This window comes from uncultured Shewanella sp. (assembly GCF_947491715.1).
In the GTDB taxonomy this organism is placed as follows: Bacteria; Pseudomonadota; Gammaproteobacteria; order Enterobacterales; family Shewanellaceae; genus Shewanella.
Genome location: NZ_CANLKR010000022.1, coordinates 57,672 through 99,228 on the forward strand (window position 1 = coordinate 57,672; position 41,557 = coordinate 99,228).

The following is a 41,557-nucleotide window of genomic DNA, read 5'->3' on the forward strand; positions in this document are numbered from 1 at the left end:
AATTTCCAGAAGCTTATCTCGCCCTTGCTCCATCGCCAATTTTAGCGTTTGGTAACGTTCTTGGGTGTCTTCCAGTAAGCTGTTGAAGCTGTCTTCATCATTGAGTAATAAACTATCAAGTAGACTTGCTGAAAACTCATTGAACAAAATGTGACCGCTTGGGCAGGTTTGCTCAAAGGCATTTAGGCCTTTGTGATACCAGTTCATTAAGCCTTCTTGAGCAGTATGTTCAAGATAAGGCAAATGAATTTCAACATCATTCTTTTGACCAATTCTGTCTAAACGGCCGATACGTTGTTCAAGCAGATCGGGGTTCAGCGGTAAATCAAACAAGATTAAGTGACTAGCAAATTGGAAATTACGTCCTTCTGAGCCAATTTCAGAGCAAATGAGGGCTTGGGCACCGCCACTTTCTTGAGCGAAATAAGCACCCGCTTTGTCACGTTCAATGATAGACATGCCTTCATGGAAGACTGTGGCTTGAATGCCTTCACGGGTTCGCAATGCTTCTTCAAGGCTGAGTGCGGTATCGGCTTGGCTGGCGATGATCAGGACTTTTTTACTGCGATTGTTTTTCAAAAACTCAATCAGCCAGTCAACGCGAGGATCGAATTTCCACCAGCTAGCACTGCCACTGTCAAAGTCTTGATAGATTTTTTCAGGGCTAAGTATTTGTTTCACTTTGGCGGCTGTGTCCAGATGTTTGTTCATCATGGCGCTCACACGCGCTGCCGTAACATATTGCTCTGGCATAGGTTGTGGGTGAGCGTTAAACAGTCGCTTAGGGAAGCCTTTCACTGAGGCGCGGCTGTTACGATAAAGCACCCGGCCTGTTCCGTGTCTGTCGAGTAATTCTTGTAAAAGTGATTGCCTAGCCTGATAACGCACATCAGTATTATCATCTTGAATGAGCCGAAGAGTATCACTGATGTCTTTTTCTGAGACTAATGAAACCAGTTTATCAAGGGTATCAGTATCGATAGTGTCGTTACTGGCTAAGGCATCGGCGGCAATGGCGACATCTTTATAGCTGGTCTCTTCTGTTAAAAAGGCGTCATAATCGTAAAAACGATCTGGATCGAGCAAACGCAAGCGAGCGAAATGGCTCTGGTGACCTAATTGATCCGGTGTGGCGGTGAGTAATAATACGCCAGGGATTGCTTCACTTAAGGCTTCAACAATACGATAAGCACGACTTGGCGCTTCTTCTGACCATTCTAAATGGTGGGCTTCATCAACAACCAGTAAATCCCAATCGGCATCAACAGCTTGCTCAAGACGACGCTTTTTGCGCAGTAACTCTAAAGAGCAAATCACCAGTTGTTCTGTGTAAAATGGATTGTCATTATCGGCATAGGCTTCAACACAACGATCTTCATCAAAGACGGAGAAACGCAGGTTAAATCGCCTTAGCATTTCAACTAACCACTGGTGACGTAGCGTATCAGGCACAATAACCAATATGCGTTCGGCGCGGCCCGTTAGCAATTGTTGATGAATAATGAGGCCGGCTTCAATGGTTTTACCTAACCCAACTTCATCGGCTAATAGCACGCGAGGGGCGAATCGCTGTCCGACTTCATGGGCAATCCATTGCTGGTGGGGGATCAGTCCAACACGAGGACCTTGTAAGCCCAATAAATCCGATGTGGCTAGCTTATGGCGCAATAATTGGCATTGATAGCGGACACCAAATCGATCTAAACGGTCTATTTGGCCAGCAAAAAGACGATCTTGGGGTTTATTGAAGCGAATGTTGTGATTGAGCAGTGTTTCCCGCAAGCTGACTTCTTCACCGGTTTCTTCATGAATACCGTGATAAATGATAAGGCCATCTTTGTCTTCAACCTCAGTGACTTTTAAGCTCCATTCTTCATGGCTTTCAACCTTGTCACCAGGGTTATAAATTACACGAGTGAGCGGGGCTTCAGCGCGTGAAAATAATCTATTCTCACCTGTTGCAGGAAAGAGTACGGTGACCATACGGCCTTCCATTCCAACAACAGTACCTAAACCAAGTTCAGATTCAGTATCACTTATCCAGCGCTGACCTAAGGAAAACGGCATTTACATTTCTCATTTACAGGGGGACACAAGGGCGCGTATGGTATACCTAAACGCCGTAAAACTGCAAGATTTACCCACGTCATTATCTCCATTCATAGTAGACTTTTTTAAGACAGATTAGTGATAAAAAAGTGACTGAGAGTGCGTAATCTAATCCATTATTTTAGCCAAAATTGTCGCCGTTTCAATACCCCTTAGCATGAGAGAACTCGACTTGATACTGCAAAACTTTGCTGGCACTATGAGGAATGACTAAAGTAAATCGTCAAAGAGCAAATCAAGCTTCTAAGCTAAATATGTTAGACGGTCATTAATCGGCCATTCACTGTTAACAATATAGGAGAGCATTGAATTATCTCAGGTTAAAGATAATCATTACATAATACACAAATGGAGGCGTCATGAATAAAGACGACAGAAAGTTGTTTGTATTAGATACCAATGTGTTACTGCATGAACCCTTAGCCATATATTCATTCAAGGAGCACGATGTCATCATTCCGATGACAGTGTTAGAAGAGCTCGATCAGATTAAAGATAGAAAACGGGATGTTAGCCGTGATGCTCGAGTGGCGATTCGAGCCTTAGAAGATATTTTAGGCGGGGAAATTACGCCCGAAGAAATCGTCGAAGGGGTTCCTCTACCAAGGCGAGAAGATCATGCTGATGTGTCAGGCCGTCTCGCTATTTTCCCCGATCATCAACTCGATTTCACTAATGGCTCTCTGCCTGATATCAATAATGACAACCGCATTATTAATACCGCATTACATTTACAAAAAAAGCATGCCCCCCGTAGCTTAGTCTTGGTTACAAAAGACATTAATATGCGCCTTAAAGCTAAAGGGGCCGGCATTTTAATGGTGGAAGATTATCGCCGAGATCAACTGATTGATGATGTGCGTTTTCTCACCAAAGGTTTCCATCAATTTGAGGGAAACTTTTGGGACTATACCGATAATGTCAGTACAGAGAGTTATGGACGGCATACTGTGCATAAAGTGCCATTAGCCGATTTTGGTGATGAACCTTTTTACAGTAATCAATACATGCTCGATGAGAAATCTAACTTTTGTGGTCGCATAGTGGAGAAAACAGACAAAGAGCTCAAGTTCCTTGATTTAGGGAAAGACAGGCTGTTACACCTTGAAGCGTGGGGGATTAAGCCTAAAAATATCTATCAAGGCATGGCGATGCAAGCCTTAATGGATCCCGATATTGATTTAGTGATTTTAACCGGGCCTGCAGGTTGCGGAAAAACATTGCTCGCCATGGCAGCAGCGCTTGAGTTAGTCGTCGAGCGTGGCCTTTATGACAAGGTGATTGTTACGCGTAATACGCCTGAAATTGCCGAGTCCATTGGATTCTTACCCGGTACGGAAGAAGAGAAAATGGCGCCTTGGTTAGGTGCAATTACTGATACGTTGGAGGTGCTACACAAAAATGATGTTAATCCAACGGGTAGCATGAATTACATCATGGAAAAGGCCAACATTCAGTTTAAGTCAATTAACTTTATGCGAGGTCGTTCAATTCAACACTCTGTGGTGATTTTGGATGAATGCCAAAATTTAACGGCTTCTCAACTGAAAACCATGTTAACCCGTATGGGTGAGGGCACAAAATTGATTTGCAGTGGTAATCTAGCGCAAATAGATACCAATTATCTTACCGCCGTGACATCTGGGTTAACTTATATTGTGGAGCGTTTTAAAGATTTTGATGGAAGTGCCAATATATACTTAAATGGCGTTGTGCGTTCACGTTTAGCTGAATTTGCTGAAGAAAACTTATAGATTTTTAAAGGGAGATTGAAAGAGATTGGCTTAGGTCGACTCCCTAAGCCTTTAGCGCCTTGATAGCAGATAAAGTGGTTTTAAAGTGATTTACCCTAGTATTTTTAATAAATATTAATCGTTTGATCTCGATGATTTGATATACTGATAGTCAGCTAAGCCTTTTTAGGCTTAGCTTAATAACAATAAATATTAAGTTGTAAACAACTGATGTTAAAAAAGTTATTTTATTGTTGTTATTTTGGTATACCTAGACTTTACGTCGTCTAGATGTGGGCAATACACTTGTTTCTTTGCAACATGTGAAGTCGGTCTACTATGGTATGATTATCAGCGAAAAGTGTGCTTTATCAAGGGTTGTGAATGAAACCAACTGAACTAGGTCTTCAATTAAAATCTCCGATACAAAAAAATTATAACCGAGCAGTTTTTTATACCTATATCGGCGTTATCATCATGGCGTTAGTGACGGCATGGTTTTTTTTCGATCGAGAAAAAAAGCATTTAATTGAGCAAAGAGAAGAGCAGGTTGAACGTCATGTTTTGCAAATTGATCTTTTACTTGAATCGAGTATAAGGGCGGTTAAAAGCTTACGTAACGTTGCTGTGGATCATTTGCGTTTTGATGAACTCGTCAGAAAAGACAGTTTGCCTCAATATCAAAAGTTCAAAGAAACGGGTCAGTATTTCACACTTGAGCCCAGTTATGCCCACAGCGGTGAGCCTTTCACTAACATGGGGCGTATTACTGGTGTCGGCTCTTTGAATGGCCGCAGTGAAAAATTCTATCAAGAATTAGAAATGCTATTTGAGTTGTCTTTATCTTTTCCTGTGGCAACCGAAGCTGCACCAAAAGCGTCATCTATTTACTATATTTCCAAGCGCAGAATGATGTCTTATTATCCATGGCCATCAAATGAAAAGCGTTTTCGTGAAGAGTTGCTTAATAAAAAGCCCTTTCAGTTAGCCACGCCCTCGATGAATCCTCAACGTAGCGTATTTTGGAGTGAAGCGTATGTGGATCCCACCAATAAAGGTTTGCTAACGACTTTAGGCGTGCCCATATATTTGAAAGATGAGTTTATTGGTTCAATCAATTTAGACATGACACTCGCTTCATTGGCCAAGCAAATTCGTTTGTATTTTAAAATGCCCGGCACGGTGATTTTATTGGATCAGGGGAATAATATCCTCTCAAACAGTGATGTTGACTCTGCCCATATCAATCGCGTTTACCATATTAGCCAGAAAATACCATCCGAGCTGCACTCTATTCCGGAGTCTGTGTTATTTGATGCACACGAAGGGATGATCCGTAATGGGTATTATATTCATTCCGTTGCATTACATAACGCCCCTTGGCGTTTGTTGTATTTGCAGCCCGTTGATGATTTGTTCAAAGATTCTTGGGAAAAGTTGAAATTATCTTTTCTATTAGTGGTGTTGGCGTTATCTGTTTTGGTCACCATAGTCCACTGGCAAACCAGACGATCTTTTGTGAACCCAGCAACAAGTTTATTAACCCATTTAGAGATGTGTTCTCAAGAGCCCATTAAAGTACCTGAACGGGTATCAGATGGTTGGGAGCCTTGGTATCAACTTGTAAGTCGTATTTTTGAAGAAAACAAACAATATACAAGGCATCTTGCGGAGCAAAATAGACGACTCGACAAGTTGGTTGCTCAGCGCACGAAAAGGTTAAAAGAAACCACTGAGCGTCGTGAGCGAGAATTCGCTTTATTGCGTTCGCTTATTGATTCTATACCAGAAGCGATTGTTTTTAAAGATAAAGAAGGCCGGTATTTAGGTTGTAATAAATCGGCTGAACGTATGCTTGGCTTCACCGAAAGTGAAATGATAGGGCGTTTTTCAGATAAAGTGGCGAGTGACGATCAAGCGGGGCGGATTCTGGCTGAGGACTTACGGGTCATGGAAGAAAAATCTACCTTGAGGTACCAAGAAAAGGTGGAGTTGGCAGGTAAATCTATTTTACTCGATACCCTTAAGTTACCTTTTTATAATCGCCGTGGTGAGTTACTGGGTTTAATTGCAGTATGGCGCGATGTGACTCGAGAATATGAGTCTGCAGAGCAATTGCGTTTATCTGAAGAGCGTTACCATCTTGCGATGGATGCGGTAGAAGATGGGCTATGGGATTGGTATCTCGATTCTGAGCAGATCATTTGCAACCCTGCTTATTACACTATGCTGGGTTATGAAACGAATGAGTTTCCGGCGTTAGTGTCAACCATTAGTGAGCTCATTCATCCAGATGATCGTATGCGGGTTGAGCAATCGATGGAACAATATTTGGCCATGCCTTCTGGCACCTATGATGTTGAATTTAGAATGCGGGGCAAAACTGGGGAATATCATTGGCTGCAATCTCGAGGGCGCGTGGTTGAGTTTATGAGCAATGGCCAAGCGAAACGTATGGTTGGAACACATAAAGATATTACAAAACACAAAAGTAATGAAGTGGCCATGTTGGAAGCTAAGCAAGATGCTGAGATGGCGAATTTATACAAAAGTGAATTTTTGGCTAATATGAGCCATGAAATTAGAACACCGATGAATGCCATCATAGGTATGTTGCAGTTGGCAAAAAGGACTACATTAACCCCGCAGCAAGTGGATTATTTAGATAAGGCTGATTTTTCTGCGCATTCTTTATTGAGAATTATTAATGATATTCTTGATTTCTCTAAGATTGAAGCCGGTAAACTTGAGTTGGAGAAAGTATCATTTCCTCTGGATAAAGTGCTTGACCATGCGCTCGATCTTAATGCGTTGCGAACACAAGAAAAAGGAGTCGAGTTACTCTTATATGCGCCAGTGACAGCCGGATTAATGCTCGAAGGTGATCCGTTAAGGTTAGGGCAAGTGTTGATTAACTTGCTTTCTAATGCGGTCAAATTCACCCAAGTGGGTGAAATTGAGCTAGGTTGTGAGGATGTTGGCGAGCGAGATGACTATATTAGTTTGAAATTTTGGGTACGCGATACCGGTATTGGGATCAGTGAGGAAAAGCAGGCCAGTTTGTTTGATGCGTTTGCGCAAGCCGATGGTTCTACCACTCGCCAATATGGTGGTACAGGGCTTGGGTTGTCTATCAGCAAGCACCTAGTGTCTATGATGGGGGGAATTTTACAAGTGGAAAGTGAACCTAACCTAGGTTCAACATTCAGTTTCACTGTGAGTTTTGAAGTGGCGGATGAAATCGTTACTCCCCCTTTAGTTTTCCCTTCATGGTTGGGGAATTTAAATACTTTAGTGGTTGATGATAATCCGACTGCTTTGCAAATTTATTCCAGCGTAACCCGTGGTTTTCATTTTGATGTGGAAACGGCTTTAAGCGGTAAAGAGGCGTTAGACATTCTGGCAACAAAAGAAATCGATTTATTGTTACTCGATTGGATGATGCCAAAGATGGATGGGCCAGAAGTCATCAAACGTATTGATGAAATGGTATCGAATGGGCGCTTAGCTAAGAGACCGGTGATCATCATGATGACGGCTTATTCGGCGGAGCCTATGCAAAAAGAGATCAGTGATATTAAGGTATCTGCTTTATTACAAAAACCGTTCAAAGCATCGTCTTTATTTGATGAAATTATTGCGGCTTTTTCTCAAAAAAATGAGTCTCAGCAGCTATCAACTTTGACGGAAGATGCGAGTAACCCTGAAAAAATGGCCGAAGAGGAAGTTGAAAAGGAACCAGAGGTTGCAGGCAGTGTACTCTTGGTTGAAGATAATTTTATTAATCAGCAAGTGGCCACTGAACTTTTAAAGAGCGCGGGCTATCAGGTGGAAGTGGCTGAGAATGGTCAAGTGGCTATTGATATGATTGAAAAATCAACTTTTGATGCCGTTTTGATGGATATTCAAATGCCGGTGATGGATGGCTTGACCGCTACACGAAAATTACGTGAGGAGTATGATAGTGACACATTGCCCATTATTGCGATGACAGCGCATGCGATGACGGGTGACAGAGAAAAAAGCTTAGATGCTGGCATGAATGCGCACATAACAAAGCCTATAGTGTTAGATGAATTGTTTGATACTTTAAGCTATTGGATTAACAAAACTTAAAGATAAACAATAATCCTTAAAGCCACCTATAAGGTGGCTTTTTTTATGCTAGGAATAAGCTGCATATCATTAAATGACAGTATTGTTCATTACTTAATGCTTGTATGAAAAAGAATCAACTTGTAACATTTTTAAACATTGTAAGGTTTACTGTTCACTAATTGAGGTAATTGTATTACTATGTTGTTATAATAATGTAATTACAATGGTTGGTTTGTATGAATATATTTAATTTAGTGTTTGTTTTTAGTGCTGTCATTTTTTCCGCTATCAGTATTGCTAATGAAGCGGTTCAATATTCTACGAGTCAGCATGATTTTTCTAAAACCCCTGAAGCTTCCACTCATTATGACTTCGCTAAGAATCCACCTGAAAGTGGTGCAATAACAGATTTGGCTAATCAAGATTTTTATCAAAGCCAGCATGATTCATCTCAAACCTATGCAGCGGCCAGCGAATATAATTTTGAAAAAAATCCTGAACCCAAAGCACAATTAGTTGATGATAAAAAAACACCGTTTAAACAAAGTCAGCACGATAAGTCCATGTCTGATTTTTAGTTTCTATGGTGTGATGAGAATGCTGGGACTGAAAGGTAGCAATATGGCTGCCTTTTTAATAAAAAAGACGATTCGCTTTTCACGTGTGTTTACTTATTTAGTGTTAATTTTCTATTCGATATTTAATAACTTAGCCAAAATAGGATGACTTTTCTGATATTTTTTTAGTGCCTTCCATTTTAACCTTTCGAATTTATTGGTTGTTTCATGTGATTTTTTCTACTTTAATTCGATTTTTTTGTTGTTATGCTAAAGGCATCCATAACTAGATCTGTGGTTGAAAAAGGGTAATAGGGCGTCTTAAATTGGTTTTTATGCTCCTTTTTATCAGATCCTGTGGACTGAACGTTCATTTATACATAATCATCGAATGTGATGATACTTATAAAATGGTGAATTGATATGAAAATATTAACATTGATGTCTGTTTTAAGTATAGTGACTTCACTTGGTGCCAGTACTGTTGTGGCTCGGGCTGAAAAATCTGAACAATATTTAATGAGTCAGCGGGATTTTTCTCGCACTCACCAGACTGAACCGCATTATAAATTTAATGAAAATCCAGCGCAAACGGGGGCAATTATTCATACAGTAGATGAGGATCCCATTCACAGTCAACATGATTCATCTCAGACGTATGCAGTGCCCTTTACTTATGATTTTGCTAATAACCCTAGTGCTGAATTCCAATGGCATTATGGGAAAAATAATGTGTTTAAACAAACACAACATGATAAATCGATGTCCGAATGTTAATGGGTGAATCATGAGAAAGGTAGCAATATGCTACTCTTTCTTATGGTCATTAATATTTCACTTTTTTCCAGATGGTGTCCACAGAAATAGGCGTAAAAGGTTGTTGATTAAAGGCTTCTTTGCATATCGAATAAATCGCATTATTGACAGGAATATCCACATTATGTTGTTTAGCTAATTGGATGACATAACCATTAATTGTTTCTAGCTCAGAGGCATGACTGCCATTAATGATAATGTCTTGAGCCATACTGGAAATCACTAATTTTTTGAGATTTTTTAAATAAGGTTTTCGAGTTAAAAAGGCGGGTAACAGGCCTGCTGCTGTGATGAGTCCCCAACTGGGCATGCCGCCTAACTGACTTTCTTTAAAGCCAGCTGCTTTCATTACTTTAACCCCTTCATAGGTCATGCGGGTTAATAGCTTTTGAAATTTCTTACTCTTAGATTGATCATTTTGATGTAACGCCACGAGTGTGGTCAAAGAATTTGTTAAGTTGATGACAATTTTACAATGTGCAGCATCAGCAAGGTTGGAGTAGACGATGCTTTCAACACCTTTATTGAAATCACGAGTCAGAGCGTTAATTTCTTCATTCGTCACACCGCCATTGTGCCCCAGCGCGATAGGGCCTTTTTTTTGATAGCCGACCACACCAAAGTCATCAACCCATGCATTAAAACACAAGACTCCGTAAATCACTTTATTGAAGTATTGAGGTAAAATAGATTGATTTGCAATGCCATTTTGCAATGCAACAATCAGAGTGTCTGTGCCAAAGTGCTCGGATAACAGGTGACTGACACTGTCTAAGCTATAGTTTTTGACACAGAGAATAATCACATCGGGTTTAGGGGTATCTGAGAGTTGCCAATAAGCTTGTATTTGGCATTTATGGCGTATATGGGGTTTATCACCATGATAAGTATCGAGTCCATGTTGATTAATGTGCTCTGCAGTGACTTGCTTATCAAAAATACTCACTTTCATTTGTGCGTGAGTTAGCCAAGTGGCCATCGCTGTGCCTATGGCACCCGCTCCGAAAATAAGATAGTGTTTTGACATGATTAACAGTTCCTTATTTCATGGGGAAGGTCAAAGCAGGCGTTCATGGTATCGGTATGACGATATTGAAAAGCCTCTTGCTCAATGTTTAATGCTCTTAGTTTATCGGCGATGGGCCCACTGCCGAGCTGAATATTAGCACCGTTACTCATACTCGATTTTTTGAATAAGGTTTTCATATTTTTATTGAGATTAAAGGTGCCTTTGAACTGCGTGGTACTGGTAAGGCGTTGTGACTCTAAAACAGAGAGTAAGTTCGATTTGACATCGAAAGATTGAGGTTGACCTTGAGTAGGAACCGATAAAGTGAGGTAAGGGGCTTGTCCATCAATGGAAGCCTCCACTTTCACATTTTGATTATTTTTTGTGATGTTAATGTTTTCGACTTCTTTGGGGAGTCCCCAGATTTTTCGCCCTCTCAGTCTATTTTCAAGTGAAGTGACGGGCATGTGAAAGACGTAATAGCCAAAATTTTTCGATTTATCTCCTCGTAACATAGTCAATATGGGGAGGTTTGTTGCTCCGTCGCTGACAACAGGAATAGTCATGGCGATTTCATTATAGGGAGCGACGTTCATGACATGACGATACTCGTAGCATGAAAAGATCACCAGTGAGCGTCCCTTCATCATTTTTACCGGCTCCATGCTTGGGCTAGGCATCATAGCCTTAGCGGCAGAATAATCACAATGAAAAATAGCAATTGCGCAGCTGGCATCGGCGTAAAACGTCGGAAATTGATAGTGCTTTTCAATTTCTTCATCCAGTTTGAGTGGTTTCTCTGCATGCCGTAAATGAAAGCGTTTGAAGAACTCGTTGTTGAATTTATCTTCATTTTGCAGCAAGTTGGGGTTGAGGTTTAAATTAACATCCATGAAATCACCCTTACAGGTTGAAATAGTGAGTGTGAGTATTGCGCGTATAGAATAGAATCAAAATAGTAAAAATAACCTATAGATGAGTTAAATGAGTACGATTGATTTTTGTATAGCAGATTTATACCGTTTAGCGGCAAAAGGAGGAGGGGATTACCGTCGACGTGCATTGGCTCAGTTGACTCAAATTATCGACTTTGATGGCGCACTATGGGGCTGTGGTAGGCTAGATTCTGTTGAATTTCATAGTGTTGATGTATTGGGGGTGGATGATACCTATCCTCAAGGGTTGGCCCAAACGAGAGGCAACAATCCTTTTTTTGACGCCTTAAAAAATCAACTTGCCGTGTCCATTGATATGGGTTCTGTGTTAGATGATGAGCATTTTTATGCCAGCTCTATGTATCGAAATTTTTTCTCTCGCTATGGTGTGGAGCGTATTATTGGTGTGTTAATACCCGATCTCTCAACTGGCATTGTGAATTTGATTAGCCTTTATCGCTTTGAGAAAAACAACCCTTTTAATGCCGTGGACAGGCAGCACTTAGATCGACTAGGTTTCCATCTTGTCAGCGGAGCTTCTCATTATTATTTCTTACATCTGTCGCAGCGAACGAAACGCCATGGACAAGAAGCATTAGCAATTTGTGATAAATACGGCCTTTTTTTGGAGGCTGAACCTCGTTTTATCGCATTGTTAAAGCAATATTATCCTGAAGAAGCATTGACACATTTACCTTTTGAAATCCATAAGCACATTGAATTGGAACAAGGTTTACAAATGACATCGGAAGTGTTTGGGGATTTATATTGTGTGGCGTTGTGGGAAACACGCCCGATTGATCTTCTCAGTCCACGGGAGCAAGAAGTTGTTAATTGGGTGACGAAAGGCTTATCTTTTAAAGAGGCAGCGAAAAAGATGGGGGTGGCACCATCTACGGTGTCGAATCATCTCTATAAAATATACCGAAAGCTTAATATTGCCAGTCGTACTGAATTAGCGCAGATATACTCATGATATTGATGTTATCTATTTTCGATATAAGCAAACAGCCGATGGCCTTCATTGAAAAATAAGGAAAGGAGGTTGTTTTTATAAATGAGTCACTTGTACTTATCTATACCAAAAGGGATGAAATTAACCTTTGCGATAGGATTGTTATTTTAGCCTTTTATTTACCTTAATTTACACTTACTTCTTTTTGTTAACATATTTTGTTTTCTCGCTCACAGGATATTGTACGATCTTTCTCTTTTAAACATTACTTTCAAATGCTTGTCATCTATTGTTCGATGAACACCTGACTTTGTGTTAAATCGAATACCCTCATGATTATTACATTTGTTAGCATTTGAAATCGTTATTGTCATTTTAATATGATTTGTGTTTTAAAAAAGTTTTGAATTATCATGCATAAAGATTTGTTGGTTTCCAGGTTGTTACATGGATGTAGTTAGGTTACTGATGGTATCTATATCTAATAATAATGAATGGCTCTAAAGCCTTAGGATACTGTATGAATAGATTGAATTCTGTACTTAAACCGTTAACGTTAAGCTCTATGCTATTGTCGACTGCTATCGCATCTTCTTTTTCTGCTCAAGCTGGGGATTGGGTTGTGGGAAGTGGCATGTATGATATCACTGGACCCGCTGCCGATAGAGGAATGGTAGGCTATGGTGATACGGCGCAAACAACGCAGGGAATTTTTACTCGCTTATGGTCTAGAGCATTTACTATCGGCGCAGCAGGAACGGATGATTTTGTGGTCTTTGTGAGTGCTGATCTTCAAGGTATTCCTCAAAGTGTTCATCAAGGTGTGATGGCTAAAATTTCAGCGGACTCTAGTTTATCTCCTTATTTGAATGAAAAAAATGTCATGTTAACCGCCACTCATACTCATGTGGGGCCTGGAGGATATGATCATACTGTCCTACTGAATTTAAGCGCCTTGGGCTATGATGAAGATAATTACGCGACAATAGTGGATGGGATTTATCAGTCAATTGCCAGTGCATTTGCGAGTAAAGCTTCCGGTGATATTAAGTTTGCTCAAGGGAAACTGACTAACGCGAGTATTAATCGTAATAAAGATGTCTATGCGTTTAATGCTGATAAAGATGATTATAGTACCGATGTCAATGACACCATGACAGTCTTAAAGCTGGTCAAAGACGATGGCAGTGAGGTTGGCATGATTAACTGGTTTGCTGTGCATAATGTGTCTTCGCCACAAACTTACCGGTATATTAGTGGCGATAATAAAGGCATGGCGAGTCAATTATTTGAAAAATCGAAAGGAACACAACCGCCTTTAAACATAGGGTTTGTTGCTGCTTTTGCCAATAGTGATGAAGGGGATGTATCGCCTAATGTCTGCGGCGCTCAAGACGGCTGCATGGATACGACAAAAGAAGATGTCATTTTATCGGCAACCAAACAGTATGAGATGGCGGTGTCTTTGTATGATAATTCAACGTCATCACTAGCGGGAGCGCTAAATTATCGTTTTCAATATGTGAAAATGCCGGGTTACCAAGTGAGGGGGGATTTCACTCAATCAGGAAATACTCAAGCACTGTGCCATGGTACAGTAGGCTGGTCTTTTACTGCTGGTGCAGGATGGGACGGTCCTTCTAATATGGAAGGGATTTCAGAAGGCATGACCCAAGATAACGAAGGGACTTACTGGAATGAAAATGACACGCTCATTGGTAATGTGCTCGCTGGGTACCCATTGCTAGGACTGCTAGATGCGTTTTCCAATATATCGACCGGTGATGATGAACATGAAGCATGTCAGTATCCTAAACCTACCTTTGTGAATGCCGATTTAACCGATGATATTGCCTTATATACAGATACCTTGCCTTTTCAGTTATTTCAAATTGGTGATTTAGCTTTGGTCGGAATACCGGGTGAAATGACAACTATGTCTGGGCGTCGAGTGCGTAGCGATGTGTTAGCTGCACTTGAAGGGAGCGGCGTAAAACATGTGGTTATCGCAGGCTTAGCCAATGCTTACAGTGGATATATTACTACCAATGAAGAGTACGATCAGCAGTATTACGAAGGGGGGCATACCGTCTTTGGGCCTGATTCACTAGCGGCTTATCGTCAGATTTTTACTGGATTAGCCAATTCTATCGCACAAGGTTCAGGGGTGAGTGAAGGACCGACGCCGATAAATCGAGAAAATGATCAACTCATTTATTCAATCGGTGTGGCGTACGATGATAAGCGTTTATGGGAATCTTTTGGTCAAACCACTAAAGATGCATCCTCAAGCTATCATCGTGGCGATACGGTGTCGGTTAAGTTTCGTTCGGGTCATCCTCAAAATAACTTCAAAACCATGGAAGCTTTCTTTGAAGTTCAGCGTAAAGTTAATGGTCAATGGGAAACACAATTAACGGAAAATGATGCCAGTACATTGTTTGTGTGGATCCGTGATACCGACGCTGATTGCATGGCGTGCTCTGATGCAAAATTAGAGTGGGTAATTGATAATGATATGCCGACGGGCACTTATCGTATTCGCCATCACGGCTATTGGAAGAGTGGTTGGAGTGGTTCATTAAACAGTTACTCAGGCAAGTCTAGTAGCTTTGAAGTGAAGTAATACGTTAACGGTTGCTGAAAACGCCTTTTAAGCTTAGATTGGTATCTATACCCAAATCACTTGAAAGTGCATGTTTTCAGAGCCCGTAAAAGGGCTTAATTCAAGGCGCATTAGTGAAAGAATGCTTATTGCCTTGTGAGATCATGCAACGCAGAAGTTAGCGTTTTTACGGACTCCCAATGGGCTGGTTTAAAACACTTTTATACTGCGTTATTGAGTATCAACTTAGAATGACTAAGCCAGAAACTCAATGCCTTGCCTAAAAATGTTTTAATTCCAGCTGAGTCCTGCATCTTCAAGTGGTTTGGGTATAAGCTTAAAAGGCGTTTTTGTTATCTGTTTTGTTATGCTTTGTTGATAAAAAGCGCCTGTTTTTTTGCTGTCCTTCTTGAGAGTAGACTTTACCTTAGTCGACGTTTATCCTGCTTCTACTTATTTTCATTATTTGATAGTAGCCCTGCGGCATAAAGACACGCTTTATCGCCGCTCAGTTAATTCATTACTTAACAATGTAAGAGATTAAAATGATCAGCACAAAAGAAGCATTTAGCCAATATGTCACCGACATCCAAGCCGATAGTCAATATCAGAAACCGTTAGCATTTGGCATAGGTGTGCGCCGCTCTAAAGGTGACGCCACACTGGATGTGCTGTTTCCTTTGATTAACTTCGATGCCAACTTTGGTACGGCTGCAGTGTTGTTAAAGGCAACGGGTTTTCAGCAAAGTAATGGTTTCGTTCCTTTATCTGCTGACACCCTTAATGAAGTCTTTAATCAATTTGCGCCTTTTCATGATGCGTTGGGCGATCATGCCAATGTACAGTTGCTTAAAACAATAGTGGATAACACTGAACCTGAAAATGATTATGGCCAAACCGATGTGGGGGTTTTCTATTTATTTGATGGCGAGCAAGCTGTGGCCAGTGCTGAAGAAGCTTATTTTAAGTTGCAGTGTCTATCTCAACGTAAAGTTCAGCCCCATGGTTTATGTCTTGATGGTGCATTTGGTCAATTAACCAATGTGGCTTGGACGAATGTGGGCCCAATGTTGCCAGCGGATGTTGAAACACAGCGGGTTAAATATTTACTGGAAGGAAAGCCGCTGACGGTGACTCATGTTGATAAATTCCCATACATGCTCAATTATCATATTCCAACGGGTGTTCGAGTTGCCGATGTAGGCCGTGCTCGATTGGGTGCGTATTTAGGTGAAGGCACAACGGTCATGCCAGCAGGTTATGTGAACTTTAATGCAGGCACTGAAGGTAATGCCATGGTTGAAGGGCGCGTTTCAGCCGGTGTTTTTGTTAAAAAAGACAGTGATATTGGCGGTGGTGCATCGATTATGGGGACCTTGTCTGGTGGCAATAATAACGTCATTAGTATTGGCGAAAAATGTTTATTAGGGGCCAATGCGGGGACGGGTATTTCATTAGGTTTTGGCTCGACCATTGCGGCAGGCCTGTATATTTATGCCGGAATGAAAGTGTCATTATTGGACGCGCAAGATAAGCCTGTGGACTTGGAAGGGAATGCGGTTGCTGAGGGTGAGAATATCGTTAAAGCCATTAGCTTATCGGGTCGTGAAAAACTGCTGTTTATTCAAGACTCACAAACAGGGCAAGTGTTCTGTAAGCCAAACCCTAAAACCATTGAACTTAATTCGGCGCTGCACAGTAATTAATATCAATTTGTTGATTTTAAACCTTGAATAAAAAAGCGCTCACATGAAAATGTGAGCGCTTTTTTATGGTGTTAACATAATCCTTATTGTGCAGAGGCAGGTTGTTTAACGTCAGCTTGCTTTGTTTTCCCTTTGGCGGTTTTATTAGGCATATCAACGCCACAAATATAAGTATAAGTGACGGGAAGGACGATTAAGGTCAATACAGAGGCAAAGCCTAAACCAAAAATAATGGTAATGGCCATTGAGCCAAAAAAAGCATCGGTAAGAAGAGGCAGCATACCCAACATCGTAGTAATCGCCGCCATTAAAACTGGACGCACACGACTCACGGCAGAGTCGACCACAGCTTGATACGCTTCTTTCCCTTCACTCAGTTCAAGGTTGATTTGATCCACCAACACAATCCCATTTTTAATGATCATACCGGTTAAACTGAGCAAACCTAATAATGCCATGAAGCTAAAAGGTGCATCAAATAGCAGTAAGCCAGAGACCACACCAATTAAGGCCAGTGGCACGGTAAACCAAATCACGATAGGTTGGCGAACAGAATTAAACAGCAATACCGTGATTAAGAACATCGCCAAGTATCCCATAGGGATAGAGCTAAAGACCGACTTTTGGGCTTCTGTTGAGGTTTCATATTCGCCCCCCCATTCAAGTTCATAACCGAGAGGCAAAGGGATGGCTTCAATATCATGGCGTATTTTTCTAAACACTGAGTCAGCGGTTTCTTCACTATCTAGGCTGGGGTTAGCCATGACTGAAATCACACGTTTACGATCTCGGCGCATGATCAGCGGGTTTTCCCATTGGCTGTCAAAAGTTGAAATCACTTGTGCTGCGGGCACAAAGGCGTTGTTTTCAGTGCTCCAAATCTGCAATTTCCAAATACTATCGATATCGAGACGTTCTTCATCGGGTGAACGGGCAATAATAGGCATAAGGTGACTCTTATCACGGTACACACCGACCGTTTTACCCCCAAAATTAATCAATAATGCATTATCAATATCTTGCTTGCTGATCCCAGCTTCACGGGCTTGAGCGTTAGCGATTTCAGGACGGATCACTAACAATTGGTTACGCCAATTATGCCTCACACTGTCAGCACTGGGCTCGTCTTTTAAAATCGTTTCTGCTTTCGCGGCTAATTGACGCAAAATAAGCGGATCCGCGCCGTAAAAACGGGCTTCGATTTTAGCGGCAGGTGCTGGGCCATTTTCAAGGTATTTAAAGCTGTATTGCGCTTGTGGGAAATGGAGGCGTAGGTCATGAGAAACCGCTTTAATATAGTCGTATAAATGCGGTAAATCATCCATTTCAATTAACAGTTGCGCATAGGCCGGGTAGCCTTTTTCGGGAACATAAGGCAGTACAAAACGTTGAGCACCTTGGCCTATGACCGTTGTGATGTTCACGACGCCTAAGTCTTTTTCATTTTGTTGCTGCCAAATATGTTGTTCTAATTGGCTGACAAAATCTTCTGTAGCATGAACATCAGTGCCTTCTGGCATCCATACATCAACAAAAAATATCGGAGTATTAGAGGCGGGGAAGAAGACATTCTTAATGTGACCAAAACCCGATACTGATAAGATTAACGCTGTAATAACAGCGGCTAAGGTGAGTAAGCGAAAACGCATACAAAGGCTGAGCAGTTGTCGGTAGAGGGTAAACATCCAGCCTTTGTAGGGATCGTCATTACCACTTTCTTCTACAGTGCCATCTTTAAACAGTAAGTGGCAGAAGAAAGGGGTTAAAGTAATGGCGGTGATCCAACTGATAAACAGTGAAATCAGTAAAACTTGAAACAGTGATACACAAAACTCTCCCGTGGCTGTATCAGATAAGCCAATAGGCGCAAAAGCGATAATGGCAATAATCGTCGCGCCCAGTAGCGGCCATTGGGTTTGATTGACAACACTTTTAGCCGCTTCGAGTCGCGTTTTCCCTCGTTTTAACGCAATTAAAATCCCTTCGGTAACAACGATGGCATTATCCACTAACATGCCTAGGGCGATAATGAGAGCGCCTAATGAGATGATTTGTAAGTCAATATTGAGCACACTCATTACAATGAAAGTGCCTAAAATGGTGAGCAGCAATACGACCCCCATTAATAAGCCAGAGCGTACGCCCATAAAGACTAATAAAACGATAATGACGATGGCGATAGATTCTGCCAAATTGATCAAAAAGCCATTAATGGTTTGGTCGACCATTTTGCCTTGATCATAGACTTTATTGAGTTCTATGCCGAAAGGTCGTTCGCTGTCTAATGCCTGAAGGCGCTTTTCAACGGCTTGGCCGACATCAACAACATTCACCCCACTGGAAAAAGCGATCCCCATGGATAGCGCTGCAGCGCCTTGATTACGATATAAATGGCTAGGTGTTTCATCATAAGTTTTATAGACTTTAGCGATATCACCTAAATAAACCAGCTGAGCACTGCCCGGTGCACTCACCAATAAGTGTTCCATCTCACTAACGCTATGAAATTCACCTGTAGGGTGAATACGGATCCGGTTATCACCCACACGGATGCTGCCCGCATTGGATACACCATTTTGATTGTTAATTAAACTGTAAATGTAATCGGGATTAAGGCCCAGTGCATTGAGTTTTTGCTGTGATATTTCAACAACGATTTGCTCGCTCACTTTACCGGCAATCGTGACTTTTTTGACTCCAGGTACCAGCACTAATTCACGTCTTACAAAATCAGCATAATTTTGTAATTCGCGAGCAGTAAAACCTTGACCCGCAATATTAAATAAAATGCCATATACGTCACCAAAATCATCGATGACAGAGGGGGTTGCCACTCCAGATGGCAGTTTGGGAATACTATCGTTGATTTTACGCCTGACTTCATCCCAAATCTGTGGCAGAACATGGCTGGGATAATTTTCTTTTATCTCTATTTGTATTTGCGACATACCCGCACTGTTAATGGAAGTAATATGCTTGATACTGTCCAGTTGTTGCAGTGCATCTTCAAGGGGCAAGGTCACTTCTTCTTCGACTTGCTGGGGGGATGCACCGGGGTAAGCGGTGATCACTAGCGCCTGTTTGATGGTAAATTCTGGAAATTCGAGTTGACCTAATTTTAGAAAGGATAAGCTGCCACCTATTAATAAGAGTAGGGCAAACATCCAACTGATGACTTTATGTTGAATAGCGTATTGCGCAACATTCATTGTTATACTCCTCGCTGCCAACGTAGCGCTTTCACTTTCATGTCATCACTTAAATGTTGTATTCCCGCAACCACAACCCGTTCGCCAGATTTAAGCCCGCTGAGCACTTCAATGCCATTGGAATGAACGGTGCCGATAACCACTTTACTGGCATGTACAGTTTGGTTTTTTTCATCAAATATCCAGACAATACTGGCATTATCACTATCACGTTTAGCGATGGCGGTTTGTGGGAGTACGATGGCGTTGTGACTATGGTCGGCTTTGACTAAATCAAGGGTCAGTGTTGCACTCATTCCGGGAAAAACATTAATATCATCAGGCTGTTGTAAACTAAAGGTAGCGGCATAGGTTTGGCTACCGGGAGTCACTTCAGTGGAATATTCTTTTAATGTCACAGGGTAATGGTGCTCAGGTTTGGCATTAAAAGTAATTTGTGCAATACGGGCGCGTGCTTCATCGTAATCTTTGATGGAAGCGGCCAAGGTTTCTGGGACTTGAATAACCGCATCGATGGTGGCATTTTTTTGTAATGTCAGTACGGCTTGATTCGCTTGCACAATTTGATGATTATTAATAATACGTTTGGCAATGATGCCAGTAAAGGGAGCGTGAAGCTGAGTATAACTCAGGTTATCTTTGGCGTTGGCTAATGCTGCTTTGCTGGATTTTAATTCGGCTTGTGCGTTATCAAATTCTGCTTGAGAAATGAGCTTTTGTTTAAACAATTGTGTTTTTCGTTTGAAGTCGGCGTGGGTAAGATCATAGTTTGCTTCACGGTTTAGAAGGGCATTTTGAGCATCTCTGTCATCCATCTGTGCTAATAATTCCCCTTTTTGAACTGTTTGCCCTTCAAGTAGAGGGAGAGCAATCACTTGCCCGGCAATACGAAAGCTTAAATTAGCTTCTTGATTGGCTTCTATTTTAGCGGGAAAAGTGCGAGCTTGTGCTGAACCTATAGGGTCAATGGTCATTAACTTTACGGGACGAATAGGCTCAACGGCGGTGGTGCTGGTAGCGGGATTACAACCGCTAATGAGGGACGTAAGTAGCACTAATGTAATAGTGCTAAATGAAAATTTCATCCATGGCTCCTAAAATGTCATGTAAAGTATGCTTGCTTAAAGCAAAAAAATTAGCCTATCTAACAAGTGATTAGACGACTAAAAGCGTTTGTATTGTTTTGCCGCAAACTATACCGAAGAGATGCTTGTTATTCAATCCACATAATCGTTAAGGTTTTTTATATTTTTTTGAGTTGATATTCTTTAATGTATCGCTGAGTTAATGGGTTGGTGAATATGAATAACATAGAATGATCGTCCTGATTTTTGATGTGCTGTGTATCGAATGAGTAAAAATCATCAAGAAGTGCATCTTACCTTTCGCAGCATCTTGATGAAGTGAGCCAATGGAGAGTGAACCACATGTCGTATGGAATCGGGTTTTAACGATAGAGCGTTATTCGTTAAGCAAGGCCCAATCGCCAATGGAGTATATTGTTATCTTCTTCGTATAACTTAGTGTATCAAAAGGTTACTTTTTACCTTTATCAAACCAAGGCTCGTTAGGGTTATCACCATCGCTATCGCTGATAAGTTCAATTTCACCACCGGTTTCCACTGCCAATTCTTGCAGGAATTCAAAGGTGCTGCTCTTGGCGGAAATACCACCTGTTTTGCCTTTGTCTTGCTCGATAACAGCAAGGTGTTGAGCGGCTACGCTAACGGTACCGGTGAAAATGGTGGGATTAAATTCAACTGTGGGGGTTTCAACAGTATATTTACTGCGCACTTCATCTTGCCAATTGCTGCCGCCACAGGGGGTGTTCGGGCTAGCATTTTCATCACCATCAGTAGAGCCGTATACTCGTAATCTGGCACCGTTATCGGCTTCTACATTGAACTGTGTTCTTAAATCATCGGCAGCGCTACACATTGCTTGTGCAAGTGCGGTGCCCCCTGAGCAACCTTCATCATCTAGGTTGTTCATGGCTGTCATTGCACCCACAAAATCAACAAACCCACCCGTGACGGATTGCATATTATTGGCGGAGTTAAATGTGCGTACTTCAATGAGTTGTCCATTGATATTGGCATTAAAGAAGAAACGCGAGATTTTATCAATGGCTTCTTGTTTGGAATAAGAGCAGCGACTTTGTCCGTCTGTGCGGGTACTCATCATAGAGCCACTTCTGTCCATGACTAATACGCCATATGAGGGGACGGCTGCGCTTGCAGATAATACTGGAAGGGCGCTGGCGCTACACAGGAGCGTTAGCGAAATAAGACTTTTTTTCATTTTGATTAATTCCTTTTAAATGTAATCGTTTTCCATAACGACATGTTTTCATTTTGCTCCTCCTTTATTTTTAAGGGAGGAGCAATGATCTTAGATTAAAAAAACGCCTTTTCAATAAAACTAAAGTCTACTTATGACTCTTTTTTGTGGTTTATTTGGCGTTAGGTGTTTGGCTCACAGGTTTTGGTGGCTAAAATATAACAGGCAATTCCCATCAACATATTGGTGATAGGAAGGGCTAATAAAAGTCCTTCAACACCATAAATGTAAGAACCCAGAGCCGCGAGTGGTAGCATGAGAAAAAACAGTCTACATACATTGATCACTAATGAACTCATGGGCCTATGATAAGCATTGAGGCTAGTTGCCACTAAAATAATCACGCCTAAAAATCCATAAGCGCCGGGTAAAAATTGAATATAAAAGCTGAGCCAAGCGATCACTTGTGGATCTTCACTAAACAGGCTGGCGATAGGGGTGGCCAACAACATTAAAGGGATATACAGCAAGGTTTGAAAAATAAAAATAAATTTCAGTGAAAGCATTAAGGCTTGATGAGCTCGCACTTTTTGTCCTGCACCGAGGTTTTGAGCAATAAAAGGCACTAAGCTGGATGACAGTGCCATGACCACAATGAGCATCAGTGATTCAAGCCGAGTCCCTGCGCCAAAAGCGGCTACGGCTAAATGATTTTGTCTGGCGAGTATGGCCATTAACAGTGCGTTGGCAACGGGGTTAAGCAAATTCATTAATGTGGCTGGCTGGGCAATATGGGCCAGTTTTTTCCAGTTCTCTTGATAGCGTTTCATATTAATGCGTGCAAATTGTAGCATGCGCTTTTTGATGATCAGCAAATAACCTGATAGTAAAAAAGCAATAAACCAAGCGAGCAAGGTGGCAATGGCCGCACCTTGTATTTCAAGACGAGGAAAAGGACCCAGTCCAAAAATCAGTAATGGGTCAAGGATCACATTTATCAGTGCTGCCAATGACATGATCATGGCGGGGGATCGCGTATCCCCTGTTGAGCGCAATGCCTGATTGCCTATCATGAGTAGAACCAGTAACGGTGCACCTAAGTACCAAGGCAACATATAATCATGAATGTAAGGTAAACTGGCGGGAGTGGCGCCGAGCAGGCTAAATAATGGCCCAATGGACAGACTGCCTAATATGGCGATGATGCAGATAAGTGCAAAAGTGAGTAATAGAGTATCGTGTAAAAAGAGCTTGGCTTTTTTGTGATTATTACTGCCTATTAAGCGGCCTAAATTGGTTGAGACACCAGCGCCTATGCCAACCCCTATGCTTGAAACGATTAACGTAATAGGAAAGGTAAAGCTGATAGCGGCAAGGGCTTGTGTGCCTAATTGACTGATAAAAAATGTATCAACGAGATTAAACCCCAAAATGGTGATAATACCAATGAGGTTTCCTAGGCTCATTTTTAATAGTACAGGACCAATAGGCTGAGTCAGTAGCCCATGTCTATCATTCATTTAGAAGTCTGTTTAATTCGGTGTGAAAAGCCGATTCTAACAGGAACTTGGCAAGATTTTAAAAATCTTGCCAATAAAAATGCATTTTTTTTCAAAGCCCCCCTTGGAAGTGTCTAATTTGACCCCATATCTCGAACATCAATGGCAGTTTTATGAATGAAACTGCCTAATGTATTTGTTTAAAACCAACAATGATTGTTGGTCAACCTACTAGGAGCATCCATCGATGAATATTCGTCCTTTACATGATCGTGTCATCATTAAGCGTTCAGAAGTTGAATCAAAGTCAGCTGGCGGTATTGTGCTGACCGGAAGTGCGGCAGAGCAGTCGAGCCGAGGTGAAATCCTCGCAGTGGGTAATGGCCGTATTCTTGAAAATGGCGACGTGAAGGCGTTAGACGTAAAAGTTGGCGACATCGTTATTTTTAATGAAGGTTATGGCGTTAAAAAAGAAAAGATTGATGGTGAAGAAGTCCTGATCCTTTCTGAATCAGATCTAATGGCGGTAGTGGGTCAATCCCCCTCATTGAAAAACACCCACACCGAACTTAATCCCTAAGTCGCCCCAGATTAACTGCGGTACTTAGCTTAAGCATTAAAGAACTTAAAGGATAATCAAAATGACAGCAAAAGAAGTTTTATTTAGCAATGACGCTCGCGTAAAAATGTTAAGCGGCGTGAATGTATTGGCGAATGCGGTAAAAGTGACCTTAGGCCCTAAAGGTCGTAATGTTGTGCTTGATAAAAGCTTTGGCGCGCCACTGATCACCAAAGATGGTGTATCTGTTGCCAAAGAAATCGAACTTGAAGATAAGTTTGAAAACATGGGCGCACAAATGGTGAAAGAAGTCGCATCTAAAGCTAATGATGCGGCGGGTGACGGCACAACCACGGCAACGGTTTTAGCACAAGCGATTGTGACTGAAGGCTTAAAAGCTGTTGCTGCAGGCATGAATCCAATGGATCTTAAGCGTGGTATCGATAAAGCTGTGATTGCGGCGGTATCTGAGCTTAAAACACTATCGCAAGATTGTGCCGATAGCACAGCCATTGCGCAAGTGGGTACCATTTCTGCTAACTCTGATGAGTCAATCGGTGAAATCATTGCGACCGCTATGGAGCGTGTGGGCAAAGAAGGTGTGATCACAGTCGAAGAAGGTCAAGCACTTGAAAATGAGCTAGACGTTGTTGAAGGTATGCAGTTTGACCGTGGTTACCTATCACCTTACTTCATCAACAAGCCAGAAACCGGCAGTGTTGAGCTAGAAAACCCATACATTTTGCTGGTTGATAAGAAAATTTCTAACATCCGTGAGTTATTGCCTATCCTTGAAGGTTTGGCAAAAACAGGTAAGCCACTGCTTATCATCGCTGAAGATGTTGAAGGTGAAGCATTAGCGACATTAGTCGTTAACAACATGCGTGGCATCGTTAAAGTTGCGGCTGTTAAAGCGCCTGGTTTTGGCGATCGTCGTAAGGCGATGCTACAAGATATCGCTATTCTAACGGGCGGTACTGTGATTGCTGAAGAAATTGGTCTAGAGCTTGAAAAAGCGGCATTAGAAGACTTAGGCAGTGCAAAACGCGTCCTTATTACTAAAGATGATACGACTATCATTGACGGTGTGGGCGAAGAAGAGCAAATTCAGTCACGCGTCACGCAAATTAAATTACAAGCGGAAGAGTCGACGTCTGACTACGATAAAGAAAAACTGCAAGAGCGTATGGCCAAATTGGCTGGTGGTGTGGCGGTTATCAAAGTCGGCGCGGCAACTGAAGTTGAAATGAAAGAGAAAAAAGCCCGCGTAGAAGATGCATTGCATGCAACACGCGCAGCAGTTGAAGAAGGTGTGGTAGCTGGTGGTGGTGTTGCATTGGTTCGCGCAGCAAGCAAGATTGGTGAGCTTGATGTGATTAACGAAGATCAAAAACACGGTATCGTGATTGCCCTTCGTGCCATGGAAGCACCACTGCGTCAAATCGCGGCAAATGCGGGCGAAGAAGCATCAGTTGTGGCGAACAACGTTAAAAACGGTAGCGGTAACTATGGTTACAATGCCGGTAATGACACTTACGGTGACATGTTAGAAATGGGTATTTTGGACCCAACTAAAGTGACCCGTAGTGCATTACAGTTTGCAGCATCGGTTGCAGGACTAATGATCACAACAGAAGCTATGGTTGGCGAAGTGGCTCAAGAAGCACCTGCAGCGCCAGATATGGGCGGCATGGGTGGAATGGGCGGTATGGGTGGTATGGGCGGCATGATGTAAATCATGTTGGTCTAAGCACTTAATAACGGCGTTATGATTGCGCTCGCATAAGAAACACTATGCGTCGCTTATCAAGCCTTATTCTTAAGCGCTTACCCTACGCATTATCGTTAAGATAGTAAAAGCCCGAATAGTAATATTCGGGCTTTTTTGCTGTTTCAGATTGGCTTGGTTAACCCAAGCTGATAAGAAAACCTCGATATTTTTGAAGTATCGAGGTTTTTTTGTGTGTGGGGTTATCAGTATTATCACCTTGTAAGTTGTCATTTCTATCGCAGGTATTTTATTCAATCAAAATAAGGCCGTGGATTCCCATCCAAATTTTCCCAAAAGGGGATAGACAGTGATTTCCTCTTGAATAACCTTTGTAGTTGAGTACCTCATCATTTTATTCACCGTCATCATTATCGGCTCATATTCGTCATTTGATGTTTAGGGTTAACGAATGTCGTGATGATAAGGATGTTAAAGAACGACCTGACTCAATTAAGGCTCTTGTGTGATGTGGTTGCATTGAATGACACGCTGAGTTTTTCGCTTTTACCATCAGAATGGCATACTCTTGCCGCGATAGTTTTTAGTATATTTTATTCTGTGCTTTTTTGAGGTACTTGTTAGCGGGTTATTTTAATAAGGTCTGATAATTTGTTTGTGAATTAAAGGTATTATGGCATTAAATGCCTTATATCGTTTTATGCGATATAAGGCACTCATGATAAAAGTTATTATAAATCCCATTCAAACAATTCAGTTGCAACAGCACAAAGAGATGTACTCACCCGTGAACCACTATTGTTACTGTCGCGTTTTAGGCAGCGGTGATATCCATCATAGTGCATAAATCTTAAGTGTCCTGTATTGTTCATATACTGCCAGGAATAGAAAAAATTAGATGCACTTTTTTGACAATTCTGTAGGATTATATTACCAAAAACAGAGGCTAGGCAAAGATCGGGCCGAGCGGAATTTAGCATTCTTCCTGATGACTTATCATGGATCCAAACGTTATTAGCATTGGCACTACAATGTTGTACATAATGAATTTCTTCTCCATCTTCTAATGGACCGTTTACTTGCAGGCAGGCGTTTTGATCCGCTCCATAGATGATGACTTCTTGGCATGGCTGGCCAGAGCAGCTAAGTGGGGCCGTTATGATTACACTTCCGGAAGCATTTGGATTTGATGCTGGCATTAACTCGGTGTTTGTTGATGCGTATCCTATAGCATAACTTCCTCCACCTCCCCCACCACTGGGATTATTTGCTCCCCCACCTCCACCATAGCCATTTCCTCCATCTGTACTGCCATCACCACCTTTTCCTGTATATCCATTTGTGCCTGCAGGTGCACCTGCTCCTCCTTGTCCTAGGCCATTAGGATTGCCTCCTCGTCCAACTGTTTCACCTTTTTTTTGAACACCATCTAATCCAGCTGCACTACCACCGAAGGCTACCCCTCCTTTTCCACCAGTTCCTCCATCAGTAGAGTTCCAGTCGCCACTGTATTTTTTCGCATTGCCACCTCTTCCCCCTCCACCAGCAACGAGAAGATAGGTATCATCTGCACTGACAATTGTAGCCTGGCCAGAGCCTCCTGCTATAGATATGGTTAAGGGATTGGGTAGCGCGCTGACAAGTTGGTAAGTTCGCGCTTCGCCTCCGTTTCCTCCACTACCACCATCGCCGTTAAAAGCTGCATCATTTCCCTGCGCCCCCTTAGCACCAAATGCCTGTATAATGACAACATCATGATCGGCGATCCCTAACTCATTAATATCAAATTGTAGGGATTGTGTTGTAGTACAGACGAGTGCATTATTGTTGATACTTTCATTGAAGCCTTCGGGGCAGGAGTTTATGCTTGAAAAAGCGGTATTAGAGAATGTTGCTGTGATATAAGTTAAGCCCATTAAGCATGCTATTTTTGAGTATGAACGCCGCTTTTCTTTACTCATGAATAACAGGCTTTCGCTGATACTCAGCTGAGAAACAAAATAATAAAATATCTTATTTTTTATTTCATGCTGGATCTTTTTCCAATTAAATAAATGCATAGTATATCTCCAAACATTATACAGAATAAAAAACATAACGTTAAATCCTGAATTTAGATTTACCTGATAGTTACTTTTGAATAACGATATGTTAGCTTGTTATCAGGCATTAAATAAGTTAGTAGAAATATTGTTTTACAATTGTTTAACTGATGGGCGTTTGAATGTTACATCGAAAATTCATTTTTTTTCTTTCAATCATTTTTTTTAAATTTTTATTTATTTATGTAAAAATTATTCAGTAGCATATTGGTTTTATTTATTCTTACCTGTGTTTTTTCACTTTATAAACTTGTTTTATTTAGTTTTTTATTAATTATATTTTATTACAATTATATTTCATTTTATACTTTCAATTTTTTGGGTTTTTTGTTTTAACAATTCAATGATGCTGATTAAATGATTAAGCACCTGTATTAAATTGATATTTATATATTGTGTTTTTCATTAATGATTATATGATCAAATAATTGTTTTTTTATAGTTTGTTATAATCGTTAAGTTTATTTAATCTTTTTCAATAAAATAAATATCACGATTAAATTTAATTAATTTTTGTTTTTTCCTAAATTCATATAATAAGTGCAACATTCATGGATAATCAGATGAGGAGAAGCCAACTGCAGGTAGTGGTATGCTTTTCATCGACAAAATCAAAGCAGTATTACCATGAGCTACCAACAGTTGACTGAAGGTAAAAGATATCAAATTTCTGCCTTACTTGCAGAAGGTTATTCAAAAGCGTCCATTGCCCGAGCATTATGTTTTCACCCAGCAACAATTGGACGGGAATTAATGAGAAATAGCACGGAAAAAGGTTATCTCCCTGAGCAAGCACAACAAATCGCAGTAGACAGAAAGAAATCAGCAGCGAAATACACCGTAAGCCAAGACGCTGTGATGTTTACAGAGTTGATGCTTGAGCACCAATGGAGTCCAGAGCAAATTAGTTATATTGCCAATAAGATAGATATTTCTGTCTCGCATGAATGGATTTATCAATATGTTGCTCAGGATAAAGCCAATGGTGGAACGCTTTACACGCACCTTAGGCAAGGACATAAAAAGTACCGTAAAGGAAAGTATAAAAAACGCCGCAGTCCGATAGTGCGATTAACTGTGCGATTAACTGAGCCACCCATTGCGATTAACCAAGCCACCCATTGTTAATTCCCTCGTTAAACTGGCATTGTTATTTTCTGCTTGCCTGAAGTTGAGCAATATGATGCTGCACGTATTAAAGCGATTCGTGAACAAATGTATGTGAGTCAAACACTGGCCTAAACAAGAAGTGCTGTTTACCCCTATTTGTATAAGCCCATCTAATTTAGCTATAAGGCTTTCTTTACGATTAAGATAAGAAGCTTAATCGCAAAGAAAGATAACTTTTTTATGGATAAATTCTGATGGGTTAATTTATATATTATTCACTAGGTTCAATGATGACCTCGGCTTCAATGCGGCGATTGGCTTCATTTGCAATGGGTGAATGTCCTAGAATGAGAGGTTGAGAAAACCCATAGCCTATTGAGGTGATCCGAGCGGGATCAATATTAAATTTCAAAACTAATAGCGCCTCAACGGCCTCTGCACGGCGGGTTGACAATGACAGATTGTATTTAGCCGAACCAATGCGTGAAGCGTGACCGGATATGGTGACCTTGCTATTGGGATTTGCTTTCATAAAATCAGCAACTTTTTTGATATCTTGATAAGCGGTTTCGTTAATGACTGTCGAGTCATGATCAAATTTTGAATCAATATCAAATCGATGCGGCGTATTCACTAAAGGGGGGGTATTATTAGCAACCTTATCGACTTTGACGGCTTGAGTCACTGTTGCTGTGGGAGTGGGTAGGTTTTTTGCTTTACTGCCAAAACGGTAACTGAGTTTAATGCCCCAGTAATTATTTTCTAGATCGTAGAAATTGTTTTGAGTCGGATTTAAGTCTTGGTAATGCCGATAAACAGCCGAGAGCATAATGTTTTCAGTAATATTAAAACCAACTCCTGCGCCAATATAAGGCGTGTAATCGGTATGATTACCTGCTTCGCTATTACCATAAATGTTACCCCATTGATTGGTGATTTTTGAATCATATCGCATTGCACCGATTTCAGCATTGATATTCCAGCGTTCAGCGAAGGGATAATAACCAATTAGGCCCAATGTGACCCCTTTGGTGTCTATGCTGCCATAATCATTGAGTTCACCGTTGAAATGGGTCCAATTGGCTTGACCTAAATCTCGATAACCTAGCTCCAGTCCGATATATTGATTGAACATATAGCCTGTGAATAGTTCCCAGCCATATGGGGTATTGTCATCGCAGGATGAGGTGGCACTCTTGTCACATTGAACTTGATAATCGTTAATACCCGTACCTGCACCAATATACCAAGGACTCATTTCTGTATCAGCAGATGCGGAAAATGAAATGACAGAGGTGAGTAATGTTGACAGTAATATTTTATTTTTCATACAACCCTTTAATGTTTTTTTTAGTATGTCGATAGATAAACTAAAGAAAGCAATGAGGAGATAAAATCAGGTGTAATACTTAGGTCTTATTAAAAGGGCTTTGTTTTTGAATAGGGTTTTACATTTTTAACTCATGTTAACAGTAAAGAGAGGTATGATAAGCAACAATAAAAACTTAAAAAATACAGGTTATTAATAAGGTAGTCTGGTTTTGAATGGGCGAGTTGATAAGTACAAACTCGAAAATTTTAGTCTTTTATGCACAATCATTAATTAAGTCTGCTTTGAAGGATAATCTTGTATTGTATATGAAGTTATTTATGCTAAAAATGAGAGGTTAAATCGTTCAAGTTAACCTTTTAAGTATAACGTTTTTATTGTGTTAATATTTTTGTGAGTATTTTAAATAAACTAAAGAAGAAAAAAGTCGGTGTAATCACCAGCTTTTATCCATTAATGAATGTGTTAACATTTCTTATTTATAGCTTTCTATAAGCTGAACTAATGAGTAAAAGCGTAATAAAAGTAGCTATTTTACTTAATTTGAGCTGAAAGGGACTTTCTTCTGTCATATTGCCACATTATAGTGCTGCCATCAGTTCATTCATCCCGTTAATTTAAAAAATGACCCTCACTTTATTAACCAGTATTGCTGTTTTTGCTTTTTTTTATGTCATTACGCCGGGCCCAAGTAATATTACCTTGATGTCATCGGGCGTTAATTTTGGTTTTAGACGCAGTTGTCCACAATTATTGGGTATTGTCGTGGGCTTCCCTTCACTAGTATTAGTGACGGGCTTGGGGTTAAGTGGTTTTTTTCATGAATACCCAGTGGTACAAATGACAATAAAATACTTAGGGATAGCTTACCTGTTATACCTTTCATGGTGTATCGCCATGAGCCATACAAAAGTGGATGCAAAGAACACAGTGAAGCCTTTTGGTTTTATTCAGTCAGCGTCATTACAATGGGTAAACCCAAAGGCATGGGTTGCGGCATTAACCGCTATTGCAACTTTTACTTCTAGTGCTCAGACGATGAATAAACAAGTACTCGTCATTGCAATTGTCTTTTTACTGGTGACATTACCTTGTGCTTTGCTGTGGCTTTATTCGGGGAAAGTATTACAGCCCTTGCTGAAAAACCCTGTTTATCAAAATAAATTTAACTATATCATGGCTGGGCTGTTAGTGACGGCCATTATTCCAATGCTGAGTGTGTAGAGGAGGCGGTCGCTGAAAGGTAAATAGAGTTTTTATTGTAAATGTTTTGATACAGCTAATTTCTGTAAATATCCATTGGTTTGCTATTCTATTAAGTGTAGTGCAAGTATTTTTCTCTAAATTTAAGGTTTCAAAATGACTCACCTTTTTTGCTTCCTTAGGTTTTTGGTGATCCAATGAGATAATAATAAGTTAATAAATTCGTCGTTTTTATTTTTTATTAAGGAAAATTGAGGCAAGGTGATGCGGGAGTACTTTGCTTCCTAAGGAAAGCGTCAATGGTCTTAACAAATAAAGGCAGTCATTACTTTTACACCAATGATGGCATTAAATTACATTATCTGGATAAAGGTGAAGGTGAGGCTATTGTCATGTTGCCTGGCTGGTCTCAGTCGGTTGAACAGTATCATAATCAAATGGATTTTTTCAGTCAGCATTATCGAGCGATTGCACTTGATATGAGGGGGCATGGGCACTCGGAAATTGCAAAGTATGGTTATAAAGTCTATCGATTGGCGAAAGATCTGGATGAACTATTAGTGCATCTATCTCTAGATAATGTGGTGTTGTTAGGGCACGGTTTAGGCTCTGCGGTGATCTTGTGTTATTGGGATTTATTTGGGGCGCATAAAGTCAATAAACTGGTTTTAGTTGAGAGAGTGGCCGCTATGGTCAGTAACCCTGAATGGAGCGCTCAGCAAATAGCAGATTATGGCCCTCTGGTGGATCCTGATTCGGCAATGGAGATTTATAATACGGTTTATGGCTGTCAGGGAAATAATTATAAAGCCATGTTATTGAATCATGAAATCTCCGATAAAATGCCTGTAAAAGAAAAACAATGGTTAATTGAGAATAGTTACAATTTTCCTGGCAAGTATGCCGCAGAGTTGATTTATAATCACTTTCATCAAGATTGGCGAGATGTCATTTCGCGCATTTCCGTGCCGACACTGATAGTTGGGGGACGAGGGAGTCCCACATCTGTGAGCTCTCAAGAGTGGATCCATGAGCAAATTAAAGGCTCTAAATTGGTTATTTTTGAGGAAGAAGAAGGAGGAAAGCATTTTATGTTTATTGAGGGAGCCGATAAGTTTAATCGTTTAGTGGATGAGTTCATGAAAGCACATTGAAGGGATTGTAACTGACAAACAAAAGCGGCTTAATCGGCCGCTTTTATTTTACGTTAAATTTATCAATTTAAACGGCGACGTCATCAAACAAATGTATTCCTGTGATGGTCGATACTTCTTCAATATATTGACGGACTGTTGCTGGAAACTGAATGTCTTTAATGACAGTGAGGTTTCTCAATGTTGGGAAAATATTGATGTCATCATAGTTAAGGCGATTGTGTCGCTCTGATGGCAAGACTAGCCAATCAATCTTTTCAAGTTGTGGATGTAGCCGGTTTAAGTATTCAGCTGTATTGTAATAAGCCGTGTCAAAGTTTATGCCCATTGTCTGGGTTTTCTTCTGCGTAAACCAATCCCTGGCTTCATCACACTGAAATTCTGGAAGAGGGATTTTTAGCCAGCGAGGGTACATTAAGGCAGAGCTTAATTGCTTCGTTTTGGTTATCCATTCATTAATTACACTATCTAAACGAGCAAGATCAAGCATTGGCTGATCCGCTATTTGATCTAGGTAGCTGGCAATGTCTAAACTTTCGGCCATATAACTGCCATCGGCTTTTTGTAAAATAGGCACCAGATTGGCCCCCACTTTTTCAATGCGAGCTTGAACGTCATGGTTTTGCAAAAAGACATACTCGACATCCAGTTGTTTGTAACCCACGACCATCATAGCTTTAACGCAATAAGGGCAATGATCAAAGAGAAAGAGTTTCATATTAGAAGGCCAAAAAGAGTCATGACATTATTTTACGCTGATAAATCTAGAAAGCCATGATGTATAAACATCTTCGACTTAATCGGTACTGGAGGTTTAAGCATAAAATCAATGGGCTAAGCAATTTAGCCCGAGACGTTAAATGATATCATTTTACGCGATATCAATTTAAATGAGATTAGTGCGATCCGCTAACGGCTCACACACAGATTATCGATTAGACGAGTGGTGCCCATTTTTGCCGCGATTAAAATAACCAGTGATTTATCATCATTGGATGCAGGGTAGAGGTTGTTGGCGTTACGTATTTCAACATACTCAGGCTCAAAACCTACATTGATGAGTGTTTGCTCATGTTCTTGCGTGATCTCATTGAGGTGAATGCCTTGTGTGATGTCATTAGCAATGGCATCCATGACCTGTTTAATGGTGGCGGCTTGCTGTTTCTCAGAGGACGTTAGATAACCATTACGAGAGCTCATAGCAAGCCCTGACTTTTCACGCATGGTTTCTATGCCAATGATTTCAATGGGTAAGGACAAATCTTCAACCATGGTTTTAATGACCAAAAGTTGTTGAAAATCTTTTTGACCAAAAAAAGCAAAATCAGGTTGAATAATATTAAAGAACTTACACACCACCGTAGCCACGCCTCGAAAGTGTCCAGGGCGGCCTGCACCACAAAGGGTTTCTGATATTTTTGGGACTTCGACGTAGGTTTGTACGTCCATGCCATTTGGATACACTGTGGCCGCATTGGGGGCGAAGAGTAAGGCTGTACCGGCATCCGTTAATGCTTGTTGATCGGCGGCTAAGGTTCTTGGATAGGAGTCAAGATCTTCATTTTGTCCAAATTGCATGGGATTGACAAAAATGGAGGCCACCACATGATCGGCTTTTTGAGCGGCAGCTTCCACTAAGCTAATATGGCCTTGGTGTAAGTTGCCCATTGTCATGACTAAGGCTACGGTTTCGCCTTTTTCTCGCCAATGTTTAACTTGAGCTCGCACTTGGCTAACAGTGTGAAGAGTGATCATAACGGCTTGATCCTATCGATTATCATTTCATCATTAATGCAGTAATTAATGTCATTAACTCACGTAATTAACTAAAAGTATGTTCAGGGCTAGGGAAAGTACCTTGTGCGACTTCGTCAATGTAAGCACGGATAGCACTGCGAATTTCGCCTGTTTGTTTAAGGTAGTTTTTAGAAAAACGTGGTATATAACCACTTGAGATCCCAAGTACATCGTGCATGACTAAAATTTGACCGTCAGTATCATTACCTGCACCTATACCAATAACGGGAATAGTCAGTGCCTCTGTAATGGTTTTTGCTAATGAAGCTGGAATGCACTCCACAACCAGTAATTGTGCCCCAGCAGCTTCTAATGCTTTGGCTTCATCAAGAATACGTTGCGCATTATCGGCATCACGGCCTTGTACTTTAAAGCCGCCAAAAACATGAACAGATTGTGGCGTTAAGCCTAAATGGGCACAAACAGGAATGCCTCGCTCTGTTAATTTGGTGACAGTCTCCAGTAGCCAATGGCCGCCTTCCACTTTGACCATATTAGCGCCAGCTTTCATCAAGGTGCTGGCGTTCATCATGGCTTGCTCTGACGTGGCATAACTCATAAAAGGCATGTCGGCAATCAGTAATGCGCGTTCGATACCTCGGCGAACACAGCGAGTATGGTAGGCGATATCTTCAACGGATACAGGCAAAGTGTCTGAATGTCCTTGAAGTACCATACCCATCGAGTCGCCCACTAAGAGCACATCAACTCCCTCACTGTCAAAAGCACTGGCAAAACTGGCATCATATGCCGTTAACGCAGTGAATTTCTTCCCTTCTTGCTTAAATTTTAATAAGGTTGAACCCGTGATTTTTGACATAATTTAAACCTAATTCATACTGTGTTATTGCGCCAAAGCATACGAAGCGTGCGTTGGCGCTTCAATCACACTTAACTCTTGTTGTAATGCAGGTGTGATATACCTTTTTAAGGGGGTACCACAAGGTAAAATGAGTGTTGGTGCCAGTTCAAACAGGGGGACCAAAACAAAGCTACGTTGTGTCATTCCCATATGCGGAACGGTTAATCTTGAGGTTGATATGTGCTCAGCACCATAAAGAATAATATCCAAATCTAAGGTTCTCGGCCCCCAATGCTCCCGTCTTACCCGTCCTTGATTGTGTTCAATGCGTTGTAATGCATCAAGTAAAGCAATAGCCGATAAATGTGTATGAAAACCAGCAACCGCATTAACAAAATCAGGTTGTACAACGTCACCCATAGGCTTTGAGCGATAATAGCGAGACACTTTAAAATCAGAGTCAGACAGCCGTGACAGTGCTTGACAGGCTGAGTCTAATTGCGACTTCGGTTCGGCTAAATTGGCGCCCAATGCGACATAAACTAAGGTCATGTGCTTGACGTATCCTGATTATTGCTTGGTTTACGACGGCGCCCTTGATTAGAGCGACGTCTGCGCGGTGATTGTTTATTGGCCGAGCGAGCAATGACACTTCGCTGTTCTTCACTGCCTTCGACAAAACTTTTCCACCAAGCCGCTTGCTTGGCAATCGTGCCGCCTTCAGCATCAGCACGCAATAACAGTAAATCGTAAGCGGCTCTGAATTTAGGGTGTTCCATAAATTTAAAGGCGCGTGTGCCTCGATTACGTTCAAACCTGAGTTGTAGCTGCCAAATATCTTTAGTGATGGTACTAAAACGTCTTGGAATACTGATAGAGCGGCATTGTTGCTCCATCACATCTCCCATAGCAGCATAATAGGCATCATAAGCGCTTAAGCCACTTTCAAGTGCGATATCATCAGCCCGTTGACTGAGAGGGTACCAAAGCAAAGCGGCATAGAAGAAAGCTGGAGTCACAGGCTTTTCTTGTTGAATTCTTTGATCGGTATTGTCCATCATTTGTTCAATGAGAGCAGAAATCGGTGCTTGGTTGTCTTCATTCAGTTGCGTGTCAACCAGTGGAAATAGAGGGCGAAATAAACCTAACTCACGCATCATATGGTAATTCTTTCGCGCTTTACCCGATAAGAACATCTTGAGGACTTCTTCATACATGCGTGCGGCAGGAATGTCTTTTAATAAAGACGCTAAGTTAGGAATAGGTTTAGCGGCTCTTGCATCGATTTGCATGTCTAATTTAGTGGCAAAGCGCACGGCGCGTAACATGCGCACGGGATCTTCACGATAACGGGTTTCGGGATCGCCAATTAATCTTAATGTACGAGAGCTCAGATCGTGTAAGCCGCCACCATAGCTGTGAATACTAAAGTCACTGATATCGTAATATAGGGCATTGACGGTAAAATCACGTCGTTCGGCATCTTCATCAATGGTGCCGTAAACATTGTCACGTAATAGGCGGCCAGAAGCGTTGGTTTTAGATATTTTTTCGCCGCTATCAACATGATGGCCCCGTAAGGTCGCCACTTCAATGACATCGCGCCCAAAAACAATATGCGCTAAACGAAAGCGTCGTCCCACAAGACGACAATTGCGAAATAAGCGTTTAATTTCTTCAGGAGTAGCATTAGTGACCACATCAAAGTCTTTTGGGGCGAGTCCCAGCAAAATATCTCTGACTCCGCCGCCAACTAAGTAAGCTTTGTAGCCTGATTTATGTAATCTATACAGAACCTTGAGGGCATTTTCGCTAATTTGTCTGCGAGAAATACTATGATCTTTTCTCGGCACAACATCCAGCGTAAGCCCATCGGATGTGGCTTCTTCTGTGGTTGCTTTATCTTCAAATAGCTGTTTGCAGAATTGACTAATACGGCGAAAAATGGGACACCTCTGATTTAGATTGTCACTAAGATTAAAAATTTAGGGGCATATGATACCTCAAAAATTATAGATCCCCAAGCCAGCTGAACCTATGTGTTTTTTGTGCCGTTTAGGCGCTTAAAAACCAGGGTAACAGCATAGCTGTTTGTGTGGTGAGGTATTGGAGTCTAAATCCTGTTGGAAGCTGCTGAGATCTAGGAATGGTGTCATTGAGGGATGGGAGAAACCTGAATTAATGTAAGAGGTAATGTAAGAGTTAACGCAAGAGTATTTCAGTTTGTATGGGGATAGTGTTGGGGTCAAACTGAGCGCTAGCCTGAGCCAGCATAATGCGGGGATCGGCTTCAACAGTGACCGTTTTTTGTCCTAAAAATGCCAGGGCTTGATTAATGCTATTTTGGGGCTTCAATATATCGATGGCAGTTGCATGATTTTGTTTTGATAATTTTCTTCCTTCCTCTTCACAGGCCAGCGGTAAATGGAACCAATCTGGATGGAGTTTATTCAGTAAGTGAAATAAGCTCATTTGCCTACCTGTAGGAAGGAGCAAATCACTGCCTCTGACGACTTCTGTTATTTGCTGAAAGGCATCATCAATCACAACGGCTAATTGATAAGCATATAAGCCATCGCTGCGTTTAATGATAAAATCTTCCCCTGCAAAGTCGGCAGGAATAGGGATAGCGCCCTTTATTTGATCTTGGAACTGGGTAATGGCAATGGGATTGCGAACACGAATGGCCCCCGATGATTTTAGTTTCTGTCCACAACGGCCATCATAAATCCCGCCCATGGTTTTAATGTCTTTGCGGGAACACTGACAAAAGTAAGCTTGATTTTTACTCAACAATTCATCGATAACGGCTTGATAGTCGTCAATTCGCTGACTTTGATAGAGCACTGTTTCATCCCATTCAAAACCAAAAGCTTCAAGGCTCTGTAAAATGAGATCTGCGGCGCCTAACTGTTCACGGGGAGGATCGATATCTTCCATACGAACGAGCCATTGCCCTTGTGCTGAGCGAGCGCGTAAATAGCTTCCTAAGGCAGCGACTAAGGAGCCAAAATGTAAAGGGCCAGACGGTGAGGGAGCGAATCGACCTCGATAAGTTAGATCAGTCGAATGTGTCATGAGAATAGAGTGAGAAAAATAAAGGGTTCAAGGGGATGATAAACATATGGGGAGTAGCATTTAGGGTATAAAAGTACCGTCATGGCAATAGGGCATAATCGTCGGCAATCCTTTTGAAAGACAAGAAAATAAGCGATAGACAAAAACTGGCCATCGCTTATCTACTAGAGAGATTAACCCGCCAGTTGTTTTTCTTTAATTTCAGCCAAAGTTTTACAATCAATGCATTGATCGGCTGTTGGGCGAGCTTCGAGGCGGCGAACACCGATCTCGATACCACAAGAATCACAGAAACCGAAATCATCCTCTTCAATTTTTTGAAGGGTTTTTTCAATTTTCTTAATCAATCTACGCTCTCTGTCACGAGCACGTAATTCTAAGCTGAACTCTTCTTCTTGGGCTGCACGGTCGACAGGATCAGGGAAATTGGCTGCTTCGTCTTGCATATGGTTGAGGGTACGATCTACCTCCTCTCGCAGTTGTCCTCGCCATGCTTCAAGGATCACCTTGAAATGGGTCAACTGCTCTGAATTCATGTATTCCTCACCCGGTTTTTCTTGGTAAGGATCGACTCCTGCTATAGCGAGTACGCCAAGTTTTTTGTTGCCTTCAGGCATAACGCATCTCCTGTTAATCGTTTGCGTTCTGGGTGTCCATAATTAATGGCCGCTATCTATACCAGAATACATAAGTATAATCAAATAATTTATTTTTATTTTATTTTAGCAAAAACTTATTAATGACTATGGGGGCCTAAGGCCTTTTTATCAATACTTGACGTAAATTTAATCGTTGAACGCACAAGGTTTAACCAATTTAATTTCATCTTTATTCAGACTACAGCGATACGCTAACACTTCCACGCCCGCTTTTTGCGCTTGCTTAAGTAATGTTGCGTAGTCTGGATCTATATGCTTCGCGGCTTTAACGCTTTGTATCCCTGAATGTTGTACGACAAAAAGTAATACCGCTCTGTGGCCTGCCTTCACCATTTCCATGAGTTCTCGTAAATGTTTTTGACCTCGAGTGGTGACAGAGTCAGGAAAATAGCCTTGCTCGCCTTCCAGTAAGGTGCAACTTTTCACTTCTATATAGCAAAGGGGTAAATGTTCTGCTTCCAGTAAAAGATCAATACGACTATTTTCGTTACCGTATTTTACTTCTCTTTTTACGCTTTCGTAACCTAATAGCTCAGTAACGATCCCAGCTTTGATGGCTTCTTCGGCAAGAGCGTTGGCGCGGCCGGTATTGATCCCAATATAATGATTATCGCTCGTTTGCATTAACTCCCAGGTACGAGAATATTTGCGTTTTGGATTAGTGGAAGTTGAAAACCACACTTTATGATCTGGATACAAACAATTTTTCATGGAGCCTGTGTTGGGGCAATGTAGGGTGACTTCTGTGCCATCTTCTAATCGAACATCGGCTAAAAAGCGTTTATAACGCTTAATTAAAGTACCTGATTCAAAAGCGGGTGAAAATTTCATATTACATCATAGAGTAAGAAGACTAGATAAAGAGCATATCAAGATTAAGGTCTGAAAATAAGGGGTGATAAGTATCAAGGGGATAAACAGAGTGCCATCATCTAAGTACAGCACAGAGTACAGTAGAGAGTGCAGTAAAGAGTGTGATAAACGGTGTGCTTACAACCTGTAATCGAGTAAACTCTTTGCATTATAACCCCTACATTTTTACAACAACTTTCTAGCAACTGAGGCGATAAAGCGTCTGATAATTGTTTTATTCCTTGAGATAAATGGTTTAAGTGATGCAAGAAAGTGTTACAGGAGTCAAAATGAAAAATAGAATGACAGTGAAGCTCACCCATGAATTGGCCCCCGCACACTGGGGGCAAGCGAAAGTGAGTTTTCAAGACGATCAAGCCTATGTGCACTTAACTCTAGGGGAGTCATTACGGCAAATTCAAAAAGCGGCGCGAACATTACGCACTCAAGGTGTCACAGCGGTTGAGTTAGCTGGGGGAGAGTGGGATCTCGATAAGCAGTGGGCGTTTGCCCAAGGTTTCGCCACAGCGCGTTTCATTGCTGATATTCACTGGAGTGGTGACGACGCGATACGTAATGCGTTAACCCATAGATTAGAGGCAAGCTTTTTTGCTCGTCAGCTAGTCAATGCGACGCCAGAAAACTTAGCGCCTGTCACGCTTGCTGAGCAAGCGGCCACTTGGCTGGCAACAATCGGCGGTGACAAGGTGTCATATCGCATTATTGAAGGTGAGGCGTTATTGGCCGAGCAGTGGCATGGTATTCACGCTGTGGGTCGTGGCAGTGAACGTCCACCGGCATTATTAGAACTCGATTTTAATCCATTAGGTGACGATGCGCCGGTTTCCGTGGCGTTAGTGGGTAAAGGCATAACGTTTGACTCGGGTGGGTACAGTATTAAAAGCTCCGAAGGCATGTTAGGCATGAAGTGTGACATGGGCGGGGCGGCAACGGTGAGCGCAGCATTAGGTTTGGCCATTAAGTCGGGACTCAATAAACGGGTGAAACTCTTTTTATGCTGCGCCGAAAACCTCATTAGCGGTCATGCTTATAAACTCGGTGACATTTTAACTTATAAAAATGGAGTGACCGTTGAAGTGGTGAATACCGATGCCGAAGGCCGTTTAGTGTTAGCCGATGGTCTGCAAGCGGCCAGTGAAACAGGGGCTGGCTTGATAATAGATGCGGCAACTTTAACGGGCGCGGCGGTCATGGCATTAGGCACCAATTATAATGCAATTTTCTCACCTCAAACTGAAGTCTTGACCTTAGCGCAAGAAAAAGCGGCGCAGGTTGGCGAGCGTGTATGGCCGCTACCGCTAGATCCTTGGCATCAAGAGATGTGTCCATCACCTTATGCTGATACCGCCAATAGCCGCGCCATGAAAGGCGGTGGCGCAGGCGGTGCCTCTAATGCGGCCGGCTTCTTATCACGTTTTGTTAATCCTGAAATCAATTGGCTACACATGGACTTAGCATCTGCTTTTTCAGATTCTGGTGACAGTTTATGGGCCGCAGGGGCAACGGCGCATGGTGTGTTAACCATAGCCAACCTTTTGCAAGACTAATGCAGTAAGCGCTAAGTAATAATAGGACTATACCCAAACCACTTGAAAGTGCATGTTTTCAGAGCCCGTAAAAAGGCTTAATTCAAGGCGCATTATTGAAAGA

30 protein-coding genes (1 of these 30 running past the window's edge) are annotated in these 41,557 nt (G+C 41.5%); 13 read left to right on the forward strand and 17 right to left on the reverse strand.

The genetic code is table 11. The features are described 5' to 3' along the window. Positions 1-2,067, reverse strand: the 5' portion of a protein-coding gene (rapA, locus tag Q0779_RS15225; RefSeq protein WP_298773774.1) for an RNA polymerase-associated protein RapA. It extends 834 nt beyond the left edge of the window; only the first 2,067 of its 2,901 coding nucleotides appear in the window; the start codon lies at positions 2,065-2,067; the stop codon falls past the left edge of the window. Between the two features lie 401 nt (positions 2,068-2,468). Here rapA and Q0779_RS15230 point away from each other — a divergent pair, with 401 nt between their 5' ends. From Q0779_RS15230 to Q0779_RS15245, 4 genes are all read left to right on the forward strand, one after another. Further along, entirely contained in the window at positions 2,469-3,863 is a 1,395-nt protein-coding gene (locus tag Q0779_RS15230) for a PhoH family protein (RefSeq protein ID WP_298773775.1), read from the forward strand. 363 nt (positions 3,864-4,226) lie between these two features. Next, positions 4,227-7,958 (forward strand): response regulator, encoded by a 3,732-nt coding sequence (locus Q0779_RS15235; RefSeq protein WP_298773776.1) that lies wholly within the window; start codon positions 4,227-4,229, stop codon positions 7,956-7,958. Positions 7,959-8,176: 218 nt separating this feature from the next. Then, entirely contained in the window at positions 8,177-8,518 is a 342-nt protein-coding gene (locus Q0779_RS15240; RefSeq protein WP_298773778.1) for a hypothetical protein, read from the forward strand. A gap of 402 nt (positions 8,519-8,920) precedes the next feature. Continuing rightward, positions 8,921-9,274: a hypothetical protein gene (locus Q0779_RS15245; protein WP_298773779.1), complete on the forward strand. Its 354-nt coding sequence runs from the start codon at positions 8,921-8,923 to the stop codon at positions 9,272-9,274. 49 nt (positions 9,275-9,323) lie between these two features. On the opposite strand, the gene Q0779_RS15250 is transcribed toward Q0779_RS15245, so the two are convergent. Next, positions 9,324-10,340, reverse strand: a complete 1,017-nt coding sequence (locus Q0779_RS15250) for a ketopantoate reductase family protein (protein WP_298773781.1) — start codon at positions 10,338-10,340, stop codon at positions 9,324-9,326. A 2-nt stretch (positions 10,341-10,342) separates the two neighbouring features. After that, positions 10,343-11,215: an acetoacetate decarboxylase family protein gene (locus tag Q0779_RS15255; protein ID WP_298773782.1), complete on the reverse strand. Its 873-nt coding sequence runs from the start codon at positions 11,213-11,215 to the stop codon at positions 10,343-10,345. Positions 11,216-11,306: 91 nt separating this feature from the next. Here Q0779_RS15255 and Q0779_RS15260 point away from each other — a divergent pair, with 91 nt between their 5' ends. The 3 genes from Q0779_RS15260 (at position 11,307) to Q0779_RS15270 (ending at position 16,523) form a co-directional block, all read left to right on the forward strand. Then, positions 11,307-12,233, forward strand: a complete 927-nt coding sequence (locus Q0779_RS15260) for a LuxR C-terminal-related transcriptional regulator (RefSeq protein WP_298773784.1) — start codon at positions 11,307-11,309, stop codon at positions 12,231-12,233. A 499-nt stretch (positions 12,234-12,732) separates the two neighbouring features. Then, positions 12,733-14,838, forward strand: a complete 2,106-nt coding sequence (locus Q0779_RS15265) for a neutral/alkaline non-lysosomal ceramidase N-terminal domain-containing protein (RefSeq protein WP_298773785.1) — start codon at positions 12,733-12,735, stop codon at positions 14,836-14,838. 524 nt (positions 14,839-15,362) lie between these two features. Beyond that, positions 15,363-16,523: a tetrahydrodipicolinate N-succinyltransferase N-terminal domain-containing protein gene (locus Q0779_RS15270; protein ID WP_298773786.1), complete on the forward strand. Its 1,161-nt coding sequence runs from the start codon at positions 15,363-15,365 to the stop codon at positions 16,521-16,523. Positions 16,524-16,606: 83 nt separating this feature from the next. On the opposite strand, the gene Q0779_RS15275 is transcribed toward Q0779_RS15270, so the two are convergent. The 4 genes from Q0779_RS15275 to Q0779_RS15290 all read right to left on the reverse strand — a co-directional run bounded on the left by Q0779_RS15275 (position 16,607) and on the right by Q0779_RS15290 (position 23,532). Continuing rightward, complete coding sequence (locus tag Q0779_RS15275; RefSeq protein ID WP_298773788.1) at positions 16,607-19,732, reverse strand: efflux RND transporter permease subunit; 3,126 nt, start codon at positions 19,730-19,732, stop codon at positions 16,607-16,609. Positions 19,733-19,734: 2 nt separating this feature from the next. Then, complete coding sequence (locus Q0779_RS15280) at positions 19,735-20,817, reverse strand: efflux RND transporter periplasmic adaptor subunit (RefSeq protein WP_298773789.1); 1,083 nt, start codon at positions 20,815-20,817, stop codon at positions 19,735-19,737. Between the two features lie 451 nt (positions 20,818-21,268). Further along, complete coding sequence (locus tag Q0779_RS15285; RefSeq protein ID WP_298773790.1) at positions 21,269-22,033, reverse strand: VWA domain-containing protein; 765 nt, start codon at positions 22,031-22,033, stop codon at positions 21,269-21,271. 161 nt (positions 22,034-22,194) lie between these two features. Further along, on the reverse strand, positions 22,195-23,532 hold the full coding sequence (locus Q0779_RS15290; RefSeq protein ID WP_298773791.1) for an MATE family efflux transporter: 1,338 nt from the start codon (positions 23,530-23,532) through the stop codon (positions 22,195-22,197). Positions 23,533-23,758: 226 nt separating this feature from the next. Between Q0779_RS15290 and Q0779_RS15295 the strand changes: the two genes are divergently transcribed. Both Q0779_RS15295 and groL read left to right on the forward strand, forming a co-directional pair. After that, positions 23,759-24,091 (forward strand): co-chaperone GroES, encoded by a 333-nt coding sequence (locus Q0779_RS15295; RefSeq protein WP_298773792.1) that lies wholly within the window; start codon positions 23,759-23,761, stop codon positions 24,089-24,091. A 61-nt stretch (positions 24,092-24,152) separates the two neighbouring features. Next, positions 24,153-25,805, forward strand: a complete 1,653-nt coding sequence (groL, locus tag Q0779_RS15300; protein WP_298773794.1) for a chaperonin GroEL — start codon at positions 24,153-24,155, stop codon at positions 25,803-25,805. Between the two features lie 725 nt (positions 25,806-26,530). Here groL and Q0779_RS15305 read toward each other — a convergent pair. Continuing rightward, positions 26,531-27,859, reverse strand: a complete 1,329-nt coding sequence (locus tag Q0779_RS15305; RefSeq protein ID WP_298773796.1) for a ricin-type beta-trefoil lectin domain protein — start codon at positions 27,857-27,859, stop codon at positions 26,531-26,533. A gap of 669 nt (positions 27,860-28,528) precedes the next feature. Here Q0779_RS15305 and Q0779_RS15310 point away from each other — a divergent pair. After that, on the forward strand, positions 28,529-29,029 hold the full coding sequence (locus tag Q0779_RS15310) for an IS30 family transposase (protein WP_298773797.1): 501 nt from the start codon (positions 28,529-28,531) through the stop codon (positions 29,027-29,029). A gap of 253 nt (positions 29,030-29,282) precedes the next feature. On the opposite strand, the gene Q0779_RS15315 is transcribed toward Q0779_RS15310, so the two are convergent. Then, on the reverse strand, positions 29,283-30,341 hold the full coding sequence (locus Q0779_RS15315; RefSeq protein WP_298773798.1) for an OmpA family protein: 1,059 nt from the start codon (positions 30,339-30,341) through the stop codon (positions 29,283-29,285). 624 nt (positions 30,342-30,965) lie between these two features. Here Q0779_RS15315 and Q0779_RS15320 point away from each other — a divergent pair. Then, entirely contained in the window at positions 30,966-31,565 is a 600-nt protein-coding gene (locus tag Q0779_RS15320) for a LysE family translocator (protein ID WP_298773799.1), read from the forward strand. A 278-nt stretch (positions 31,566-31,843) separates the two neighbouring features. Next, the gene (locus Q0779_RS15325; RefSeq protein ID WP_298773801.1) at positions 31,844-32,698 is read left to right on the forward strand and encodes an alpha/beta hydrolase; all 855 of its coding nucleotides are present in this window, start codon (positions 31,844-31,846) and stop codon (positions 32,696-32,698) included. A gap of 67 nt (positions 32,699-32,765) precedes the next feature. Here the strand turns inward: Q0779_RS15325 and grxB are convergent, their stop codons facing one another. The 8 genes from grxB to sfsA all read right to left on the reverse strand — a co-directional run bounded on the left by grxB (position 32,766) and on the right by sfsA (position 39,865). Beyond that, on the reverse strand, positions 32,766-33,416 hold the full coding sequence (gene grxB / locus Q0779_RS15330; protein ID WP_298773803.1) for a glutaredoxin 2: 651 nt from the start codon (positions 33,414-33,416) through the stop codon (positions 32,766-32,768). A gap of 191 nt (positions 33,417-33,607) precedes the next feature. Continuing rightward, on the reverse strand, positions 33,608-34,453 hold the full coding sequence (gene panC / locus Q0779_RS15335) for a pantoate--beta-alanine ligase (protein ID WP_298773804.1): 846 nt from the start codon (positions 34,451-34,453) through the stop codon (positions 33,608-33,610). 67 nt (positions 34,454-34,520) lie between these two features. Further along, complete coding sequence (gene panB / locus Q0779_RS15340) at positions 34,521-35,315, reverse strand: 3-methyl-2-oxobutanoate hydroxymethyltransferase (RefSeq protein WP_298773806.1); 795 nt, start codon at positions 35,313-35,315, stop codon at positions 34,521-34,523. A gap of 24 nt (positions 35,316-35,339) precedes the next feature. Continuing rightward, positions 35,340-35,849 (reverse strand): 2-amino-4-hydroxy-6-hydroxymethyldihydropteridine diphosphokinase, encoded by a 510-nt coding sequence (folK, locus tag Q0779_RS15345; protein WP_298773808.1) that lies wholly within the window; start codon positions 35,847-35,849, stop codon positions 35,340-35,342. Further along, positions 35,846-37,282: a polynucleotide adenylyltransferase PcnB gene (gene pcnB, locus Q0779_RS15350; protein WP_298773820.1), complete on the reverse strand. Its 1,437-nt coding sequence runs from the start codon at positions 37,280-37,282 to the stop codon at positions 35,846-35,848. The genes folK and pcnB overlap by 4 nt, the downstream gene beginning before the upstream one ends. 217 nt (positions 37,283-37,499) lie before the next feature. Further along, entirely contained in the window at positions 37,500-38,375 is an 876-nt protein-coding gene (gene gluQRS / locus Q0779_RS15355) for a tRNA glutamyl-Q(34) synthetase GluQRS (protein ID WP_298773809.1), read from the reverse strand. Positions 38,376-38,548: 173 nt separating this feature from the next. Further along, positions 38,549-38,992 carry an RNA polymerase-binding protein DksA gene (dksA, locus tag Q0779_RS15360; protein ID WP_298773810.1) on the reverse strand — a complete coding sequence of 148 codons (444 nt, stop codon included), beginning with the start codon at positions 38,990-38,992 and terminating at the stop codon, positions 38,549-38,551. A 168-nt stretch (positions 38,993-39,160) separates the two neighbouring features. After that, positions 39,161-39,865 carry a DNA/RNA nuclease SfsA gene (gene sfsA / locus Q0779_RS15365; protein WP_298773811.1) on the reverse strand — a complete coding sequence of 235 codons (705 nt, stop codon included), beginning with the start codon at positions 39,863-39,865 and terminating at the stop codon, positions 39,161-39,163. 311 nt (positions 39,866-40,176) lie between these two features. Between sfsA and pepB the strand changes: the two genes are divergently transcribed. Beyond that, positions 40,177-41,454, forward strand: a complete 1,278-nt coding sequence (pepB, locus tag Q0779_RS15370; RefSeq protein ID WP_298773813.1) for an aminopeptidase PepB — start codon at positions 40,177-40,179, stop codon at positions 41,452-41,454. Positions 41,455-41,557: the final 103 nt, after the last annotated feature.

Coding starts and splice junctions, on each gene's coding strand:
- Q0779_RS15230 (WP_298773775.1), top strand. CDS start 2,469: ATGAATAAAGACGACAGAAAGTTGTTTGTATTAGATACCAATGTGTTA.
- Q0779_RS15235 (WP_298773776.1), top strand. CDS start 4,227: ATGAAACCAACTGAACTAGGTCTTCAATTAAAATCTCCGATACAAAAA.
- Q0779_RS15240 (WP_298773778.1), top strand. CDS start 8,177: ATGAATATATTTAATTTAGTGTTTGTTTTTAGTGCTGTCATTTTTTCC.
- Q0779_RS15245 (WP_298773779.1), top strand. CDS start 8,921: ATGAAAATATTAACATTGATGTCTGTTTTAAGTATAGTGACTTCACTT.
- Q0779_RS15250 (WP_298773781.1), bottom strand. CDS start 10,340: ATGTCAAAACACTATCTTATTTTCGGAGCGGGTGCCATAGGCACAGCG.
- Q0779_RS15255 (WP_298773782.1), bottom strand. CDS start 11,215: ATGGATGTTAATTTAAACCTCAACCCCAACTTGCTGCAAAATGAAGAT.
- Q0779_RS15260 (WP_298773784.1), top strand. CDS start 11,307: ATGAGTACGATTGATTTTTGTATAGCAGATTTATACCGTTTAGCGGCA.
- Q0779_RS15265 (WP_298773785.1), top strand. CDS start 12,733: ATGAATAGATTGAATTCTGTACTTAAACCGTTAACGTTAAGCTCTATG.
- Q0779_RS15270 (WP_298773786.1), top strand. CDS start 15,363: ATGATCAGCACAAAAGAAGCATTTAGCCAATATGTCACCGACATCCAA.
- Q0779_RS15275 (WP_298773788.1), bottom strand. CDS start 19,732: ATGAATGTTGCGCAATACGCTATTCAACATAAAGTCATCAGTTGGATG.
- Q0779_RS15280 (WP_298773789.1), bottom strand. CDS start 20,817: ATGAAATTTTCATTTAGCACTATTACATTAGTGCTACTTACGTCCCTC.
- Q0779_RS15285 (WP_298773790.1), bottom strand. CDS start 22,033: ATGAAAAAAAGTCTTATTTCGCTAACGCTCCTGTGTAGCGCCAGCGCC.
- Q0779_RS15290 (WP_298773791.1), bottom strand. CDS start 23,532: ATGAATGATAGACATGGGCTACTGACTCAGCCTATTGGTCCTGTACTA.
- Q0779_RS15295 (WP_298773792.1), top strand. CDS start 23,759: ATGAATATTCGTCCTTTACATGATCGTGTCATCATTAAGCGTTCAGAA.
- groL (WP_298773794.1), top strand. CDS start 24,153: ATGACAGCAAAAGAAGTTTTATTTAGCAATGACGCTCGCGTAAAAATG.
- Q0779_RS15305 (WP_298773796.1), bottom strand. CDS start 27,859: ATGCATTTATTTAATTGGAAAAAGATCCAGCATGAAATAAAAAATAAG.
- Q0779_RS15310 (WP_298773797.1), top strand. CDS start 28,529: ATGAGCTACCAACAGTTGACTGAAGGTAAAAGATATCAAATTTCTGCC.
- Q0779_RS15315 (WP_298773798.1), bottom strand. CDS start 30,341: ATGAAAAATAAAATATTACTGTCAACATTACTCACCTCTGTCATTTCA.
- Q0779_RS15320 (WP_298773799.1), top strand. CDS start 30,966: ATGACCCTCACTTTATTAACCAGTATTGCTGTTTTTGCTTTTTTTTAT.
- Q0779_RS15325 (WP_298773801.1), top strand. CDS start 31,844: ATGGTCTTAACAAATAAAGGCAGTCATTACTTTTACACCAATGATGGC.
- grxB (WP_298773803.1), bottom strand. CDS start 33,416: ATGAAACTCTTTCTCTTTGATCATTGCCCTTATTGCGTTAAAGCTATG.
- panC (WP_298773804.1), bottom strand. CDS start 34,453: ATGATCACTCTTCACACTGTTAGCCAAGTGCGAGCTCAAGTTAAACAT.
- panB (WP_298773806.1), bottom strand. CDS start 35,315: ATGTCAAAAATCACGGGTTCAACCTTATTAAAATTTAAGCAAGAAGGG.
- folK (WP_298773808.1), bottom strand. CDS start 35,849: ATGACCTTAGTTTATGTCGCATTGGGCGCCAATTTAGCCGAACCGAAG.
- gluQRS (WP_298773809.1), bottom strand. CDS start 38,375: ATGACACATTCGACTGATCTAACTTATCGAGGTCGATTCGCTCCCTCA.
- dksA (WP_298773810.1), bottom strand. CDS start 38,992: ATGCCTGAAGGCAACAAAAAACTTGGCGTACTCGCTATAGCAGGAGTC.
- sfsA (WP_298773811.1), bottom strand. CDS start 39,865: ATGAAATTTTCACCCGCTTTTGAATCAGGTACTTTAATTAAGCGTTAT.
- pepB (WP_298773813.1), top strand. CDS start 40,177: ATGAAAAATAGAATGACAGTGAAGCTCACCCATGAATTGGCCCCCGCA.